The 57,671-nt window shown below is 35.8% G+C and carries 54 protein-coding genes and 2 pseudogenes (1 of these 56 running past the window's edge); 30 read left to right on the plus strand and 26 right to left on the minus strand.

What is annotated here, in order from left to right; all coding sequences use genetic code 11:
* Positions 1 to 77: 77 nt before the first annotated feature.
* Positions 78 to 962 carry a heme o synthase gene (gene cyoE / locus CRO00_RS10765; RefSeq protein ID WP_097073676.1) on the plus strand — a complete coding sequence of 295 codons (885 nt, stop codon included), beginning with the start codon at positions 78 to 80 and terminating at the stop codon, positions 960 to 962.
* Positions 963 to 1,623: 661 nt separating this feature from the next.
* Here the strand turns inward: cyoE and CRO00_RS10770 are convergent.
* The 3 genes from CRO00_RS10770 to CRO00_RS10780 form a co-directional block, all read right to left on the minus strand.
* A complete protein-coding gene (locus tag CRO00_RS10770) occupies positions 1,624 to 3,066 on the minus strand; it encodes a tetratricopeptide repeat-containing diguanylate cyclase (protein WP_097073677.1) in 1,443 nt (480 codons plus the stop codon).
* A gap of 240 nt (positions 3,067 to 3,306) precedes the next feature.
* On the minus strand, positions 3,307 to 3,558 hold the full coding sequence (locus CRO00_RS10775) for a hypothetical protein (RefSeq protein ID WP_097073678.1): 252 nt from the start codon (positions 3,556 to 3,558) through the stop codon (positions 3,307 to 3,309).
* Between the two features lie 156 nt (positions 3,559 to 3,714).
* Positions 3,715 to 5,097 carry a dipeptidase gene (locus CRO00_RS10780; RefSeq protein ID WP_097073679.1) on the minus strand — a complete coding sequence of 461 codons (1,383 nt, stop codon included), beginning with the start codon at positions 5,095 to 5,097 and terminating at the stop codon, positions 3,715 to 3,717.
* A gap of 271 nt (positions 5,098 to 5,368) precedes the next feature.
* On the opposite strand from CRO00_RS10780, the gene CRO00_RS10785 reads away from it, so the two are divergent.
* Positions 5,369 to 5,914, plus strand: a complete 546-nt coding sequence (locus CRO00_RS10785) for an RNA polymerase sigma factor (RefSeq protein WP_097073680.1) — start codon at positions 5,369 to 5,371, stop codon at positions 5,912 to 5,914.
* Between the two features lie 79 nt (positions 5,915 to 5,993).
* On the opposite strand, the gene CRO00_RS10790 is transcribed toward CRO00_RS10785, so the two are convergent.
* The 7 genes from CRO00_RS10790 to CRO00_RS10820 all read right to left on the minus strand — a co-directional run bounded on the left by CRO00_RS10790 (position 5,994) and on the right by CRO00_RS10820 (position 11,913).
* Positions 5,994 to 6,446 carry a MarR family winged helix-turn-helix transcriptional regulator gene (locus tag CRO00_RS10790; RefSeq protein ID WP_097073681.1) on the minus strand — a complete coding sequence of 151 codons (453 nt, stop codon included), beginning with the start codon at positions 6,444 to 6,446 and terminating at the stop codon, positions 5,994 to 5,996.
* A gap of 64 nt (positions 6,447 to 6,510) precedes the next feature.
* Complete coding sequence (gene spx / locus CRO00_RS10795) at positions 6,511 to 6,915, minus strand: transcriptional regulator Spx (protein ID WP_097073682.1); 405 nt, start codon at positions 6,913 to 6,915, stop codon at positions 6,511 to 6,513.
* A 340-nt stretch (positions 6,916 to 7,255) separates the two neighbouring features.
* Positions 7,256 to 8,824 carry an ABC-F family ATP-binding cassette domain-containing protein gene (locus CRO00_RS10800; RefSeq protein ID WP_097073683.1) on the minus strand — a complete coding sequence of 523 codons (1,569 nt, stop codon included), beginning with the start codon at positions 8,822 to 8,824 and terminating at the stop codon, positions 7,256 to 7,258.
* 110 nt (positions 8,825 to 8,934) lie between these two features.
* Complete coding sequence (locus tag CRO00_RS10805) at positions 8,935 to 9,120, minus strand: SE1832 family protein (protein WP_097073684.1); 186 nt, start codon at positions 9,118 to 9,120, stop codon at positions 8,935 to 8,937.
* 199 nt (positions 9,121 to 9,319) lie between these two features.
* Positions 9,320 to 10,237: a cyclic di-GMP-binding domain-containing protein, MshE-related gene (locus CRO00_RS10810; protein WP_097073685.1), complete on the minus strand. Its 918-nt coding sequence runs from the start codon at positions 10,235 to 10,237 to the stop codon at positions 9,320 to 9,322.
* A complete protein-coding gene (locus tag CRO00_RS10815; protein ID WP_097073686.1) occupies positions 10,230 to 10,616 on the minus strand; it encodes a response regulator in 387 nt (128 codons plus the stop codon). Before CRO00_RS10815 ends, CRO00_RS10810 begins: the two co-directional genes overlap by 8 nt.
* Before the next feature lie 247 nt (positions 10,617 to 10,863).
* Complete coding sequence (locus tag CRO00_RS10820) at positions 10,864 to 11,913, minus strand: PseG/SpsG family protein (RefSeq protein ID WP_097073687.1); 1,050 nt, start codon at positions 11,911 to 11,913, stop codon at positions 10,864 to 10,866.
* A gap of 158 nt (positions 11,914 to 12,071) precedes the next feature.
* Here CRO00_RS10820 and CRO00_RS10825 point away from each other — a divergent pair, with 158 nt between their 5' ends.
* The 5 genes from CRO00_RS10825 to CRO00_RS10845 all read left to right on the plus strand — a co-directional run bounded on the left by CRO00_RS10825 (position 12,072) and on the right by CRO00_RS10845 (position 18,237).
* Complete coding sequence (locus CRO00_RS10825; RefSeq protein WP_097073741.1) at positions 12,072 to 12,875, plus strand: NAD-dependent epimerase/dehydratase family protein; 804 nt, start codon at positions 12,072 to 12,074, stop codon at positions 12,873 to 12,875.
* A gap of 242 nt (positions 12,876 to 13,117) precedes the next feature.
* Positions 13,118 to 14,953, plus strand: a complete 1,836-nt coding sequence (locus tag CRO00_RS10830; protein ID WP_237658384.1) for a cation:proton antiporter — start codon at positions 13,118 to 13,120, stop codon at positions 14,951 to 14,953.
* A gap of 105 nt (positions 14,954 to 15,058) precedes the next feature.
* Positions 15,059 to 16,897: a cation:proton antiporter gene (locus CRO00_RS10835; RefSeq protein WP_097073688.1), complete on the plus strand. Its 1,839-nt coding sequence runs from the start codon at positions 15,059 to 15,061 to the stop codon at positions 16,895 to 16,897.
* 92 nt (positions 16,898 to 16,989) lie between these two features.
* Complete coding sequence (locus CRO00_RS10840) at positions 16,990 to 17,544, plus strand: NADPH-dependent FMN reductase (protein ID WP_097073689.1); 555 nt, start codon at positions 16,990 to 16,992, stop codon at positions 17,542 to 17,544.
* A gap of 453 nt (positions 17,545 to 17,997) precedes the next feature.
* On the plus strand, positions 17,998 to 18,237 hold the full coding sequence (locus CRO00_RS10845; RefSeq protein ID WP_097073690.1) for a universal stress protein: 240 nt from the start codon (positions 17,998 to 18,000) through the stop codon (positions 18,235 to 18,237).
* A gap of 48 nt (positions 18,238 to 18,285) precedes the next feature.
* Here CRO00_RS10845 and CRO00_RS10850 read toward each other — a convergent pair whose 3' ends face one another.
* Positions 18,286 to 19,659 (minus strand): MATE family efflux transporter, encoded by a 1,374-nt coding sequence (locus tag CRO00_RS10850; RefSeq protein ID WP_097073691.1) that lies wholly within the window; start codon positions 19,657 to 19,659, stop codon positions 18,286 to 18,288.
* A 338-nt stretch (positions 19,660 to 19,997) separates the two neighbouring features.
* On the opposite strand from CRO00_RS10850, the gene CRO00_RS20450 reads away from it, so the two are divergent.
* The 3 genes from CRO00_RS20450 (at position 19,998) to CRO00_RS10865 (ending at position 22,179) form a co-directional block, all read left to right on the plus strand.
* On the plus strand, positions 19,998 to 20,324 hold the full coding sequence (locus CRO00_RS20450) for a hypothetical protein (RefSeq protein WP_237658385.1): 327 nt from the start codon (positions 19,998 to 20,000) through the stop codon (positions 20,322 to 20,324).
* 58 nt (positions 20,325 to 20,382) lie between these two features.
* Positions 20,383 to 21,837, plus strand: a complete 1,455-nt coding sequence (locus tag CRO00_RS10860) for a protein adenylyltransferase SelO (protein ID WP_097073693.1) — start codon at positions 20,383 to 20,385, stop codon at positions 21,835 to 21,837.
* 72 nt (positions 21,838 to 21,909) lie between these two features.
* Positions 21,910 to 22,179: a DUF1292 domain-containing protein gene (locus CRO00_RS10865; protein ID WP_097073694.1), complete on the plus strand. Its 270-nt coding sequence runs from the start codon at positions 21,910 to 21,912 to the stop codon at positions 22,177 to 22,179.
* A gap of 41 nt (positions 22,180 to 22,220) precedes the next feature.
* Here CRO00_RS10865 and CRO00_RS10870 read toward each other — a convergent pair whose 3' ends face one another.
* Together CRO00_RS10870 and CRO00_RS10875 are read right to left on the minus strand one after the other, a co-directional pair.
* Complete coding sequence (locus tag CRO00_RS10870) at positions 22,221 to 23,165, minus strand: SDR family NAD(P)-dependent oxidoreductase (protein ID WP_097073695.1); 945 nt, start codon at positions 23,163 to 23,165, stop codon at positions 22,221 to 22,223.
* A gap of 22 nt (positions 23,166 to 23,187) precedes the next feature.
* Positions 23,188 to 23,766 (minus strand): TetR/AcrR family transcriptional regulator, encoded by a 579-nt coding sequence (locus CRO00_RS10875; RefSeq protein ID WP_097073696.1) that lies wholly within the window; start codon positions 23,764 to 23,766, stop codon positions 23,188 to 23,190.
* A gap of 165 nt (positions 23,767 to 23,931) precedes the next feature.
* On the opposite strand from CRO00_RS10875, the gene CRO00_RS10880 reads away from it, so the two are divergent.
* The gene (locus CRO00_RS10880; protein ID WP_237658392.1) at positions 23,932 to 24,138 is read left to right on the plus strand and encodes a Crp/Fnr family transcriptional regulator; all 207 of its coding nucleotides are present in this window, start codon (positions 23,932 to 23,934) and stop codon (positions 24,136 to 24,138) included.
* Here the strand turns inward: CRO00_RS10880 and CRO00_RS20000 are convergent.
* Positions 24,061 to 24,306, minus strand: a complete 246-nt coding sequence (locus CRO00_RS20000) for a DUF4386 family protein (protein WP_141396959.1) — start codon at positions 24,304 to 24,306, stop codon at positions 24,061 to 24,063. The genes CRO00_RS10880 and CRO00_RS20000 overlap by 78 nt on opposite strands.
* A 179-nt stretch (positions 24,307 to 24,485) precedes the next feature.
* On the opposite strand from CRO00_RS20000, the gene CRO00_RS10885 reads away from it, so the two are divergent.
* Together CRO00_RS10885 and CRO00_RS20310 are read left to right on the plus strand one after the other, a co-directional pair.
* Positions 24,486 to 26,462: an NHL repeat-containing protein gene (locus CRO00_RS10885; RefSeq protein ID WP_161946664.1), complete on the plus strand. Its 1,977-nt coding sequence runs from the start codon at positions 24,486 to 24,488 to the stop codon at positions 26,460 to 26,462.
* 40 nt (positions 26,463 to 26,502) lie between these two features.
* Positions 26,503 to 26,649, plus strand: a complete 147-nt coding sequence (locus tag CRO00_RS20310; protein ID WP_202615657.1) for a hypothetical protein — start codon at positions 26,503 to 26,505, stop codon at positions 26,647 to 26,649.
* Positions 26,650 to 26,861: 212 nt separating this feature from the next.
* Here CRO00_RS20310 and CRO00_RS10890 read toward each other — a convergent pair whose 3' ends face one another.
* Entirely contained in the window at positions 26,862 to 27,677 is an 816-nt protein-coding gene (locus CRO00_RS10890; RefSeq protein ID WP_097073699.1) for a ZIP family metal transporter, read from the minus strand.
* Positions 27,678 to 27,823: 146 nt separating this feature from the next.
* On the opposite strand from CRO00_RS10890, the gene CRO00_RS10895 reads away from it, so the two are divergent.
* The 8 genes from CRO00_RS10895 (at position 27,824) to CRO00_RS10935 (ending at position 34,824) form a co-directional block, all read left to right on the plus strand.
* Positions 27,824 to 29,182, plus strand: a complete 1,359-nt coding sequence (locus CRO00_RS10895; protein ID WP_097073700.1) for a sensor histidine kinase — start codon at positions 27,824 to 27,826, stop codon at positions 29,180 to 29,182.
* 17 nt (positions 29,183 to 29,199) lie between these two features.
* A complete protein-coding gene (locus CRO00_RS10900) occupies positions 29,200 to 29,868 on the plus strand; it encodes a response regulator transcription factor (RefSeq protein ID WP_097073701.1) in 669 nt (222 codons plus the stop codon).
* A gap of 58 nt (positions 29,869 to 29,926) precedes the next feature.
* Positions 29,927 to 30,445 (plus strand): CueP family metal-binding protein, encoded by a 519-nt coding sequence (locus tag CRO00_RS10905; protein WP_097073702.1) that lies wholly within the window; start codon positions 29,927 to 29,929, stop codon positions 30,443 to 30,445.
* A gap of 417 nt (positions 30,446 to 30,862) precedes the next feature.
* Positions 30,863 to 31,480, plus strand: coding sequence for a YdhK family protein (locus CRO00_RS10915; protein WP_097073703.1), 618 nt, complete (start codon positions 30,863 to 30,865; stop codon positions 31,478 to 31,480).
* Positions 31,481 to 31,591: 111 nt separating this feature from the next.
* Positions 31,592 to 32,161, plus strand: coding sequence for a YdhK family protein (locus CRO00_RS10920; protein ID WP_097073704.1), 570 nt, complete (start codon positions 31,592 to 31,594; stop codon positions 32,159 to 32,161).
* A gap of 103 nt (positions 32,162 to 32,264) precedes the next feature.
* Positions 32,265 to 33,461, plus strand: coding sequence for an aminotransferase-like domain-containing protein (locus CRO00_RS10925; RefSeq protein ID WP_097073705.1), 1,197 nt, complete (start codon positions 32,265 to 32,267; stop codon positions 33,459 to 33,461).
* Positions 33,462 to 33,654: 193 nt separating this feature from the next.
* Positions 33,655 to 34,338, plus strand: a complete 684-nt coding sequence (locus CRO00_RS10930) for a hypothetical protein (protein ID WP_097073706.1) — start codon at positions 33,655 to 33,657, stop codon at positions 34,336 to 34,338.
* A gap of 3 nt (positions 34,339 to 34,341) precedes the next feature.
* The gene (locus tag CRO00_RS10935; protein ID WP_097073707.1) at positions 34,342 to 34,824 is read left to right on the plus strand and encodes a hypothetical protein; all 483 of its coding nucleotides are present in this window, start codon (positions 34,342 to 34,344) and stop codon (positions 34,822 to 34,824) included.
* Between the two features lie 33 nt (positions 34,825 to 34,857).
* On the opposite strand, the gene CRO00_RS10940 is transcribed toward CRO00_RS10935, so the two are convergent.
* From CRO00_RS10940 to CRO00_RS10955, 4 genes and pseudogenes are all read right to left on the minus strand, one after another.
* Positions 34,858 to 35,592 carry a glucose 1-dehydrogenase gene (locus CRO00_RS10940; RefSeq protein WP_097073708.1) on the minus strand — a complete coding sequence of 245 codons (735 nt, stop codon included), beginning with the start codon at positions 35,590 to 35,592 and terminating at the stop codon, positions 34,858 to 34,860.
* Between the two features lie 143 nt (positions 35,593 to 35,735).
* Positions 35,736 to 37,598: pseudogene (locus CRO00_RS10945) on the minus strand (DNA topoisomerase III); the annotation flags it as partial.
* A gap of 95 nt (positions 37,599 to 37,693) precedes the next feature.
* Positions 37,694 to 39,607 carry a group II intron reverse transcriptase/maturase gene (gene ltrA, locus CRO00_RS10950; protein WP_097073743.1) on the minus strand — a complete coding sequence of 638 codons (1,914 nt, stop codon included), beginning with the start codon at positions 39,605 to 39,607 and terminating at the stop codon, positions 37,694 to 37,696.
* 690 nt (positions 39,608 to 40,297) lie between these two features.
* Positions 40,298 to 40,621 (minus strand): annotated as a pseudogene (locus tag CRO00_RS10955) (toprim domain-containing protein); the annotation flags it as partial.
* 300 nt (positions 40,622 to 40,921) lie between these two features.
* On the opposite strand from CRO00_RS10955, the gene CRO00_RS10960 reads away from it, so the two are divergent.
* The 6 genes from CRO00_RS10960 (at position 40,922) to CRO00_RS10985 (ending at position 47,622) form a co-directional block, all read left to right on the plus strand.
* On the plus strand, positions 40,922 to 42,559 hold the full coding sequence (locus CRO00_RS10960; RefSeq protein WP_237658386.1) for a Na/Pi cotransporter family protein: 1,638 nt from the start codon (positions 40,922 to 40,924) through the stop codon (positions 42,557 to 42,559).
* Between the two features lie 141 nt (positions 42,560 to 42,700).
* Positions 42,701 to 44,329, plus strand: coding sequence for a Na/Pi cotransporter family protein (locus tag CRO00_RS10965; protein WP_237658387.1), 1,629 nt, complete (start codon positions 42,701 to 42,703; stop codon positions 44,327 to 44,329).
* Positions 44,330 to 44,485: 156 nt separating this feature from the next.
* Positions 44,486 to 45,079: a hypothetical protein gene (locus CRO00_RS10970; protein ID WP_141396960.1), complete on the plus strand. Its 594-nt coding sequence runs from the start codon at positions 44,486 to 44,488 to the stop codon at positions 45,077 to 45,079.
* Between the two features lie 72 nt (positions 45,080 to 45,151).
* Entirely contained in the window at positions 45,152 to 45,637 is a 486-nt protein-coding gene (gene ybaK / locus CRO00_RS10975) for a Cys-tRNA(Pro) deacylase (protein ID WP_097073710.1), read from the plus strand.
* A gap of 31 nt (positions 45,638 to 45,668) precedes the next feature.
* On the plus strand, positions 45,669 to 46,337 hold the full coding sequence (locus tag CRO00_RS10980; RefSeq protein ID WP_097073711.1) for a YczE/YyaS/YitT family protein: 669 nt from the start codon (positions 45,669 to 45,671) through the stop codon (positions 46,335 to 46,337).
* Between the two features lie 97 nt (positions 46,338 to 46,434).
* Entirely contained in the window at positions 46,435 to 47,622 is a 1,188-nt protein-coding gene (locus CRO00_RS10985) for a glycine C-acetyltransferase (protein ID WP_097073712.1), read from the plus strand.
* Positions 47,623 to 47,693: 71 nt separating this feature from the next.
* Here CRO00_RS10985 and CRO00_RS10990 read toward each other — a convergent pair whose 3' ends face one another.
* The 6 genes from CRO00_RS10990 to CRO00_RS11015 form a co-directional block, all read right to left on the minus strand.
* Positions 47,694 to 48,962 carry a TRAP transporter large permease gene (locus CRO00_RS10990; protein ID WP_097073713.1) on the minus strand — a complete coding sequence of 423 codons (1,269 nt, stop codon included), beginning with the start codon at positions 48,960 to 48,962 and terminating at the stop codon, positions 47,694 to 47,696.
* Entirely contained in the window at positions 48,959 to 49,456 is a 498-nt protein-coding gene (locus CRO00_RS10995; protein ID WP_161946665.1) for a TRAP transporter small permease, read from the minus strand. The genes CRO00_RS10990 and CRO00_RS10995 overlap by 4 nt, the downstream gene beginning before the upstream one ends.
* 116 nt (positions 49,457 to 49,572) lie before the next feature.
* Positions 49,573 to 50,613 (minus strand): TRAP transporter substrate-binding protein, encoded by a 1,041-nt coding sequence (locus CRO00_RS11000; protein ID WP_097073715.1) that lies wholly within the window; start codon positions 50,611 to 50,613, stop codon positions 49,573 to 49,575.
* Positions 50,614 to 51,364: 751 nt separating this feature from the next.
* Positions 51,365 to 52,489 (minus strand): cupin domain-containing protein, encoded by a 1,125-nt coding sequence (locus CRO00_RS11005; RefSeq protein ID WP_097073716.1) that lies wholly within the window; start codon positions 52,487 to 52,489, stop codon positions 51,365 to 51,367.
* Between the two features lie 87 nt (positions 52,490 to 52,576).
* A complete protein-coding gene (locus CRO00_RS11010; RefSeq protein WP_097073717.1) occupies positions 52,577 to 53,527 on the minus strand; it encodes a fumarylacetoacetate hydrolase family protein in 951 nt (316 codons plus the stop codon).
* A 257-nt stretch (positions 53,528 to 53,784) separates the two neighbouring features.
* The gene (locus tag CRO00_RS11015; RefSeq protein WP_097073718.1) at positions 53,785 to 54,549 is read right to left on the minus strand and encodes an IclR family transcriptional regulator; all 765 of its coding nucleotides are present in this window, start codon (positions 54,547 to 54,549) and stop codon (positions 53,785 to 53,787) included.
* Between the two features lie 174 nt (positions 54,550 to 54,723).
* Between CRO00_RS11015 and CRO00_RS11020 the strand changes: the two genes are divergently transcribed.
* Positions 54,724 to 55,920, plus strand: a complete 1,197-nt coding sequence (locus CRO00_RS11020; RefSeq protein WP_097073719.1) for an FAD-dependent monooxygenase — start codon at positions 54,724 to 54,726, stop codon at positions 55,918 to 55,920.
* 44 nt (positions 55,921 to 55,964) lie between these two features.
* Here CRO00_RS11020 and CRO00_RS11025 read toward each other — a convergent pair whose 3' ends face one another.
* Positions 55,965 to 56,729 carry an IclR family transcriptional regulator gene (locus tag CRO00_RS11025; RefSeq protein WP_097073720.1) on the minus strand — a complete coding sequence of 255 codons (765 nt, stop codon included), beginning with the start codon at positions 56,727 to 56,729 and terminating at the stop codon, positions 55,965 to 55,967.
* A 130-nt stretch (positions 56,730 to 56,859) separates the two neighbouring features.
* Here CRO00_RS11025 and CRO00_RS11030 point away from each other — a divergent pair, with 130 nt between their 5' ends.
* Positions 56,860 to 57,354, plus strand: a complete 495-nt coding sequence (locus tag CRO00_RS11030; RefSeq protein WP_097073721.1) for a DinB family protein — start codon at positions 56,860 to 56,862, stop codon at positions 57,352 to 57,354.
* A gap of 118 nt (positions 57,355 to 57,472) precedes the next feature.
* Positions 57,473 to 57,671, plus strand: partial view of a nucleotide kinase gene (locus CRO00_RS11035; RefSeq protein WP_237658388.1) — the 5' end (the start) only. It continues 872 nt past the right edge of the window; the window shows 199 of its 1,071 coding nt (coding positions 1–199); its start codon is at positions 57,473 to 57,475; its stop codon lies off the right edge, out of view.

Genomic DNA, 57,671 nt, shown 5'->3' on the forward strand with positions numbered 1-57,671 from the left:
AAAATCATATTTCAGTGGTATGATAGAATATAGTGCTTACCTACGTGGGCCTAACAATGAGGAGAATTAGACATACTATGCAAAACTATTTAAACTTATGGGCAAAGACAGTAAAAACCGGAATCATCAAGTCAAATTTAATTCCGATGATTGCTGCACTAATGCTTGCTCTATATACGTATGAACTAAGCTTTGTTGAACATATACCACACATTATATTAGCTTTTATTGGTTCGGCCTTAATTATTGGGGCAGCTGGAACTTTTAATAACTTATATGACCGTGATATAGATGCGATTATGCAACGAACAAAATCACGTCCTACAGTAACAGGTGAGTTAAATTCTAAAAATGTATTAATTGTTGGGATTGTATTACTCATTGTAGGACTTATCGTTTTATACTTAACAACGCCTCTTGCAGCATTTCTTGGATTTTTAGGTGTTTTCTTTTATGTCGTTCCATATACAATGTGGACAAAAAGAAAAACGATATGGAATACTGAGGTTGGCAGTATATCAGGGGCTATGCCACCACTAATTGGATGGGCAGCAGTCGCACCGGATATTTGGCATCCAGCTGCTTGGGCATTATTTATTATTATGGTCATTTGGCAAATGCCACATTTCTATGCTATTGCCATCCGCAAAAGAGATGACTATGGTGCAGCGAATATACCTATGCTACCGGTTGTTAAAGGCATGAGAAGAACATACATTCAAACAAATATATACCTTATACTTTTAATGTTTACTAGCTTATTATTTATTCCATTAAGCTTGGGTTTAATGTGTGCTTCACTTATTTTAGGTGGAATTTGGTTGTGGATTAGTTTTGTTGGATATCGTCAAATGGATGAGAAGAAATGGGCAAATAGAATGTTTGCATACTCATTAATTTATATGACAGCTGTTTTTGCAACAGTTCTCATTTATGCATCAGTTGGTATGATTCTTCAATAGCTTTGGGAAGTCCGTCTCGCTTAGGTGTGGGACGGGCTTTCTTGTTACTTGAAAAAGTGTTGCTAACCTTGGGAAGAGAAGGAGAATCAATTAATTGGTACTTCTAAATCGTGGGGTGCCGGTATATAGCGGTTTATTTCGAATTTGTGAACATGATTGTGATAAAAATGTGACATGATAGGCGAGTGTATATTCGTCCAGTATAGTTGATGATACACTTAAATCAACATAAAGCGTTAAACATTCGTAACCCTTTATGTAAATCGCTCAATTAATAAAAGTGTCTTTAGTAAAGCTCAAAGAACCTAATAAAAGCTTTGACAACATATATAACCTCCCCTATTTATATACATAACGCTTTTATAGGTCGGATTTAAAAAACACCGTGCAACAGGAAGCCACTGAAAAACTAAATACCGATAAAAATTTATAGTAATTATTTGCTTCTAAATAGAAGGTGGGATTCACTTCGCTTTCCACGGGCTTGGCTTCAGCCTCCTCGTCGCAAGCTCCTGCGGGGTCTTCAGCTCAAGCTGTTCCCGTAGGAGTCTTCGTGAATCCCACTTCCTAAAAGATCTGAGCGTATTTTTATTATAAAAATTTATTAAAATTGACTTTTTCAGTGCCCTATGCAACAGCGCGGTGTTTTTTCTGCGGAAATTTAGACAGAGCAATTGTCTTTTGATAAAAACACAATCTGATTTCGGCCGTGTTTTTTCGCAATATAAAGTGCTTGGTCTGCAATTTTAAAAATTTGCGTAAACTTCTTTGCGGACGGGACACTTTCTGTACAAACTACTCCCATACTAATTTTTAGTTGAATGTGGTGATGGAGGTAGGGGACTTGTAACTCAGTAAGTGCTGTAAATATTGCTTGAGCTTTTTGAAAAACTTCAGAATTAGAGTAGCCTTTCAAGATTGCTACAAACTCGTCGCCACCGTAACGTCCAACAATTGTATTTTCATCATTCCCTAAAACATGTAAACACGTTTCCCCAACAGCTTTAATAACTTCATCGCCCACTAAATGCCCATACGTGTCATTGATTACTTTAAAATGGTCTACATCGAAAACAATACAACATACGGATGTTCCTGTTTGTTTAGCTTCTGTTAACCATTTATTACAAGTTGTTTCTAGGTAGTATCGATTATAAACACCTGTTAGAGTATCCATATTCGCACGTCTCTCAATAGCGGCAACACTATGTTTAATATCAAGCTCTCTAACCTTTGACGATAAACGTAACTTGAATATGTTCTCCGAGTAGGTGATGTATTGCTTCCACATTAAACATGCATTTTCGAAGTCTTGCAAAAGCTCATACAATTGAGCAGTTGTTTTTGAGATAACCCTAAGCATTAAGTGATCATTATAGGTGGATAAAATGATCGTTGCTTCTTGAAAAGTGTGAAGTGCCTTTTCATAGATGCCTAGCCTTTTATATAACAATCCTAAAACATAGAAATAGTAGCCTTTTTCATGTAAGTTACTATTTAAGTAAGAATTCGAATAGAGGGGTTCAAGAATTTCCCTTGCCGTATCCAATTGATTTAAACCGATATAAGCGTAGGCAACATTGATATAGATTTGACATTGCAACAACACATCACTTGGGCAATGATTTTTGGCAAATTGCATAGCGATGTTTGCATAGTTTAATGCTTCTTCATAATTTTCTTCAATTATTAAATAAGAACTATAGGTGTTATAACTTAGACAAAGAGAATAATACATGTCTAATTCAAGTGCGTAATGTATGCATTCTAAAATAGCTGTCTTTGCCTCATTATAATTTTCCTCAAACTCATAAATAAGTGCGCTTAGACTATACAAATAATATTTATCACGCTCATCCCCGAATTCATCGCATAGTTGTTTAAAAAGAAGTACATTCTCGAAAGCGCTTTCTATTTGTCCTAAATAATAATAACAACCAGCTAAGTTCATATAGGCGTTCATCATTGATTTTTTATCTTCTGTTTTTTTGGCGTTGTCTAATAATTCATTTGCTAATTTAATTGCTTCATTATATTTACCATCTGAATATAAATTAACAATTTGTGACTCTAGTTTAGTTAATCGGTGTAGTTTGACATTCATGTTGTCACCTCACGCTTCTAACGAATATTTTCCTTGAAGGGTTTTGAATATATAGGTATTTGTTCCTTATATGTATTATACTATCTGGTAGTTATCCTATTTCAGGTATAATTTGACAAGTCTATGGCAATTTTACTCTAAGCAAAAACATAAAGTAAACAGTGAATAGTTCCTATATTTGCCAATAAAAAAACCGATGAAATATAGCATATATGTTCATCGGCATAATAATTTTTTATGTTAGAATGCAATAAATGAATAGAAGCCAAATAAAAATGCAACCACAGCTAAAGAATAGTAAAAAATGCTAGCGTTTTTATTTTGTTGTTTAGTTTCTATTAATGCCATAGCACTAAATAACGGGCCAGTTACAATGAATGCCCATGGTAGAAGATGTGGGCTACCTGCTACAAACGTGTAAATTCCAATTAATAAAAGCAGTAAACATACAACAGGTTGGAAGTAAAATACTAAACCCCATTTTGTCTCCATTCAATCACTCTCCTAACAATTTTATTTTCTAGCATTTTATTGGTATAAATTCAATTCTACAAATATTTAGAAAATTCCTTTCCCATAAGCAGTTGTAATATTTGTAATGTGGGATCAAAAAAAGTGACTCAAAATACTTTTGAGCCACTAAAGAAATTATAATTTTAAATCTGATACTTCATGTAAATAATCGCCGAGCACACGAAGTCCTTTATCAAAGTTTTCTAAATGGAAGTGTTCATTTGGTGCATGGAAGTTTTCACTATTTAAACCGAAGCCCATTAGTACGACTGGCAATGATAAGATTTCATCAAAAGCCGCCACAATTGGAATTGATCCGCCTCCACGTATAAATGCTGTAGGGACGTTATAGATTTTCTCGTAAGAACGACCTGCAGCTTGAATGAGAGGGTGATCAAAAGGTGTCATGTAAGGTGCACCTTTATCAAATTCGGAAACGTTTACTGTCACGCCTTTTGGTTTATGTTTTTCAATATGAGCTTTTAGTAATTGAACGATTTCGTTTGGATCTTGGTCTGGAACTAAACGACAAGTAATTTTTGCTCCGGCTTCAGCTGGTAGTACTGTTTTAATTCCTTCTCCAGAAAATCCTCCAAATACTCCGTTCACTTCTAATGTTGGACGAGCCCAAGTTTGTTCAAGGTAAGAATAGCCTGCTTCCCCAAAGAGCTCTTGAACCCCAATTTCTTCTTTCAAAGCTTCTTCGTCAAATTGGAGGTCACGGTAAGCTTGACGCTCTTCTTCAGAAAGGGGACGTACTCGATCGTAGAAACCATCAACTTGAATTGTGCCATGTTCATCACGGAATGAAGCTAGAATGTCAGCAAGAGCGTGGATTGCATTTTGCACACCCCCACCATATAGTCCTGAGTGTAAATCTCCTTTTGCTCCGCGAACGTCAATTTGAACCCCTGTTAACCCACGTAACCCGTAACATACAGCAGGCTTTCCTGGTCCATAAAGGCCTGTATCGGAAATTAAAATAAGATCTGCCGCTAACTTTTCCTTATTTGCCTCTACATAAGCAGGGAGGTTTGGACTACCAATTTCCTCTTCACCTTCATAGATAAATTTTACGTTTACTGGAAGCGTTCCTTCAGTAGCAAACAACGCCTCAATCATTTTTAAGTGCATATACACCTGGCCTTTGTCATCCGAAGCACCGCGAGCAAACAGCAAGTTGTCTCGGATTTCAGGTTTGAAAGGTTCAGACTCCCAAAGATGGAGGGGGTCAACAGGTTGTACATCATAATGTCCATAAAATAGGATAGTCGGTTTACCTTCAGCGTGTAGCCATTCCCCGTAAACAACAGGGTGTCCGTTTGTCTTGTCTACCGAAACGTTTTCAATATTTAACTTACGAAGCTTATCTGCAAGCCAATTTGCAGCGGTTTGTATATCTTCTTTATGTTCGGAAAGTGAGCTAATACTTGGAATACAAAGGAAATCAAATAGTTCCTCTAAATGTTTTGCGCGATTTTCTGAGAAATACTTATCTAACTTTTGTACATGACTCAAAGCAAATCCCTCTTTTCAAAATTTTCAAGTAGTAGAAATAGTATAGCACAGGTACCCGGTACACAAACAATTCAGAATATTTCAAGTACCGGGTACGCAAACAATTCTGAAAATTCAAGGCCCCCGGTACGCATTTAACACATTTTTAAAATTACAAGTGATGGGTCTGAATCTTACACGAATGTAATGAAATTGAAAGCAAATACGATAGAGTGTAATCCAATAATTTGGGAAAATGATTACAGAAGTTAGATAATGGAGGAAATTAAAAATGACTAACTGTTTATCAGGAATTTATGAGGAATTTAACCGTTATATATATCATTTATGTTTAAAATTGACACGCAACACTGCAGAAGCTGAAGATCTAATGCAGGAAGTGTGGGTAAAAGTTGTACGTAATGAAGAACAAGTAAGACAGGTTGACCATGTGAAAGCTTGGTTAACAACAATAACAATGAATACATTCCGCGACCGCTATCGCAAAAATGTTAGAAGAAGCAAGTATATGATGAGTCAACCTGAAACATTAGACGTACCGATTTTAGATTTGGTTCCCAATAATGACATTTCAACAGAGGAACAAATTGAGAAAGAGGCTGTAACGAAAATGGTCCAAGAAAAAATGCAACAGCTCGATGGCATCTACCAAAAAACTTTATGGTACTTCTATGTAGATCAGTATTCATTAGCTGAAATTTCAACGTTAATGAAAGTGTCAATTGGAACAGTAAAGTCACGTCTATTCCGTGCAAAAGCGCGTTTAAAAGAAATACTACTAGCTGATGCAACATTACAAGATGTAGTAACAGCATAGTGAAGAGGCTTTCCATTACGGGAAGTCTTCTATAACACAAAATAACACAAGTTGCCCTCTATGCAGCTTGTGTTTTAATTTACTCTTCTTTATTTTGGTATCCATTTCCACTAATTAAGCATTTCTCGAAAATTGTATGGAGTGTTTGTATTTCGTCCATAGAAAGCATTCCGAACATAGAGTTAACCATTGCAGTGACTTGAGCTCGGGACTCCTCAAGTATTTTTTCGCCCTCTGGAGTAATGGCAATTTGAGCAGCACGTCGATCTGCGCTGTTTTGAGTTTTCTCAATTAACCCACCCTTAATAAGCTTCGTAGTTAGGACGGTTACACCACCAGTGGTTACTTTTAATCGTTCTGCAATGGCTGAAGGACGTTTTGGACCTTCTTTCGATAATAAATCTAATAGTAGAATGTGAGACTTTGAAAATCCTAAATTATTTTGTTGATTCCATTCATTTGCCCATTTCCTTTCCAATGAAGCAACTACTTCAAAAAGGGAGGAAAGAGTTTCATATTTTTGGCTATCCATAATGTTTCGCTCCACTTATATAAATCATATCGCATGTCTAGTGAACAAGTGCTTTCACTGACAATTAAACTTGTGATACAAGCTGTTGCATCGCGTTTAATTCATAAGCACGTACTTTACGTGGAATAAAGCGGCGAATATCCATCTCGTTATAGCCCACTTGAATGCGTTTTTCATCCAGTAAAATTGGGCTTCTTAACATGCGTGGATGTTGTTGAATTAAGTTGTATAGATCTTGAATTGAAAGTTGGTCAATATCAATATCAAGGTTTTTAAAATCGTTGGAGTTGGTAGCAATAATTTCGTCAGTACCGTCTTCTGTCATTCTTAATATATTTTTAAATTCTGCTAATGTTAAAGGTTGAGATGTAATACGTTTTTCTGTGTAATTAATCTTGTTTTCTTTTAACCATTTAATTGCTTTTCTTGATGAGGAACAGCTAGATTGTGTATAAATTGTTACTGTCATAAAATCTCCTCGCTTTCATTTGTTTTGTCATAGCTTATAAGTAAGAGATTTCGTTCCTATAGATATCTTACCAGTAAGCTAATTATAAGTCAATAGTTCGTATATTTTTAAGTGGGCTTCACATATATCTATAACCGTTTTTCTATAAATATATACGTAATAAAGAAGAAAAAGTTTCAAAAATTTGAGAATTGGTTTTGAGAGTGTGTAAGTGATGAAATAGATTTAAAGTTTCTTTTTTAGAAGGCACGTGGGGGTTTAATGATTCAATGTAGAAAAAACCATTAATTAAAAAAACGGTTTGAACACCTCTAAAAAAGATGTTCAAACCGAAGCAATCTTATAAATCCGTTTTCCCAGTAGTGAACCAATCTTGAACGTTCCATACTTTTGTTGCTAAACCTTCGTAAAACTCTGGTTCGTGGGATACTAATACGATTGTGCCTTTGTAATCTTGCATCGCGCGTTTTAATTCTGTTTTTGCATCAACGTCTAAATGGTTTGTTGGTTCGTCAAAGATTAGCCAGTTCGATTCTTCCATCATCAGCTTACAAAGACGAACTTTAGCTTGCTCGCCCCCGGATAAGGAATTTAATGGACGAGAAATGTGCTCATTTTTCAGACCTGCTCGAGCTAACGCAGCACGAACTTGATGTTGGTCCATGCTCGGGAATGCATTCCACACATCATCTATTGGCGTCATGTTTCCAGCTTTTACTTCCTGTTCAAAGTAAGAAGGGAATAAGAAATCTCCACGGCGTACAGATCCACCTAAAGCATTGATTTTACCAAGCATCGTTTTTAGTAAAGTAGATTTCCCGACACCGTTCATCCCAATTAAAGCAATTTTTTCACCGCGCTCAATCGTGAATGTAAGGGGTGGTAATAATGGTTTAGCAGGATCATATCCAATCGATAAATTTTCAGCCTCAACAACATAGCGGCTTGACGCACGGGATTCTTTGAAGCTAAATTCAGGTTTCACTGCACTTTCAGGTCGATCAATTCGTTCCAAGCGTTCTAATTGTTTCTGGCGGGACTTTGCACGACCAGTTGTTGAATAGCGTGCTTTGTTCTTTGCAATAAATTCCTCTTGCTTTTTGATAAATTCTTGTTGTTTTTCGTATGCATCAATGTGTTGGCGTTTATTAATTTCCGCTAACTCTAAAAATTTCTCATATGTTGCTGTGTAGCGAGTCATTTTTGTAAATTCTAAATGGAAAATAACATCTACTACACCGTTCATAAATTCTGTATCATGGGAAATTAAGAGAAAAGCATATGGATAATCTTTTAAATAATTTGAAAGCCAAGTTATATGTTCTTCATCTAAATAGTTGGTTGGCTCATCTAGTAATAAAACTTTTGGCTTTTCAAGTAAAAGTTTTGCTAATAAAACTTTTGTACGTTGACCACCTGAAAGAGCAGCAACATCTCGATCTAACCCGATTGCATCTAATCCTAAACCGCGCGCAACCTCTTCAATTTTAATATCTAGTGTATAAAAATCTCCTGCATCTAAAGCATCTTGAACGTCAGCCATTTGCTCGAGAAGAACTTCTAATTCTTCAGGTGTAGCATCAGCCATTTTTGCAGCTATCTCATTTAACTCTTCTTCTTTTTTATAAAGTGGCAGGAAGGCATCACGTAGAACCTCTCGCATAGAACGACCTGCACTTAATACAGTATGTTGATCGAGATAGCCGTAATGTGTGCCTGGTAACCATTCTACTTTTCCTGTATCGTGAATGATTTGACCTGTAATAATGCCCATTAATGTGGATTTTCCTACACCATTAGCACCAACAAGTCCGATATGATCGCCTTCTACTAAACGAAACGAAACGTCTTTAAAAAGGGTACGGTCCCCAAAAGAGTGACCTAACTTTTCAACAGTTAATATTGCCATAAGTAAATTTTCCCCCGATAATATTTAAATTATTGTTCAATTTTAATTTTGGAATAAGAATTTCATAGTGAACGCACTCTCGGTAACCGATAAAAAAAACTCGCGGCAAATTACAACGCCGCGAGCTGTTTATTCAGTTCAGCAAGTTGCTTTTCCATGTTGGCAAGGCGTTCTTCAGCTTTTGTAACAGAATCGATATGTCCTGTATTTTCAAGCTTTTCAATATCACCTTGTAGGTTAATATAATCCATTTTAAGTTCTGCAATTTTTTGTTGAAGCTCTGATTTTGTAGCCATAAGAATGCTCCTTTATTATAAATCGGAAAGTGTTCCGGTTGTATGTTTTTTAGTATATGTATTTCTAGATGTTATTGTATCATAACAAGGTGGAATTTATCATTAATAATAAGTTTAATAAGGGGAAGGTAGGGGAATAGAACAATGAACACAACCAAAAAAGCTCTGGACAGTGTATACCGTTCAGAGCGATCTCCTATTATACAGCTTGTGTTCCGGCTGCAGAACCGATTTCAATACTAGTTGGATTGTCGGATAGTACTAATTGGAATGTACCTTTTGAAGTGATAACGTTCACTTGGAATAACTCACCTGCAACAGTAGCATTTTCAACTATTTGTTGTGGGTTCATGTTAAGTTCTGTACCCCAGTTGGACATGTTTACTAAGTAAATTCCATTATGTAAGTTTAAGAATTCACTTACTGCATCCTTCGCCAATGCATCGATTTCAGTTAATTCCTCTTCTGCATAAATAGAAGCTACATACAATAATGTTTCATCGTTTGTACTAAGTCCTGTGAATAGGGGAGCACCACCAATAATGTCTTGTTTAATTAACCAGTTACCCGGTACAACATTATTACTCTCTGAAACTTCAAGATAAACTTGATCATCAATGAAACGAATCATGTTTTTCGCAAATAGAGATAAGTATTTTCCGTATTTCGCAGCTTTTTCTTCGTCTGATACTAAAAGTTGTTCTACTAATGTATCAATATTACCGTTGCGAATTGCTTCAAATTGTTCATCTGATAAGCTGTTTTCTTTTTTGTAGTCATTTAGAGCGGCACCGAATTCATCGATTGTCATGTACTCACGATCAACAAGTGCTTGAGCTAAATAAAGATGGCTTTGTTTTTGGTGAGAGATTAACGCTTCCACTTGTGCTTCAGTTAAGTAACCAAGCTCTACAGCAATTTCTCCAAAGCGTTTATCCATTTGGCGTTGTTTTTCGTGAACCTCTTCAACTTGTGCAGTCGTCATGAAGCCTTCATCTACAGCAATTACCCCAAATTTAACGTGAACAGTTTTTTGGAATTCTAAAGCATCTGCTAATTGCTCACGTGTGATTAGACCGCGGTTTAACAAATAATGACCGAAGTATTGGCTAAACATTTGCACTTTCCTCCTTCAAAATTTTCTCGATTAGTAGAGTAACAGATTCAAGAGAGATTGGTTTTTGGATGAAATCATATGCACCATTAGCAAGAGCTTCTTTTAGGTGGTCGCTTGTCCCGGCAGAAGAGGCCATTACGATTTTTGCTTCAGGATTAAATGATTTAATATCTTTTAATGCCTCTATTCCGTCTTTATCAGGCATTACGATATCCATGAAAATTAAATCTGGGTTGTGTTCTTTTGCTTGTTCAACAGCAATAACTCCATTTTCAGCTTCGAAAATTTCTTCGAGTTTACATTTTTCTAAAACAGATCTTAGTTTTTTACGAATTAAAATTGAATCATCACAAATTAGAACTTTTAAATTTTGTTTCATGACTTACAACTCCTTTTGCCTTAATCAATTTACTTGTTTTATGATTCGACATCCCCATACATAACTCCTTTTTACCGTATGGAGAATTAACAATTAGTACTTATTGTATATAAAATTGTAACAAAAATGTTAATGGTGTAAAAGGGGAAGATGAAAAAACTACCAACAATTCTGTGAATTAAAAAACCAGCCAAAAAGACTGGTTCAAAGATACTAATATTTTTTTTCTGAATGTTCCGTTCATTCTCTATAAAGATATGATGTTATGACGTTCGTATGCAAAGTCTAATAATAAGGATTTTAGAGCTTCATTGTTTTCTGCTATATCTAATTGGAACTGTTTACGAACAGCTCGTTCTCGCCGTGCTTCATGAAGTAGTAGCTCCATTACGGCGTTTTGAATGTTTGATTGCTTCATTTTTCGCCCTAGACCAAGATGAATAAATCCATGGTGTTCACGAGGGAAAGCATTGTTCAATTCTCGTTCGTTTTGAGCAGCAGTAATACATGGTATACCGATTGTAGCGACTTTATAAGGTGTATAGTTGGCGTTACATATAACGATATCCGCCTCAGGAAGTAGTTTTTCGAGTGCTTGTTCGTTTCTTAAAATATTGGTGTTACGGCGGCTTAGAACCATCATTTGTAAATCTTCAATAGAATGTTTATATTCAGAATCAATGGCGATTGTAATTTTTAGAGGAATTTGTAATTGTGTTAAATGTCTTAGGGTGCGATACGTTAAATTGTTTTCGTCACCATCTTCATAGGCAACAATGATATGTGGTGGGTTGGACAATTCGTTTGATACTCTAGATTCAGCGATAGATTTTAATGTGTCTTTTACTGCAAATGCATAGGTTCCACCTAAAATATTTCGTGCGGTATTTTCACGTACTTCTTCAAATAAAGCATGAATATTACAATCCGCTAATTCACCACCCTCGCCAAAATCATCAAAATGGACTAGGGTTTTGCAATAAGGTCGAATTTGTTCCACTTGCTCGACAATTGTATCTTTACCATCTTGAACAATTAAATCAGGTCCAAGATTGCGAATTTGATTTTTTAATTCTTCATAATGGTCAAAGAGAATCGGAGAAAGTTGTAAGTCTGTAAAAATTTCAATGGCTTCTTGTCCAGATTGTTTTAAAAAAATATAAACTTCCTCGTCTTCTTTTAATAGTTTTGCTAAAATGGCAGTTCGTTCAAGTGGATAATATCCTTTTACTACATTATGCTCAACAATAAAAGCAATTTTCTTTTTTGAAGTGGTAGTCACTAATTCATTTTGCATGGTATCCCATCCTTTCCCAACTATTAATTAAATTATGGTGAAAAAGAAGAAAGTATGTGTGAAAATTATCAATATAAAATTTTGAACAATAGAGATATAGATTTTCAAGTGTATGCATTGGAATATGAAAAAATGAAAGGTGAGGGCAAAGAGTGAAAATGCGATCTGCAATTATAGTAGGAGCAACAGGTCTTGTAGGGTCTGAACTTTTGAAACTACTATGTGAAAGTGATGAATATATATCAATCACAGCAATTACCCGTAGAAAACTAGAATACGAGCACCCAAAATTAACTGTTAAGATACGTTCTTTCGATGAACTTGGGGAACAAGATTTTGATTTTGCCCATGAACTTTACTGCTGTTTAGGCACCACTATGAAAAAAGCAGGTTCGCGCAGTGAATTTGAAAAAGTAGATTTCGAATATCCGTTACAAATTGCATCTCTTGCAAAAAAGCGCGGAATCATGCATTTCATTGTAATTTCTGCTATGAGTGCAAATGAAACATCCTCTGTTTACTATAGTCGGGTAAAAGGGAAATTAGAGAAAGAATTAACTGCATTGGAATTACCTCAGCTTTCGATTATTAGACCTTCTCTTTTAGTAGGGGATCGTTACGAATTTCGTTTTGGAGAAAAAATGGGCGAATATATTCTAAAGGTTGTAAACCCCATCCTCATTGGCCCACTAAAAAAGTTTCGTTCAATTGAAGGCAAACAAGTTGCCCTTGCAATGAAAGTGATTGCACTGCACGGGAAAAAGACACCAGTATCAATCTATGAATCATGGGAACTAGCCAAATTAGAAATGCCTCAGCCAGAACAAGTTGTTGAAGAACCAATATCTAGAGAGCAATTATTTAATTGGGATAAGAAGATAAAAGAAGAACCGTTACCACTAGATGAAGAAGTCGTGTTTAATAAGTCGAAATTTAGGGAAATTAAAGAAGACAATGATTGATTTAATAAAAATATGGAATGAAAGAACAACATCTGCAGATACTACAATAAGCCGACTCCGACTTAAATTTAGTTATTGTCCCCCTGTACTTCCGTGAATATAAGAGTTAGCCGTATCTAACTGATAACGGCTAGCTATTTTGTTTTATTAATTGGACTAATAACTCCCAAACTTTTTACTCTTTTACATAGTATAGACAACGTGGGTAAGTGTACTTCTTAACGGAAGGAGATGTAATGATAATGGAATTCACTCTTTTTGTAATTGCAGCAGTTGTAGTGCTAGGAATTTTATCGCAATGGATTGCTTGGCGTTTTCGACTCCCAGCTATTGTCATTATGTCTGTAGTAGGATTGGTTGTAGGACCTTTTCTGAACATTTTTAATCCCCAAGAAAACTTTGGGAATGTCTTTAATCCACTAATTTCACTTGCTGTTGCAATTATATTATTTGAAGGTAGTTTAAGCTTAGATATAAGAGAAATAAAAGGTTTCCGTCATGCTATCTTCAGAATTTCAACTTTAGGTGCATTTATTGCTTGGATTATAGGTTCCCTTGCAGCTCACTTTCTAGCCGGACTAACACTGGATGTTGCCTTTGTTATAGGTGGACTATTTATCGTTACTGGACCAACCGTTATTCTTCCATTATTAAGACAATCAAAATTAAAAGAACGTCCCGCAGCTATATTAAAATGGGAAGGCATTGTAGTGGATCCTTTTGGAGCTTTACTTGCTCTTTTTGCATTACAAGTTGTTTTTTGGACAAATAATTTTATCTCTGGTACCTCGCTAATCTTATTCTTCGGAGCATCTATTCTAGCAGCTTTAATAGGCTCAATTGCCGGTTATTTTTTAGGACGGTTATTAGAGCTTGGCTTTATCCCGGAATTTTTAAAATCACCAGCAGTATTAAGTAGTGTTCTTTTGGTTTTTGTTTTATCTGATATGATCATGCATGAAACTGGTCTTCTTGCAGTAACAGCAATGGGAATTGTAATGGCCAATATGCACTTAACTTCAATCCGCGACTTAATTCACTTTAAGGAAAATATATCTGTCCTTTTAATTTCAAGTGTATTTATTATGTTAACAGCTTCTCTTTCAAGTGAAACACTTCTTGAAATACTAAATTGGCGCATGTTTATATTTGTTCTTGCGATGATGTTTATTGTTAGGCCATTATCAATTTGGGTTTCTACAATTGGAGTCGGTTTATCTGTTCAGGAGAGAACGTTAATTGGCTGGATTGCTCCACGGGGAATTGTTGCCCTAACTGTGTCTGGTTATTTTGCAGGCGTTTTAACAGAGTCCGGTTTTGAGGATGGAGATATTATTACAGCATTAACTCTTGCCCTTGTCTTTGCAACAGTTTTGGCCCATGGTTTTTCAATTAGCTGGCTTGCTCGAAAACTTGGATTACAAGCAACAGAAGAAGCCGGGGTAATGATTGTTGGTGGTACGGAATTTAGTGCTGTTCTTGCTGAAGCCATCCAATCCTTTAATAAACCAGTTTTAGTTTTAGATCGTTCATGGGGTGCTTTATCTCCAGCACGGCAGCGTGGGATAGAAACAGAAGTGGGGGATATTTTAAGTGAACATACCGAATATCATGTGGACTTAACACCTTACGAAATTCTCATAGCAGCAACTGAAGAAGATGCTTATAATGCGCTTATTTGTCAGCGATTTGTTCCAGAATTAGGGAGAGAACATATATATCAAACACCAATCCATATTGGAGATCCCAGTGATTACAGTAAATCTTTAGGTGGAAAAATGTTTATTAAACAGAAATATGATATTCATACGTTAAATCGTCATGTAGAAGAAGGTTTTATGATTCGAAAAACGACATTAACAGAACAATATACTTTTGAACACTTTCTTAAGGATGATAGTCATTCAACAATCCCATTATTTGCAGTAGATAAGGATAACAATTTAATATTCTCAGTAATGGGGAATAAAAGTAATTTTGAGCAGGGTACAACGATTGTAAGTTTAACTTCTCCAACTCGTAAAATTGAAAAAGCTCTGGAAAAAGCAAATAATACTGAAAATATATCAAAGGAATAGAATGAAAGATAGTCCTTCGCAAATACTAAAATTGCGTAAGGGCTTTATTTTTGGCTCAGTTAGATGCTTGGGCATAAAAGTTTGGAGTTGTAAGGAGATGTAATGATGTTTGAATCGACACTTATCCAGATTACTGCTGTTGCGGCATTAGGAATACTATCACAATGGATTGCGTGGCGTTTTCGACTTCCTGCAATTGTCATTATGTCTCTCGTTGGTTTACTAGTTGGACCATTTTTCAATATTCTCCATCCTCAAGAAAGTTTTGGGGACGTTTTTCATCCATTAATTTCGTTAGCAGTGGCAATTGTGCTTTTTGAAGGAAGTTTAAGTTTAGATATTCGAGAAATGAAAGATTCGAGACGTGCCATTTTTCGAATTTCTACGTTAGGATCTTTTATTGCTTGGATTGCTGGCTCATTAACTGCTCATTTTGTTGCGGGTATTTCTTTAGATGTAGCATTTATAGTTGGTGGCCTCTTTATCGTGACGGGACCAACTGTGATTATTCCTTTATTACGACATGCAAAATTAAAAGAACGACCTGCCACTATTTTAAAATGGGAAGGATTAGTTGTTGAGCCTTTTGGAGCATTATTGGCCCTCTTTGCATTGGAAGTCGTGTTTTGGTTAAATGATTTAATTTCAAGTACAGCTCTATTTATATTTTTTGGAGCATCAATTCTATCGGTCATTATAGGAATCGGAGTAGGATTTTTGCTAGTGAAGTTAATTGAACATGGATACATTCCAGAATATTTAAAATCGCCGGTAGTTTTAGTAAGTGTATTACTGGTATTTGTGTTATCTGAAGAGATTATGCATGAGACGGGATTGCTGGCGGTAACGGCAATGGGAATCGTGATGGCTAATATGCATTTAACTTCATTAAAAGATTTAATTCACTTTAAAGAAAATATATCCGTAGTTTTGATTTCGAGCGTGTTTATTATGTTAACCGCATCATTATCCCTTAGTACGGTTATGGACGTTTTTAATTGGAAAATGCTTTCATTTGTTTTAGTGATGTTATTTATCGTAAGGCCCGTTTCAGTTTGGCTGGCGACAATCGGTATCGATTTACCGAAGAACGAAAAATTGTTTATTGGGTGGATTTCTCCTAGGGGAATTGTCGCTTTAACAGTATCCGGATTTTTTACGAGTAAATTAAGTAAAGAAGGGTTTGTCGATGCTGAAATTATTACTGCATTAACATTAGCGCTAATATTTGCAACAGTACTTGCCCATAGTTTTTCTATTGGTTGGCTTGCAAAAAAGTTTGGATTACGAGCTACGGACGAAACAGGTGTATTAATCGTTGGTGGAAGTGCATTTTCGGCAATTTTAGGAGAGGCGATTCAATCGTTCAATAAGCCTGTTTTAATATTAGATCGCTCATACGGCGCTTTGTATCGTGCAAGGCAATTAGGGATTAAAACCGCTGTTGGCGATATTTTAAGTGAGTATACAAAATATAGTATTGAATTAACTCCGTATGAAATTTTAATCGCTGCTACAGATGAGGACGCATATAATGCATTAATATGTCATCATTTTGTTCCTGAATTAGGGAGGGAACAAATTTTTCAAACCCCGATTCATACAGATGATCCTAGTGATTTTAGCAAGGCGATTGGTGGGAAGAAACTATTTCATCCTGAGTATGATATCCATACGTTAAATCGATTTGTTGAAGAAGGATACATGATTAGAAAAACCCAGTTAACGGAACAATATACTTACAATGATTTCTTAGAGGATGATGATCACAAGATGATTCCGTTATTTGCTGTTGACTCTGATAACGAATTAATCTTTATTATTCACTCGAAAGAATATACGTTTGAAGCAGGTACAACAATGATTAGTTTAACCTCTCCGTCGCATAAAATGGAGAAAGCCCTTGAAAAAGCGAGTAATGTTGAATTTCCGACTAAAGGCTGAAATTTTATTTTTTATAAACTCGTTCCCTATTCGACATTTGTCGCATCTGTTACAATAACGGATGGAAATAGAAAAGGTGGAGGATAGACATAATGAAAATATTACTCGTAGACGGTACTGTGTTTGGTGCAAAAACCGGTGCGATTTTGCGACAAGTTCAACAATATATTAAAGAATATAATAGCGAATTAGAGCTTGAAATATTATATTTTTCTGATTTAAAACACCAAATTTTGGATGGTAGCCCGTTAAATGAAGATATGCAAATGATGATTGAAAAGTTTGAAAATGCAGACGGCTACATTATTGCCACTCCTATCTACCAAGCATCCATACCCGGTGTATTAAAAAATGCGTTTGATATGATAAATCCAAAAGCAATGCGCTATAAACCAGTATCCATGGTTGCAAACGGTGGGACGTATCAACATCATCTAGTCGTTGAAAACCAGTTGCGTCCAATATTAGACTATTTTAGATGTTTAGTAACGCCAAACTATGTATATACGCATGCATCTCACTTTGATGCAAATAATAATATAACAGACGATGAAATTAAAGATCGTCTCCGTGAGCTTGCACGCGTCTTCGTACAATATTGCAAACTTAGACAATCATTACCAAAAGAACCGGTAGATAATCATTAAGATAGAGGACTTCCCATTAAGTGCGGGAAGTCTTTTTTTATGTTTGACAGGATAATTCATTGCATACTGGATGAGGTTGTTGCCGGGATGAAAACAAGTTTGGATGAAGTTTTTCGTGATTTTTGTATTCATCGGTGGTATGAAGCCAACATTTGGTGAAAATCATAGAGATTTTTGTATTCATAGGTGGTATGAGGCCAACTTTTGGTGAAGGGCATTGGAGTAATGAATTCAACCTTTGACGTTCATGGGCATTATGAAGGATATATCAACGAGTGACCAAAGTAGATTTGACGTTCATACGCATTATGAAGGACATTCCAGCGAGTAACCCAAGTAGATTTGACGTTCATGCGCATTATGAAGGACATATCAACGAGTAACACAAGCAGATTAGACGTTCATACGCACCATGAAGCCCATTACCACGAGTGATCCAAGCGGTTTTACGTTATGAGTTATAGGTCTACTAGGTTAACTTTAAAGGCTTTGGTACTCACCATCCCTATAAAAACACTTCATCAATTTGGAGCGCCTAAGTTTGTTATTACAGGAGAAGTTGCGAAAGCGGTAAATGCAGATTTTATTTTATGTGGTGCAACAGGTAAACATGGGGTAGAACGTTTACTAGTCGAATCAATCTCAGATCAATCTCAGAAGCCATTGTACGTACGGCGAAATGTGATGTTTTAGTAATTCGTACACCTTAAAATAAAAACGAGCGGGTTAAGTATAGCCCGCTCATTTTACAAGCTCTTCCTCTTTAGGCGAAACAAGTGCAAAACGTTCCCATTTCCGACTTTTCCATCTAAATAATACAATGATGGCACGAGTCCATTCATCAGCTGCAATAGCTAGCCAAACACCAACCAATCCGAGGTCGAACACAAAAACGAGTAAATATCCCAATGGCAAACTCATACATACCATTGATAAAAATCCTATTTTCACTGGGAAACGGGCATCACCAGCAGCACGTAATGTGTTAATAATTGTAATATTAAATGTTCTTCCTGTTTCAAGTAGTAAACTTAATAATAAAACAGAAGCCCCAATCTTAATAACTTCAGGATTATCAGTAAATAGATTCATTAATGGTTCTCTAAAAATTATAACAACTAAAGCAATTGTAATTGTAAAAATAAGAGCCGCTTTTACACTAAACCAAAGTTGTTTATAGGCAGCATCTTTTTCTCCTGCGCCAACAAACCGTCCAACAATAATCGCTGTCCCCATACCAATGGCGATAGCAAATAAGTAAGTAAACATGGAAATATTATTCGCATATTGACGAGCTGCAAGGGATTCTGCGCCAAGATATGTCACATAATATAGGAAGACGATTTGACACACTTGATATAAAATTTGTTCTAATGCACTTGGCAAGCCGATATAAAGGATTTTGCTTACATATTCTTTTGATAAGGTGAAGTAATATTCAAGCTTAACTTTCACCTCTAAAGCTTGGTATAGAAGCCAGAAGAATACGAATACAGCAATTAAACGGCTGACTACTGAAGAAATAGCTGCACCTTGTACACCTAATTCTGGTGCTCCAAAATTACCGAAAATCAAAATGTAGTTACCAATTACGTGTATAATATTCATTCCGAGTGAAACATACATAGTTTGTTTCGTCCAACCATGTACGCGAATAATCGCTGCCAATGAATTAATGATGGCTTGTAGGAAGATTCCACCACCAACGATAATTAAATAGCTTTGAGCATACTGCAATACATCCCCTTGGAGATTCATCATGACCATTAATTGATTGGATGACAATATAAAAATGATCGACATAATGAGCCCGACACAGAGATTTAATGTTACTGCTAAAGCGGATATTTTCGCTGCTTCTAAATAACGACGGGATCCAAGATATTGGGAAACAACGATAGCTGCCCCATTTCCGACAACTTCTAATATTAGAATCGCTATGTGGATATATTGATTGGCAGTTCCTACACCTGATACAGCATTATCTGATAGGGCACTTAGCATAAAGGTATCCGCAAGCCCCATTAACATAAATAAGAAAACCTCTAGAAAAATCGGCCAAGTTAAATGAAATAAACTTAGCTTCTCCTTAGGGTGTTGAATTGTTTCACTCATGATGTTCCTCTTTCTCTACTAAATTCAATAAGAAATTATATTATCATAGTAATGAAATTTTGTCTCTTAGAAATGGAACTTCCAAAAGTGGGTATCGTTTACTTTTAATATAGGAAGGGAGACATAGAATGACATTATTTTTTCTGATGGGACTGATTATGGTCGCATTCATTTTATTTTTCAGGGCATCGTTATTTCACTTTATTGGAGAGAATAATAGGTTTGTGTTGATATTGCAAAATACTAAATGGTTTCAAAACGTATGGCCAGCAGGATTATTTTTATTTGTAATGAATACAATACTGTTTTCATCGACGCTGCTCATACTTTACCTAATAATGACATTTTCTATCCCATTTGTTCATCTTTTTGTGATGATGTTAGCTGTGGTTGTAAGTATCGTCTTTTGGATGAGCGTAAATAAAGCGTGGTTGAATTCTAATAAGAATCGAATAAAAATGGCTGCAATTGGAAGTAGTTTTTATTTATTGTTAACCTTCCTTTTCCTGTACTTGTATGTCACAATAAAACCATTTTATCCTGGGGAAGATACTTTTATGAGAGCACTTGGAATATCTTTAGCGATGATAGTTACCTTTGTCGCATGGATTTGTTGCTTTGTAATAACAGGTTTCGCAGCTAAAACTCATCATAAAAAAGTATAATTCAATTTATGAGGTAGACAATAAATTAGAAACGTTTATAAGAGAAGAGGATTAATACATGGGAATAGGTTGGAACTTTGATAATAGTTATGCGCGGTTACCGAACTCCTTCTATGCAGAAATAGAATTAAACCCTGTAAGAGCACCAAAATTAATAAAGCTTAATAAATCCCTTGCAAAAGATCTCGGATTAGATACTGAAGAGTTACAAAGTGAGAAAGCAGTAGCAATATTAGCAGGTAATACTGCACCAGATGGCTCAACACCGATTGCGCAAGCTTATGCAGGACATCAATTTGGACATTTTACAATGTTAGGCGATGGTCGCGCAGTACTTCTAGGTGAACAAATGACACCAAAAGAAGAACGCTTCGATATTCAACTAAAAGGTTCGGGGCGTACACCTTTTTCGCGAGGTGGTGATGGCCGCGCAGCACTTGGCCCGATGCTTCGAGAATACATTATTAGTGAAGCGATGCATGCACTAGGGATCCCAACAACTCGCAGTTTAGCCGTGGTAACGACTGGCGAAAATATTATACGAGAAACTGAACTTCCAGGGGCAATTTTAACTCGGGTTGCGTCAAGTCATCTTCGTGTGGGAACATTCCAGTATGCAGCTAACATGGGGTCTTTTGAAAATTTAGAAGTGTTGGCTCATTATGCGATTATTCGCCATTACGAATTTATTCCGAACAGTGAGACCAGATATCTCCGTTTATTGGAAGAAGTGATTAAACGACAAGCCGATTTAATTGCAAAGTGGCAGCTTGTTGGATTTATCCATGGCGTTATGAACACGGACAACATGACCATTAGTGGGGAAACGATTGATTACGGTCCTTGTGCTTTTATGGATACGTATGATCCGAAAACAGTATTTAGTTCCATTGATCGTCATGGTCGATATGCGTATGAAAATCAGCCTGTTATCGGTGGGTGGAATTTAGCTCGATTTGCTGAGTCGCTCATTCCATTAATTCATGAAGATCCAGAACAAGGAATAGAGCTTGCTCAAAGTGAAATATCAAAATATATGGGATTATATGAAGAAAGCTATCAAGAAGGTATGCGAGCAAAATTAGGTTTATTTAATAAGGAAGAAAAGGATAAGGAATTAATCGACGAACTGTTAGACCTTATGCATAAACATCGCGCGGACTATACAAATACATTCCGCGGATTAACAATGGGGGACATGACAGGCTCATCGCTTTTGGGGCAGGAGGATTTTAAAGGTTGGCATGAAAAATGGCAAGCGAGACTATTCAGACAGGAACAAACAAAAGAAGAAATCACTCAATTAATGGAAAGTAGGAATCCAGTAGTTATTCCACGTAATCATAAAGTTGAGGAAGCTTTGGAAGCTGCTGTTAATGGGGACTATAGTGTGATGGAGAAGCTGTTAAAAGTTCTTGCTAATCCTTATGATTATTCTTCTGAGCTTGCGAATGAATATTGCTCGTTGCCAGCGCCATCGAACTTCCCATATCGAACTTTTTGTGGGACATAAATTTGTATGAACATTTAATTTATTGGCTATACAATATGATGTTCGTTAATAATATTGAAGGAGAAAGAACTCATGGAAAAAGTACAAGTAGGCGAGATTTTTACAATTACAGATGAAAACAACGAGGAATTAGAAGTAGAAGTCCTTGCTGGTATAAATATTGATGGCATAGAATATGTTGCCGTTAGCTTTGTTGAAGATTTACAAGAAGAAACAGAAGAAGATATCGATGTATTCTTCTTAAAACTTGATGAAGATGGTGACTTCAGCGCAATCGATAGCGACGAGGAATTTGAGAAAGTTTCAAGTGCTTTTGATGAAATTATGGAGGAAGAGGAATAAGCATATAAAGCCCTGTCTGTAATAGATAGGGCTTTTTAGTTTTAGTTCGTAATAAAAGTAAGTTTAGTGCAAAGCTTCCAAACTTGTTCAACATTTTTCGGGTCATTTGCGTACTTAGGATAGTAACTTATTCCGAAGATGTTCTTTATCTGTGCAATTCCTTTTTCAGAAGTAGCTGGTTTAATGATTTCTCTCTTATGGTTGAAAAGCTGACCAGTAACGTTTTTATAAGCTTCAGATGTACAAATATCAAAATAGTTATCAGCCATGCGCGATGGTGCGGGGTTAATTAGATTTTGGATGCGAGCTAAAACCTTCCATTTAGAATGCATTTTTTCAATAGTCTCCTTCGAAAGTTTTACTCGGTTAATTTGAAGAGCATTTACTTTGATACCAGCGTCTTTATATTCCTCTGCCATTTTAAATGTTAGGATCAATAAGGCCATTTTAGAATCTCCATACATTTTATAAACGTTATAGGTCCGAGTATCTTTAAGTTCCCCTTGTAAATTATCAAACTCAATACGTCTCTTTGGATCAAAGAAATGTTTAATATTGGTCGTACAAGCATTAAGTATTCTTGGATCTTTTGACTTTTCAAGATGATTCTTTAATAAACTAGATAATAAAAAAGGACCGAATGTATTCGTAGCAAATGAAAGTTCGATATTTTCAGGACTAAGTTTATACTCTTTTTCACCATGATTTAAGTAGGCTGCGTTATTAATAAGGATGTCGAGATGAGGATATTTAGATTTAAAAGTTGCACAAAATGAATGAATTGAAGCAAAAGAAGAAACATCAAGCTCCATTAAATCAACAAGTTTATTGTCTGATAGATGGATGATTTCTTGTTGAGCAGCTAAACTAATTTTTAAATTTCTGCATGCCATAATGACACGATATCCCTCTGTTGCAAATTTTAATGCTGCTGCTTTGCCAATACCTGAATTTGCACCAGTAATAATAATAATTTTCTCCTCCATAATAGACCTCCCATTTTTTTGTTTACCCATCTACATTTTCTTCTTTCCGTAATCGAGCTCCCGTAATAAGTTCCAAAGCTGTGCTATCTAGAATGTTAATCATCTTGGCATCATCAAATTCTTCTGGCATTAAACCGTTCGCAACCATAATGGAGAGACCCGTTTGGAAAATCCTCATTTTTAATAAGAGATTCATAAGTTCAGCCTCATTGAAGTCGGTCAGTAGGGGATCTTGTTTCATCATTTCAATAAGAATTTTAATATCCAAATCCTGTTGATCTAGGCTGTAGTTATTCATAACAAAGTCTCGAAACAACGTACTATACTCCTTAGCGAATCGTAAACTTGCCACTCCTATATCGTGAAAAGGGTTTCCCGAATTTTGTTCACTCAATAACTGTTTACTGATGTCACGAGTTTTTTTTATTACTTCATCAATTAATTCATTTACATCATTAAAGTTCACATAAATAGGGGCAATAGAACTCCCAAGATTTTCTGCGACCTTACGAATTGTAATACTATTAATTCCGTCTGTTTTTGCTATTTCAAATGCAGTATCGATGATTTGCTCTTTTGTAAATTTTGATTTCGGCGCCATTATGTTCTCCTTACGTAACTATCGATATATATCAAGTGTTCTATATACAGAATTATACAATGTTAATTAAGTGAACACAACTTATTTTCGAGTAGAGAGTGTTAAAATATGTAAAATGGAAAATTCTAAAGGTGGGATAGTATGAATCAACATTTGAATAATATTATGAGGAGACATACACCTTTTAATGAGGAGGAAATTCAACGCATATTAAATGAATTAGTCGTAGAGACATTTCCTAAAAAGACGGTTTTACTCAAACAAGGGGAAATTGCAACTAACTGTTATTTCGTTTTAAAGGGATGTATTAGACAATTTACAATTAACGACGATGGGAAAGAAGTTACAATTGACTATACCTACTTGAAATAAAGATAACGATGTTTGAATGTTCATCAATGTTTCACTATCGTTACCTTCAACAATAAGCTTGCTATTAACGAATCCGACAGAAAATGCTGCACATATTGCCATCACAATTAGAGCAAAGCCTGTTGTAATGGCCACTTTTCGAAGGTTTACTAATTCTAAAACCTGCATTTTTTATTCCCCCATTATACTTGTGGGAAAACTATAACATTGGAAAGTTTATAAACTCATTGACTTAAATCAATAAACACGATTATAAGTTACTTATGAATATGTATTCTCTTATCATTTAAATGTGCTATATTGTGGTAATATATAACAATTTTAGTAAGAGGAGTGAATCAAGGCTAATGAACAAGCACCTTAAAAAACTTGTTGCAGGTATGGCAGTTGTTGCAATTACTGTAATAGGAAGTTCAAGTGTTGGCGCGAATACTGATGATTTGCATCAAAATGGAAAAATTATTGCCTTCGCGAATAGTGAGGCAATTCAATGGGCATCTTCAAGAGGAATAATAGAAGGGGACTCTTCACTAAACTCCAATTTAACTGAAGGTCAATTTGCTGTGATGGTAAGTAAGTACTTTAATATGCCGGAATCAACAAAAAGTTTAAGAAAACACACCCCAAACAGCATTCATTTTGCTGATGATGCTTATAATTCTTTAGTTCAATATGGAGTACCTTTGAATGGTTATTTAAATGAAACAGCAAGAAACCAACCTGTTACAAGGGGAGTAGTAGCAAATGCTTTGGCCCATTTAGTAGCCTATCGAATGAACTTATCAGATGCAGTGGAGTTTTTGCAAGAGTATGAGATAGTTCCTCAAGATATACATAATGATCCACTAAAAAATTTCAATACAACTGGTACATTAACCAAAGCAGAGGCTGTTACGATGTTGTATAACCTGAATAATGCTGGTTTTAATGAATTATCAAAAGGTTCTAAAGAGTCATCTAAGGATTTGAATGATTTAGCATGGATTGCCATGAAGAGAGTAGATGATACATTAAAATTCGATGTTATGAATTTAATAAACGATAAATTAAATAAGGTAACGAATACAGCAAAAATTACTAAACAGTTTGAACAAGGGAATGGTTATCAACAAGGTTTGTACGATAAAACGGCTATTTTACCTACAACGGATAATTGGAATAAGCAATCGCGCTTTAGTGGCCCTGCAAAACAGCCTAAAGTAACTTGGACTTATGGATCTGGAAATTTCCTGGATTCTGCCATTACAATATCAAAAGACGGTACGATATATACTGCAAACGCGGGTGGTAGTTTACTAGCTATAGGTGTCAATGGTAAAGAAAAATGGCAGGTTTCATTACCAGCAAATAGTGGAAGTAGGAGTAAGACGGTAATCGGGAAAGATGGGACAATCTATTATACAGCAAGTAATTATAGTAAAAATAAAAACACAAAATATTTTTGTAAAAATAATCAATGTAGTGAATCCGTTTTATTTGCGATTACTCCAACCGGCAAAGTCAAGTGGTACACCGGTTTGAAAAAGGACACCATTTTTGGCTCACCGGCAATAGATGAATCGGGGAACATTCATGTATCTACTGGTAGAATGGCAAATGATTCGTATTACTATAAGGTTAGTTCACAAGGGAAAATACTTAATACACACAAGTTACAGTACGAACCAACAACTACACCAATACTGACAAAATCTAATCGTATTTTTGTTGCAAACTATCTATTTGACGGGGACAAGTTTATAAAAAGAACTTATGATATGGGTGCACCCGATACGGCGTTTAGTACCCCTGTTGTAGATGATCAAGGTAATTTTTATTACGGAACATATACTGGTTCTTTAGGATTTGCTGCAAACGATGGAACTGTCGGAATGGACCTTATATTAGATCCTTCTTATATAAAGTCAGAAGATGGTTTCAAAGCAAGATCTGGAGCGCGTATTTCGGTAACCCCTGTTATTGGAAAGAACAAACAAATTTATATCGGGACAGAAGAAGGAATGCTTTATGGTTTGCCAATTAATGAACTAGCAAGTCATAAAGATGCTCAATCTTCAAACCATTTGAAGGCATTTATTTTTGATAAGAAAAACCCACTGAATGCTTGGACTTACAAAACGGATGGATGGGTTTCGATTATCATTACAGACAAAAATGGAACAATCTATACAGGTACAGAAAATGGAACTGTGTATGCTTTAAATCCATCAGGTAAGTTACTATGGAAAGTTAAAGTTGGGAATGAAAATGTTTATGATTTAGCCATTGGGGATAAAAATAACCTATTTGTATTAGTAGGAAAAAAACTTGTAGCTTTAAAATAATATCTTATTGGAAAAGCTAACTTTTAAAGGAGGCTTTTTCATGAAGAAGTTTTTAATGTTGTTTTTCTTTACGTTTTCAATTTTTGCTTTGTCAGCATGTGGTGACGATGAACTACAAGAAGGCGAACAAATTGAAGAAATTGAGGAAGAGGATGAAATTGGTGACGGTGAAATAGATGATGAGTAAAGAAATCCTTTTCAATTAGGAATCCGCACATAAAACTCACGAAACCGCACATAATCCGGTGAAAACCGCACATAAATGGTGGAAAACCGCACATAATCCGGTGAAAACCGCACATAAATGGTGGAAAACCGCACATAATCCGGTGAAAACCGCACATAAACATAGAAATACCGCACATAAGCGTCTCCCATCCATATCGAGGAGACGCTTTTTTATCCGAGTGCTACATCTAAAATCATCATAATCGTAAACCCGACCATCAGACTTAGTACAGCTAAATCTTTATTTCCTTCTTCCTGTGAGCTTGGAATTACTTCTTCCGCGACAACGAAAATCATCGCGCCCGCTGCAAAAGCAAGTGCAAAAGGGAGGAGTGGCTCGATAAATGCGACTGCTAAAAATCCGATAAGTGCGGAAATGGGTTCAACCATTCCTGAAAACTGTCCAAAGATAAAACTTTTCTTTCGCGAATAGCCGTCCCTTAATAGCGGCATTGAAACTGCAGCACCTTCAGGGATATTTTGTATGCCGATTCCAATGGCTAAGGCTAAAGCACCTGCAAGAGAAGCGGAGGGAGATCCAATAGCAAAAGCGCCGAACGAAACCCCAATGGCTAAACCTTCTGGAATATTATGTAGTGTAATGGCTAATACCAGTAATGTACTTCTTTTTCTCTTTTTTGGTCGTATTCCTTCAGCTGTATTCATAGGGGCATTCGGGTGTAGGTGAGGAAGTAGTTTGTCAACCGCAAAGAGAAATGCGCCACCACATAAAAAACCAACAGCTACTTGAACCCATGATGGAACCTGTCCGCCTTCAGCCATTTCAAGTGCAGGGGATAGCAGAGACCAGAAACTGGCTGCAATCATGACGCCACCTGCAAAACCTAGCATTGCATCTAAAAACTTTTGGTTGAAGGTTTTTGTTGTAAAGACTAAAGCAGCCCCAAGCGCGGTCATCCCCCAGGTAAATAATGTGGCGATAATTACTTGATAAATCGGCTCTTGCTCTAAAATGAAATCAAGCATTAATTACACCCTCTAATATATTATTTTATAAAAAATATAATTCTTTAGGAGAAATATGTCAAAATGTTAGTATTTTCACATTTCCTATATAATTGCATAATTTCTTCAAAAATATTGTTTATACTAACTTAGAAGGCGGTGAGTTGGTGAATCGGATCTCCACGAAGTTAACATTATGTTTCTTTCTCGTTGTTTTATTTTTAGAAGTAATTCTCATGTTTTATTTACATCAAAATATGATGCATACGAGGGTACAAGAAGAGTTTGATCGGCTAATGACAAATGGTAAAAATCATCGGGATGTTCTAGTAGAAAATTATTCTGAACTTACAATCCATCATATTGTGATGATGGAGAAAAATGAAAATCGAAACGTCATTATTACAGATAAAGACGGGAACATCATTGATCATTCTGAACATATCAAATTACTAGAAGACAAACTATTAATCGTAAATGGGCAGAAAATAGAAATGGATGAAATCATTATTGATGATTGGAAAAACTCTCCTTATATTGCTAGTGCACACCCGTATGAAATAGATGAAAACACAACAGGCTATGTCGTTATGTTCCAAAATACTAGCGTTTTACAACAAATGGTGAAGAACATGAACTTACATTTTGCCATTGCAGGTGCGACGAGTGTTATTGTACTTTTCATTGTCTATGCAATTTTATCGAAAATAATTACTAAACCATTAATTCGTATGAGAGACGCAACGGAACAGATAAGTAAGGGCGACTTTGACGTCTCACTTCCACAGCTCTCTAATGACGAATTGGGTGAACTGTCGCATTCTATTCAAACGTTAGCGAATGATTTAAACCGGATGAAGTCTGAACGTAATGAATTTCTGGCATCCGTAGCTCACGAGTTAAGTACGCCATTAACGTATATTATTGGTTATTCCAAAGTGGCTATGAGGGATGAATTAGACAAACAAGAGCGTGAAAAGTATCTCGCTATAATTGCAGAAGAATCTAATCGATTAAAAGTTTTAGTGAAAAACTTATTGGATTTGGCGAAGATGGATGAAAACTCCTTTACCGTAACAAAGGAGCGATTTCCTATTAAACCGTTTTTAGAAAAACTATATTCATTAGTAGTACCTTCCTATGAACTAAAAAATATTCGACTAACCCTTGAATGTAAAAATGATTTTGAAGTCGAGGCAGATCCGACAAGACTTGAGCAAATTATTTTAAATTTATTGGATAATGCATTGAAATATTCTAAGGAAAATGGTCAAGTTATTTTACAGGCATTTCAAAATGAGCATAAAACAATAATTAAAGTGATTGATGCAGGAATAGGGATTGCACAAGAGGAGGCTAATCGGATTTTTGAGAAGTTATATCGAGTGGAAAAATCTCGTTCTAGGGAATTTGGTGGCTCAGGGTTGGGACTTGCGATTGTTAAAGAGCTAGTGGATGCTCATGATGGCACAATTCATGTAGAAAGTGAGCTAGGAAAGGGTAGTACATTCACGATTTCAATATAGGAAGGGGGTGTCTTATTTTGAGCAAAAATCTATTATTAGTTGATGATGAAAAACGGATGTTAGATCTTGTGGAGCTTTTCTTAAGTCCATATGGCTTCAATTGTATAAAAGAGACATCTCCTTTTAAAGCGATTGAAATTGTAAAAAATGAACGGATTAGCCTTGTATTACTCGATATTATGATGCCAGAAATGAATGGGTGGGAAGTATGTAAAGAAATTCGCCAATTTTCAGATGTTCCCATCATTATGCTTACCGCTAGATCCGATAAAACGGAGATTGTGAAAGGGCTAGATATTGGGGCAGATGATTATATCTCAAAACCCTTTGATGAAGGAGAATTAGTTGCGAGAGTAAAGGCTATTTTGCGGAGAATGCCAGTAGAAGAGGTTATTACATATGAGAATTTCACATTAAATTTAGAAACCTATATGCTGCAATATCAGCAAATATCTGTACAGTTAACAATGAAAGAATTCTTAATTATAAAAGCGATGATGTCTCGTCCTTCTAAAACATTTACAAGGGAAGAGCTGATGAATATTGCGTGGGAATTTGATGCGTACATAGATATTCGAACAGTAGATTCACATATTCGAAATTTAAGAGATAAAATTCGAAAGTCAGGCATTCCAACAGATGGCATGATACATACTGTTTGGGGAATCGGTTATAAATGGAGTTGAAGTCGGGAGTATAAGAGGATTGGCGGGATTATTATAAAAAAATCAAGAGGTGACTACGGTGAAAAATAAATTTGTTACAATAACATTATTTGCTTCGGTTGTTTTAGCTGCTTGTAGCGGATCTTCAGAAGAACAAAACGCATCTCAAGATATAAAAACATTAGTCAATGATTATAGCATAGGAAACTTAAAGGCAGAAAGTGCTTCAATAACATCAAAAGAACTAATTGTAACGAATGCAGAGGGAAAAGAGTCTACATACGCACTCCCAGAAGATGAATTTTTTGTTTCCATTGCTCCTTATATCAACGAAACACATCCTTGCGAAAATCATAGCTTAACTAGTTGTCAGGGTGAGTTAGTAAATGAAACGTTTGATATTTATATAGAAGATTCAAAAGGAAATGTTGTTGTGGACGAAACGATGAAAACTCTTGAAAATGGTTTTATTGATTTATGGGTACCACGTGATGAAACGTATAAAATAAAAGTTGAGTATGATGGTAAAATGGTTGAATCGGAGTTCTCCACATTTAAAAATGACGGAACTTGTATCACCACTTTACAATTATTATAAAATTTTATCCCGAAACAGAACGAAACCTGCTTCGGGATTTTTTCATGCGGTTAATACATCGGGTAATTATTCGATTCCTGTAAAGACCAGTAAAGTTGAACTAATTGTTTTTCACACATAAAATGCTTTTTGTAAAAATAAATATGTTTTTCAGGATCAATGTGTTCGTAATATTTTGCTAAAGTACCGTACAAACTTGTCATTTGAAGAAGATGTGCTAATCAAGGATCCATCATTTCTCTCCTTTTGTCGTATTCACCTCAACATATGGTAGTAAAAAAGTTTTACTTAGGCAAAAACATACTTCGAGAAAAATAAAGAACCACTTTTCATTTTTATTATGCCCAAAAATTGAATCGGATGCATAGAAACACATCATTAGTTTAATCCTAAGAAAAATGTTCAAGGAGGATAACAATGAAGTTTAAAATATGGTTACTTTCTTTTTCATTCGTTTCTGCACTGTTCCTCGCTGCATGTTCAACGAATGTTACAACAAAAGATGATGAAAACGGACCAGAAGCAACGAATAATATGGCAGATACCGATAAACAAGTTGGCGATGATGAACAGAATGAAAATGCAGGTAACTATGAGCAATCTGGTTTAGTTGTACCAGAAGGACTAACGGAAAGTTCAAATCCCAAATACCCTGTAGGAAGTAAAGCAATTGTTCATGCTAGTCATACAGATGGAATGGAAGGCGCTGAAGCCACAATTAAAGCAGCATATGACACAACGGTTTATTCAGTTTCATATACACCAACAAATGGGGAAGAGTTTGAGGAAAATCATAAATGGTTTGTAGAAGGGGAAATCACAGCACTAGGTGAAGAAGAGTTAGACGTAGGGGCAGAAGTGATTATTGATGCAGATCATATGGATGGCATGAAAGGTGCACAAGGAACTATTGATACAGTTGAGGAAACAACAGTGTATGTAGTAGATTATACGAATTCCCTTGGAGAAACGGTTGAAAATCATTTATGGTTAAAAGAAAGTGAATTAGTATCAGAGGTTGAAGATGTAAAATAATGAATAATCCCAACTAGTTTGAAGCTAGTTGGATTTTTTTTTGGATATCCACATTATTTGCATATTTTTTCTATAAAATAGCGTGGAGAAAATATTTAGGAGGAACAAATTATGAAAAACAAACTAATTTTTAGTGTAGCATTATTTGCTGCAATATCTTTAGCTGCTTGTTCAAATGACACAAAGGAGGAACAAGTTCATACTGCACACAATTCTGAAGAAAGCACAGATCATTCGGCGCATTCAACGATGAATCATTCAGGTTCTGGAGAAATTCCAGAAGGTTTAGAAACGGCAGAAAACCCAACTTATCCAATAGGAAGCGAAGCAGTTATGACTACAGATCATATGGAAGGGATGAGTGGAGCTGTTGCAACAGTTGTTGGAGTATTTGAAACAACAGTATATGCCGTTTCTTATACACCAGTTGGAGGTGGAGATCCCGTTACAAATCACAAGTGGGTCATTCATGAAGAGATTGAAGGAGCAGGGGAAGAAGCATTTGAGCCCGGCACTGAAGTGGTATTAGACGCTGATCACATGGAAGGTATGGAAGGTGCAACTGCAACAATCGATACAGCAGAAAAAACTGAAGTTTATATGGTGGATTATACTTCAACAACTGGTGAAAAGGTAACGAATCATAAATGGGTAACGAAAGAAGAATTGTCTGCTGAATAAAAAATCCCTTTGAAATTTTTTAAATAGTCTGATAAAATCGGGTAACACTGATTTCGATAAACTATCGATTTTCAGCGACTATTTTATAAAAGAGGGAAATCGCATGAAATACTCAGACAAAATTTTAAACACTCCATCATCATTTATTCGAAATATTTTGAAGGTGACAGATGCACCAGACGTCATTTCGTTTGCTGGAGGTTTACCAAATCCAATTTCTTTCCCGATTGATGAAATGCAAAAATCGATTAATCACGCTATTGAAGAAAATGGTGCGAAGTTATTCCAATATTCCACTACAGAAGGGTACTTACCTTTACGCCAATATATCGCAACAAAATATAATAATAGTTATGGGTTAGATATCAACCCAGAAGATATTTTAATTACAACGGGTTCTCAGCAAGCTCTTGAACTAATTTCAAAGGTACTCCTTAACAAAGGGGATGGTGTGGTGATGGAGGAGCCGGGCTATCTAGGCGCCATCCAAGCGTTCACTTTATCAGAGCCCAACTTCTACACTGTACCATTAGAAGATGATGGATTAAATGTTGAGCAATTAAAAACTACACTACAATTCAATCCGAACATTAAATTTATTTACGTTGTTCCAAACTTCCATAACCCAACTGGTATTACATATTCTAAGGAAAAACGTGAAGCTATTTATGATGTGATAAAGGATTTTGATGTTGTGTTAATTGAGGACGATCCGTATGGAGACTTACGCTGGAACGGTGAAAAAATGCCGTATATCGGTGCTGGGCGCTTAGAAAATTCAGTAGTGCTTGGTTCTTTTTCTAAAATTGTTACACCTGGTATGCGACTTGGATTTGTTATTACGAAAAATAAAGAGTTAATGCATCATATTAACACAGCAAAACAAGCAACAGATTTACACACAAATATTTTTTCTCAAATTGTTGTGCATGACTATCTCGTAAATAATGATTTAGATGCTCATGTGGCAAAAATCATTAATTTATATCAAGAGCAAGCAAATACAATGCTAGATGCAATGGAAAAATACTTCCCATCCACAATCAAATATACAAAACCAGATGGCGGAATGTTCATTTGGGTAACATTAGAAGAAGGAACATCAGCATTAGATTTCTTTGACAAAGCAATGGAAGAAAAAGTTGCCTTTGTACCGGGTGATCCTTTTTACACTGCAAAATCAAATGTCAACACATTGCGTTTAAATTATACAAACTCGTCTCCAGATATTATTGAAGAAGGCATTAAACGACTTGGCAAAATTTTATATGCCATTTCATCTGAAAAGCAAACAGTATAAAGTGAACTTGCAGGCATCGTCTATTGTAGGCGATGTCTTTTTTTTGTGGTATGGACAAAAAGATGCTTTATCTGGACAAAACCCGAGTGTGAGTGGACAAAACGGGGCCATAAGTGGACAAAAAATCTCGCTAAGAAATCGATTGAAACCTTTTCTTCATTAAAACTACTAATGATGTAAGGGGGGGAACAATTTGTGGAAAGGACTTGGGATGATTCTTACTGTTCTACTTTTGTGTGGTTGCCAACAACGTACGATAGAAGAAATTTTTACAGTGACACATACGGAAATTGATTGGGTGGATTTTATACGTTGGGACGGAGAGGAATATTTAAATATTCACACAGGGGTACTTGCGGATGAAAGTTACTTAGGTGAAAAGCTGGGTGAAGTTCAGTTTAAAGTGGCAGATAATGTGTCCAATCCATCCTACCGAACAAAGGATGGGGATGCTGCTTTTCACGAGCCAGGTACAGAACTTTATTCGATAAAAGGAGAAGATAAATTATTAGCAGTACAATCTGATAACGGCTATCAAGTTTATTATGTAAATAATGAAGAAGATTACAAATGGCATTTTAAAGATTTGCCATTAGATAAAGTGAATAAAGTTAAAGTTTATTTGGATGCTCAACTTATAAATGAAGTAGAAGATGTAAAAAAGTTTTTACAGATTTTAAGTAACGGTGTTTTAGATGCTACATTCCAACCAAATACAAACTACCGCGATCCGATTTATTATGAAATGGTTTTTTATGCAGAGGGACCGGTTGCATATAAATATATGCTAGCCTTTGATGGAAAAACGTATTATTGGCACCCATGGGATACGGAAATTTTATCGGAAGAAATAGTGGAGTATCTAGAGGAGGTTTAATTGATGAGAATCAAATTATTTCTAATAATAGGTGTTCTGTTTTTCATGATCGGGTGTACGGAGAAAGAAAAAGCGATTGTATTACCAGACGGAATTCCTGACTTTGTTAAAGAAAGTGATTTCGATTCGATTGATTGGGAGAAAAAAGCAGTTCAGTTTGGGGATAGAGGGGTAGTTGGTAATGAAAATAAATCAGGAGTAATTGGTGCTGATATGCCAAGTCTTAATAATGGCCAAAAGTGGATGTGGCATTTGTGGGATGTGAAAAATTTAGGGGAATTAACGGTCGTAGGATATCATCGGGAAAGTGAAAAAGTCCAACAAATTTTATCAACGGGTTGGTCTATTCAGCTTGGTGGTGAAAATAACGGGGCAGATGCACATGTCCCATCCTCGGTAATAATACCGGAAAAAGGGGAGTGGGCGATGTTGCTTTATGTGGATGAACAACTTTTCGATATATTGGTGTTTGACATACAAGAGTAAGCTGGGGCAGAATTAACCCCAGCTTCTGTTTTTTTACATAGCAGTTAGACCACCATCAATGACAAATTCAGATCCTGTTGAGTAGCTCGACTCATCAGATGCAAGGAAGAGCACAAGATTTGAAACTTCTTCGGATTGTGCCATTCTTCTCAACGGAATGTGTTTTGCGAATTCTTTAATAACTTCAACAGCATCACCTTCTGTAACCATTGGCGTTTCAATAACACCAGGGTGAACAGAATTTACACGAATGCCTAAATGAGCTAATTGTAATGCAGCAGCTTTTGTTATCCCACGTACAGCGAATTTTGTATCGGTATAACCAACTGCGCCACCAACTAAACCATTTATTGATGAGATATTTATGATGGAACCATTGCCCGTCTTTTGCATGGAAGGAACTATAGCTTTCATACCTAGGAAGACAGATACTTGGTTAATGTCTACGATTTTACGATATTCTTCTTCTGTCATTTCTAAAAATGGTTTACTCATACTAATTCCTGCGTTGTTTACTAAAATGTTTACGGGACCGAAAAGCGTTTCAGTTTCTGCAATGACAGTTTCCCAATCGGCAGCCTTTGTCACATCTTGTTTAATAAACTTCGCGTTTTCACCTAATTGCTGTTCTAGAGCTCGTCCGCCTTCTTCGTTTAAATCAGTAAAAACAACTTTTGCTCCCTCTGCTACAAACTTTCGTACATGAGCTTCACCCATACCACGAGCTCCACCCGTAATGATTGCCACTTTATCTTGTAACCTAACCATTTGCCGCACTCTCCTTTATAGGAAAAATTTGTATACGCTTTCATTATAAAGCTAAGTTTAATCGAAAAGCTAATGTTTTATGTGTACAAAATAAAATATCCCCAGAAGGTTGTCCTTCATTGGGGATAAAAGTTTATAGTATGTTAATCAAATTTAAGGCCCTTTAAAGCTTCAGCAAGAGCATTATTAACAGGTTCTTCTTGTTTTTGTTGCTTCAAATATTTTTGTACAGTGCGTTTGTCTACTTTGCCGCCGCCTTCTTTTTTGCGTCTTGCTTCAAAGGCAGATAGTTTTTCACGGTAGCCACATTTACATACAAAAATTTGTCCGTCACCTTCACCGCGAAGCTCAAGTTTTTTCTTACATTCGGGGCAACGAGCATTTGTAACACGAGAGACATTTTTACGATGTCCACATTCCCGATCTTGGCAAACGAGCATTTTTCCTTTTTTGCCGTTTACCTCAAGCATCGGTTTTCCACAATCCGGGCAAGACTTTGTGGAGATATTGTCGTGTTTGTATTTTTTATTACTCGACTTAATTTCTGAAACGATTTCCTTTGTGTAGTTTTTCATTTCAGTGATGAAAACTTCTTTTTTCAGTTTGCCTTTTGCAATCTGCTCTAGCTTCATTTCCCATTCCGCAGTTAGGGCAGGGGACTTTAATTCTTCCGGCACTAAATCTAGTAACTGTCGACCTTTTGATGTGATATAAATTTCTTTACCACCGCGTTTCTCAATTAAGAAAGAATTGAATAATTTTTCAATAATATCTGCACGAGTGGCAACAGTACCTAGTCCACCAGTAGATTTTAATGTTTCAGCAAGTTGTTTGTTGTTCGTTTCCATGTATTTCGTTGGATTTTCCATGGCAGATAATAACGTTGCTTCAGTAAATCGAGCAGGTGGTTTTGTTTGGCCTGATGTTTGTGCGATTAGTTTGATGTTCAATGTTTGGCCTTTTTCAATGCGCGGTAAAATCTGTTCTTTTAAATCATCGCCCGTTTCTTCATCCTCATAGCGATTTTCGTAAACTTCTTTCCAGCCGCTTGATAAAATCGTTTTTCCCCGAGCAACAAACGTCTCATTATCGATTTTTGCACGTAATGTTAACTGTTCATATTCAAAAGCAGGGAAAAGTACAGCTAAGAAGCGTTTTACAACTAAATCATAAATTTTCCGTTCTTTATCAGAAAAACTTGAGTAGTTTACATAGCCCTCTGTTGGGATGATTGCGTGGTGATCACTTACCTTACTATCATCAACGAAAGATTTATTCGATTTAATTGGTTTTGCTAATACTTTATTTGCTAATTGACGATATTCGCCTATGCCACATGCTTTTAGTCGCTCTGGTAATGTAGAAACGATATCACTTGATAGGAATCGTGAGTCTGTACGAGGGTATGTTAAAACTTTATGTTGCTCGTACAATTTTTGCATAATGTTTAATGTTTCTTTCGCTGAATAGCCAAATAGTTTATTGGCATCTCGTTGCAACTCAGTTAAATCGTATAAAGCGGGTGCAAATGATTTCTTCGCTTTTCGTTCAATTTCGTTAACAATCGCATTTTGACGACCAAGTATATTAACGATGTTATCAATCTTTTCCTTATTAAAACTACGTGAATTTCCTTGTGGGTCTTGCCAAGTGAGTTTTAAGTTGTCGCTTGTTTGTGCTTCAATCCCATAATAGGTTTGAGGCTTAAAGTTTTTTATTTCGTCTTCGCGTGCTGCGATGATTGCGACTGTTGGAGTTTGTACTCGGCCACAGTTTAATTGTGCATTAAAACGTGTAGTAAGGGCACGAGTAGCATTAAGTCCGATATACCAGTCTGCTTCAGAACGAGCTACTGCGGAATCATATAAATGTTCGTAGTTTTTGCCAGGTTTTAAGTTTTTAAAGCCGTCTTTAATTGCCTTATCTGTCACCGATGAAATCCATAAACGCTTAATAGGTTTACGTACTTTTGCCTTTTCAATAATCCAACGAGCCACAAGTTCACCTTATAGTGATAGGTAAGACTTTGAAGTTATCTCCGTCTTTTCCCCCACTCCAAACCGTACGTGAGAGTTTCCCCTCATACGGCTTTCCATCAATGTTAATTAATTAAGATTCTTTCATTTCCAACTTTTTGTCTTAACCGATTAAGCTTTATCATTTGTTCTTCGTTGAGATTTAGTAAATTCAGGTATTTCTTAATCGTCTCAGATGTTGTAGCGTGTATCAATTTGTGAACCTCATCTTTTACGTAGGTTAAATTGCTGTATTCATCTTTTCCTCCCATACTTCTTGGAACTTTATGATGACATTGCATATTACCTATTTCAAGCCGTTCACCTGTAATTGAACATTTCCCATTTTGCCCAACATAGAGAGATATTCTGTTGTCATTATATTCAACAGTTTCTCCTCTTACTGGGTTTTCTAATAGATATTTGACAGTTGTCATGTCTATCTTGAGGTTTTTATGCACCTGTTTTCTTCCTTCTTCTGTATAGTCACAGATTGTTTGTGAGAAGTTCATTGGCGGTGACATTTTAAACCCTCTTATTGGGTACAACGCTATTCCATTTACATAGTATCGCTTTTCTTCGCTGTGTCCATATAACCGATTATAGGTTTTACTTGGTTCACCTCGATTTTTTGCAATACCTTTAAGTTGGTTGTAGATGAATTTTCTGAGTTCATAACCTATCTCGTTGAAATCTAAATATCCAAAGGTTGCTACTTTATAATATTCGTGAATACCCAGAATAAATGAATTGTAATTGTAAACTACTTCATTTGATTGTTTCCGTTTAATTTCCTTAATTCTGGTTTTAATTTCTTTCTTTATTCTCGAATATGCTTTTTTACATACCCTTGATTGACACACTCTTTTTTTCCCTTTGGCATGGACTTTCAAATCGAATCCCAGAAATTCCATTGAGTTTTTCTTAAGATTCACGACTTTGGATTTTTCTGGGCTGATTTCTAATCCTAATCGTTCTTTAAGCCATAGTTTAACCGCTTTAAATATTATTTGTGCTTCTTTATAATTTTTGCAAAAAATTCGAAAGTCATCAGCGTATCTTACTATGAACATTTCTTTAAGATTAGTCGTCTTCATAGCCCTATATCTACTGTCTGCCCTTACTCGTCCTGTTATCGGGTTAATTATTTTATGATATTCTCTTTTTGTCTTGAATGTTTCCCATTGCGAACTTATCCACCAGTCCAATTCATTAAGGACTACATTTGATAATAACGGACTTAAAATTCCGCCTTGTGGTGTTCCTTTTGTTTGTGGTCCAATTCCTTTAACTGGTGCTTTTAACATTTTTGAAATAACTTTTAGAATTTGTTTATCGTGTATGCCCATCGTCCACAACTGTTTGAGGAGTTTTCCATGATTTACATTGTCAAAGAAACCTTTTATATCAATGTTTACTACATAGTGAAGTTTGTTGAGGTTGATTAGTCGATAGGCTCTCGCAATTGCATGGTGCGTACTCCTATTTGGTCTAAATCCATAACTATGCTCATAAAATTTTGCTTCACAGATAGGTTCTAATACTTGTTTAATACATTGTTGTATAATTCTATCTTCAATAGTTGGAATCCCCAAAGGTCTTGTTTTACCGTTCGCTTTTGGAATCTCAACTCTTTTGATTTCATGAGGTATATAGTTATGAAGTCTTTTCTGAACATACTTTACAAATTCATCAGGTTTCGTTTCTGCAAGGGTAATAATGTTTGCTTTATTTACCCCTGCGGTCATACTCCCCTTATTACTTTTGATGTTTCTGTACGCAAGCAAAATATTATTTTTATTCGCAACAATTTTCATTAAGGCAGAGAATTTATTATTATCTTTGCTTTGTCGGTATAATTTATCGAATACCTCTTGCATTTGATAATATTCATTATTACGGAGTGTCTTTTTCTTTTTCGGTTTGTCTAATAAGTTGTTCAGGTCAACCACCTCTTTATATCCATTTTTTTGGATATGAGATAGGTTTCTCTTAGTCATACTCGAACCCTGAAATTCATGAAACATTGCTTAATTTCCAAATTAACATTGACTAATGCCCTTCGCTCCATTGTGTTTCCACAACTTCATCACTACTATGGCATCGCTATCACTCGGATAAGAGTAAGTTATAGATTGCTCTTTTCCTTACTACCACTTCGTAGGATATAGGTCCTCCATGTCCCGAGCTTTCACCGTTCCAATGATTCTATCCGTTGTATATATCCTTAGGTGCTTTCTATGAGCCTGTGTGCTTGACAGTACCTGTAATACTGTAAGGTATTTCATAGACGAGACTTTTACTTTACCTCACACACGACACACATTGTGTCCACAATCATTTCTAATTGTTCGCCGTATAGACCCGTACATTCGAAAGTTCGTCAGTTATTGTTAGTAACATTCTCACCATAGATATTTTTAGGACTCCCGCTCTATCGGTTACACCATTCACCTCTGAACAGCTTTCGGTTGATTCGTACTGAATTACTACGGTAACTTTCAAGCGACTTCACCGAGCTTCATACACTTCATAACCTATCTTAATCCATGCATGTCGGAGTATTAGAGGAGACGTTTCAAGGCGTTACCCTATCATTCCATCTCTCGAATCATCAGTTCTCCTGATTTGCAAATTTTATTTATTTGCTAACCAGTGTCTAACCTTTTCAGTTAGAAACGGTTCGCACCACGCCCTGCGTCTGTTGCAATGATAATATCAGATACGTCTCCACGGAGTAATTGAGATTTTACAGCATTAAATTGCTTACCTGATTGTTTAATAACGGTTAATTTTAAATGTTCCGGTAACATTGGTAGGTCTTCAAGGTTCCAGGTTTTATATTTTACATCGTAATTTTCAGGGTCAGCTAATGTGACTAAGTGACCTAAAGCCCAGGTTACGATATATTGATCTCCTTCAAGAAAGCCATTTCCTTTCTTTGTACATTTCAAAACTCGAGCTATATCTCGGGCTACAGATGGTTTTTCAGCTAATACTAAGCTTTTTGCCATAATAAACATCCTTTCTCATATCCATACGATTAAATATAGCATAGCTTAAATACGGATTTAAGTTATTACCTTTTATTTTGATTTCCGGATGATTAACACATCTCTTTGTTGGGCAAGAATTTTCATAACCGTTAATTATAAAATAAATTTATTAATTCAATATCAAAATTTCGAACATTTTATTAAGGCATTGTAAATCTAATGTAAAGGTTATGTTTCAAATTCGTAAGGTTATTTACATTGGTTTCGAGATTATGAATAATAAAATCCGATACAATCGAAAGGGTGAGAGTTTACAAAATGGATTGGCAATCGATGTTATTTGAATTTCTAGGGGGATTGGGTTTATTCCTCTTTGCTATAAAATATATGGGGGATGGCTTACAGAAAGCTGCTGGAGACAGACTTCGAGAACTTATTGATAGATTTACGACAAATCCATTAATGGGGGTTCTTGTCGGGATTATTGTAACGGTATTAATTCAATCAAGTTCGGGTACGACGGTTATAGTAGTTGGTCTAGTTAGTGCAGGATTTATGTCGTTACGCCAAGCAATTGGGGTTATTATGGGGGCGAATATCGGTACAACCGTTACCGCATTTATTATTGGTTTAGACGTTGGAGCATATTCATATCCCATTATGATGTTAGGTGCGATTTTATTATTCTTCTTTAAGAAAAGTTCGATTCAAAACATTGGTCAAATTGTCTTTGGTTTCGCAGGTTTATTTATCGGTTTAGAGATGATGGGTGACGGGATGAAACCATTGCGCGAGTGGGATGCATTTATCGACATGACCGTAAGTTTTAGTGATCACCCAATTTTAGGTGTTGTGGCGGGTACAATCTTCACAGTTATCGTTCAATCATCATCAGCAACGGTCGGCATCTTACAAGAGTTATACGCCGGTGAACTAATTGAATTGGCAGGTGCACTTCCAGTCTTGTTTGGAGACAATATTGGGACAACGATAACGGCAGTATTAGCGGCATTGGCAGCATCTGTAACAGCTCGCCGTGCAGCAGCAGCACACGTCATTTTTAATTTATTGGGTTCGGTTATATTCTTACTAGCGTTACCTTTATTTGTAAACTATGTAGAGTGGATAAGCGGGATATTGGCGCTAGAAAATCGAATGCAGATTGCCTTTGCCCATGGAACATTTAATGTGGTAAATACAATTATTCAACTTCCATTCGTAGGAGCTATCGCCTTTATTGTAACAAAAATCGTACCAGGTGAAGATCGTGCAATCGAGTTTGGCGCAAAGCATTTAGATCATTCATTAATTGAACAATCCCCATCTATAGCATTAGGACAAGCTAAACAAGAAGTCGTTCGGATGGGGGAATTTGCTGTTACGGGCTTACAAGAGTCAATGCAATTCTTATTTACAAGTGACACAAAACATATTGGTATGACAGTTCAGCTGGAAGAAGCAATTAACAATTTGGACCGTGTCACAACAGATTATTTAGTTCAATTATCAAAAGAATCATTATCTAGAATAGATTCAAAATTGCATCACTCGTTACTAGAAAATATTCGTGATATTGAGCGTGTTGGAGATCACTTCGAAAACTTAGTAGAGTTAATCCAAGCACGTGATTCAAATCGGGTAAAGTTCAGTGACGAGGCAATGAATGAATTAAAAGAAATGTTCGAGTTAGTACTTGATACAGTGAGTGAAGCAATTTTAGCATTAGATAAGCAAAGTAAAGATTTTGCAAGAGAAGTATTAAGTAAAGAAGATCGAATCGATGAATTAGAACGAGTATTACGTAAACGTCATATTTACCGTCTGAATAAAGGAGAATGTTCCGGTTCCGCGGGGATTATTTATGCAGATATTATAAGTAATCTAGAACGTATCGGAGACCATGCAGTAAACATTGCAGATACTATTTTAGATGAAAATCAACAAGTAAATATGTAGTTAAAACCATAGGGCTGTCCGAAAGTAGGATAGCCCTTTTGTTAGTTAAAATTAAGTAATATCAAATCTATTATTAACTTCATGTAAATGTTATATTGATAAATAATAATGTCGAATAAAATCGAAAGGAATACTTTTATCATGGATTGGCAGACAATGATGTTCCAGTTCTTAGGTGGTTTAGGTTTATTCTTATTTGGAATAAAGTTTATGGGAGAAGGTCTGCAAAAAGCAGCAGGAGATAAACTTCGAGAAGTTTTAGATAGATTTACAACGAATCCTTTAATGGGTGTATTAGTTGGATTTATCGTAACAGTACTAATTCAATCTAGTTCTGGTACAACAGTAATAACAGTTTGGCTCGTTAGTTCGGGATTTTTGACTTTACGTCAAGCTGTTGGAGTTATCATGGGTGCGAATATTGGAACAACGGTAACCGCATTTATTATCGGATTTGATGTAAGTTCATATCCATATTTGATTATGGGGCTCGGTGCAATTTTGCTATTTTTCTTTAAAAAGAGCATCATCCAAAATATAGGGCAAATTTTATTTGGTTTTGCAGGGCTATTCATCGGTTTAGAAATAATGAGTCAAGTAATGTCAACATTAGGTAATTTACATACATTTATTGAATTAACCGTATTCTTTAGTGAACATCCATTTCTAAGTGTTGTAATAGGTATAATTTTCACTTCAATCATCCAATCTTCTTCAGCGACAATCGGGATTTTGCAAGAATTGTATGCAGAAGGGCTAATCACATTAAATGGTGCACTACCAATACTATTTGGTGATAATATAGGGACAACAATTACTGCTGTTCTTGTTTCCTTAGGTGCTTCCTTATCTGCTCGTCGTGCGGCAGCATCCCATTTATTATTTAATGTAATAGGTACAGTTATTTTCATGACAATTTTACCACTGTTTATAAATTACGTAGAGTGGATTACCGACTTGTTTAATCTAGAAAAAAAGATGCAAATTGCCTTTGCCCACGGTACGTTTAACTTAGTAAATACAATGATACAGCTACCGTTTATCGGTGCTATTGTATATATCGTAACTAAAATGGTACCTGGGGAAGATCGAGTACTAGAGTTTAGTCCCAAACATCTAGATGTATCATTAATCGAACAATCACCCTCCATAGCATTAAATCAAGTAAAGCAAGAAGTAGTGCGGATGGGGGAATTTGCAGTAAATGGCATTCAAGAATCGATGAGGTTTTTATTTACAAGTGATACCCATTACGTCGACATAACAGCGCAGCTAAAAGATGTCATCAAGAATCTAGAGCTAGCTACTACAAATTATTTGATTCAACTGTCAAAGGAATCTCTTTCACACGCCGATTCAAAATTACAATATGCATTATTAGCAAATATTCGCGATATTGTTCAAGTAGGAGATCAATTTGTTAAATTAGTGGAACTGATTCGAATACGAGAAACGAACGGTGTGAAATTTAGTGAAGAAGCGATGGGCGAGCTAGAAGTAATGTACGACCTTGTGTTAGATACAATGAGTGAGGCTATTTTATCTTTAGATAAAAATAATACAGAATTTGCAAGAGTTGTAATATCGAAAGAAAATCGAATCAAAGAACTAGAAAACGTTTTACGAACTCGCCATATTCAACGATTAGATAATGGCGAATGCCTAAGTTCTTCAGCGATTATCTACACAGAAATGATTAGTAATTTACAACAAATTGGACTTCACGCAGTAAATATTGCAAACTCCATTTTAAAGGACAATAGATACTAAAAGCTATGCGAAGAATGAATCTTTGCACAGCTTTTTTTTGGACTTTTTCGATGCAAAATAATTTGAAGTTTCTAAACAAAATGGTTGTAAATGATAAAAGAAATATTTACTATTAAATGTAAATTCGTTATATGAAATGTGGTGATTTGGTTGGTTATGATTAGCTTACTTAACGAAAATAATCTTAATGTTGAAGAACGCAGACGAGCTCTACAAAGACGGGATGCAAACGATGCTTATAAAAAGAATGCAACTTATTCCCAAAAAGTAAATCCTATGCTTCAAGCTTTAGAAGCCCTCCTCTCAGGGAAGCAAGATAAAGAATTGAATGATGAACATATCCTTGCTTTAATTGAAGAGGGGCTTGATGCTTTTGATAGTATTGAATATGAAGGAACTCCAGATGAGGGTCACCTAGGGCAATCAAATCTGGATGTGGATAATAGCAATTCTTACTTACAACATTTACAAAGTAACAAAATAGCATTAAATGAAATTCAACAGACCAAATCACAAATAGCGGCCACGAACGAAGACAATACTCCCTTCGAATATGAACGATTTAATTTTCGAACATTTGATACTTTTACAAATAGAGGGATTACTAGTAACAAACAACTTGAACTAAATCTAGAAACAATCCCTTTTGAAAAAACATACAATATTGCAATCGCGAAATATAATCATCATATGCAAATGGTTAAAAGCGGATTTACATTTAACCAGCCGAAAATTTCACTCACTGCTTAAATTACTCCTTGATCATACAAGGAGTTTATTTTTTACTATGATATAATGATGAAATGAACTGGATGTGATTTGATGAGTAAAAACAAAATTCAAAAAACAAATGCGGTCCGATTATTAGACCAACAAAAAGTGGAATACGATATAATTGAATATATAATAGAAGATAATCAATTAGACGGGGTTTCAGTTGCTTCAAAAGTAGGGCATCCCGTTTCCCATGTCTTTAAAACGTTAGTAGCTACAGCAGGTAAGGGGAAAGTCTATGTTTTTGTAATCCCAGTAGCTGAGGAGTTAAATTTAAAAACTTGTGCGAAGTTAGCAGGCGAAAAGAAAATTGAAATGCTTCATGTGAAGGAACTTCTCGCAACTACAGGTTACATTCGTGGAGGATGTTCACCGGTTGGGATGAAAAAACAGTATCCGACGTTTATTGATAATTCCGCCGAAAGTTTGGAGTATATTCTTGTGAGTGCTGGAAAAATTGGAATGCAAATGAAGCTAAAACCAATTGATTTAGTTAAAATAACACGAGGGACATTTGCGAAGTTAACAAATTAATGCTTTTTATAGAGAGAAAGAAGGCTTTAAATTGAAAAAAGTATTTATGTGGAAATGGCTATTTTACTTCGTTGGGCTCGCAATTATGTCTCTAGGCATTTCCTTAATTATTGAAGGAAAAGCATTAGGTGTAAGCCCATGGGATGTTTTACATGTTGGATTGTATAAACAAATTGGGTTATCTGTAGGTTCATGGACAATTATAACGGGTTTAATCATTGTCTCTATAACAACCATCTATTTAAAAGAATGGCCAAAGATTGCAACATGGTTAAATATGCTTTTAATTGGTAGTTTTGTAGATTTGTTTACGTGGATTTTACCGAATTCTAAAAGCCTTCCGTTAGATGTATTTTATTTCTTATCTGGGTTATTTGTTATGTCCATTGGGTGCGCGATGTATATTTCACCGAGACTAGGGGCTGGTCCACGCGATACGGTCATGATGATTTTAGTTGAGAAGTTTGGTGGCTCTATTCGAATGGCGCGTTTTTTAACCGAAACGATTGTTGCTATATTAGGCTACTTACTTGGTGGCCCTATTGGAATAGGTACGGTCATTATCGCATTATTTACAGGTTACATTATACAGCCAGCACTACCATTCTTTGAGAAATTACTAGCTAAACGAATAGCAAATGAAGAGAATGAATCGATTATTACCAATCAAAATTCTAAAGAACTCGTAAAAGAATCATAAACTTTTGCGAGTTTTAATTTTGGTTCATCGTTCGATAAAACTATACAAAGCATTTATGCTAAAATCGACTTAACATATGTGAAAGGGAGATGAGTACATGTCAAAAATTTTAGATTCATTCCTAAATGAAAATTTACAAGACTTACGCAATCAAGGTTTATACAACGAAATTGATGCAGTAGAGGGAGCGAATGGCCCTATTATTACAATAAACGGAAAACAATTAATTAATTTATCATCAAACAACTATCTTGGCCTAGCAACGAATGAAGAACTAAAACAAGTAGCAAAAAATGCAATCGATCGATATGGTGTAGGGGCTGGGGCTGTCCGCACAATCAACGGAACAATGGACCTGCACGTAAAATTAGAAGAAAAGTTAGCAGAATTTAAAGGTACAGAAGCAGCGATTTCTTACCAATCCGGATTTAACTGTAATATGGCGGCAATTTCTGCAGTAATGGATAAAAACGATGCCATTTTATCGGACCAATTAAACCATGCCTCCATTATTGATGGTTGTCGATTATCCAAAGCAAAAATTATTGCGTACAACCATTCAGACATGGACGACCTGCGTGCAAAAGCAAAAGAAGCGACGGAATCAGGTCTATACAATAAAGTGATGGTCATTACAGATGGCGTTTTCTCAATGGATGGAGATATTGCCAAACTCCCTGAAATCGTGGAAATCGCAAAGGAATATGATTTGATTACGTACGTGGATGATGCTCATGGATCCGGCGTTACAGGGAAAGGAAAGGGCACAGTAAAACACTTTGGCCTTGAGAAGGAAATTGACTTCCAAATAGGCACACTGTCAAAAGCGATTGGCGTTGTAGGAGGATATGTTGCTGGGAAGAAAAATTTAATCGATTGGTTAAAAGTTCGCTCTCGCCCATTTTTATTCTCAACTGCTGTTACGCCAGGTGATGTAGCTGCCATTACCCACGCATTGCAAATGATTATGGATTCAACCGAGCTACATGACCAATTATGGGAAAATGGGGACTACTTAAAGGCTGGCTTAAAGAAACTAGGCTTTAACATTGGAGCTTCAGAAACGCCGATTACACCTTGTATAATTGGCGATGAAAAGCTTACTCAAACGTTTTCGCGCCGACTTGTAGAAGAAGGAGTCTACGCAAAAGCAATCGTATTCCCGACTGTACCTAAGGGAACGGGGCGTGTTCGTAACATGCCAATTGCATCCCATACAAAAGAAATGCTAGACGATGCTTTAGCAATTTACGAAAAGGTTGGGAAAGAACTAGGCATTATCTAAAAAGAACAACAAAGCCCATGACACTCTAAGTAGGAGTTGTCATGGGCTTCACTTTTAAACATGGGGATGTTTTATAGATTTGGTAACCATAAAGAAAGTGCAGGGATATACGTTAATAAAAGCAGTACAATCAGTGCAATAATTAGGAAAGGCCATAATGCTTTTACTAAATCACCGATAGAAACTTTTGTAATAGATGAAGCAATAAATAATCCTGAACCTACTGGAGGCGTTAAAATACCAATTGTTAAGTTAATACAAATGATAATACCAAAGTGAATTGGGTCTACTCCATATGTAGGTAGTAACGGCATGAAAATTGGTACTAAAATAATTAACGCAGCAATTCCATCCATGAACATACCAACTAAAAGTAAGAAAATGTTTACTAATAATAGGAATACAATTGGACTATCAGATAAGCTTACCATCCATGCAGCGATTTGTTGTGGTACTTGTTCGAATGATAACATCCAACCAAAAATATTCGCCATTGCAATAAGAATCGTAATAACTGCTGTTGTAATTACTGTTTGTGATAGAACACCCGGAATGGAAGAAACTTTTAATTCGCGATATACAAGTGATCCAACTATAATTGCAACTACACAGGCAATTGCTGCTGATTCTGTAGCAGTGAACACACCAGTTAAAATACCAGCGATAATAATTACCGGAACAGCTAATGCTGGTAACACACTTACGAAGGAACTAATCATCTCTTTAAAAGTTGCCTTTGGTTGTACAGGCCATTGTGCTTTCATTCCAATAAAGGCAATGATACAAATGAAAGAAAAACTGAGTAATATTCCGGGAATTACGCCGGCCAGAAACATATCACCAATTGAAGCTCCAGAACCAACTCCATAAATGATAAACATCATACTTGGTGGAATAATCGGACCTAAAAGGCCAGCAGCAGCAGTTGTTGCCGTACTAAATGGTTTTGAGTATCCTGCCTTTTCCATCTCAGGTACCATCGTGCGGCTCATCATGGCAATTTGGGCTGTTGCAGAACCGATAATGGCAGCTAACATCGTGTTAGCAATAACGTTTACATAAGCTAAACCACCGCGATAGTGGCCAAAAAAGGTTTTAGCGACGTTTACTAAACGTTTTGTAATACCACCTGAGTTCATTAATTCCCCAGCTAACATGAAAAGTGGAATGGCAAGTAGTCCGTAGTTTTCCATCCCAGAATATAAACGTTGAGGGACGGTTAATACTAGTCCTAAATTATCTGTAGCAAATATGTAGATAACCGTAGTCATTCCTAATACATAGGCGATTGGCACACCTAAAAGTAGCAATATTGCAAATGAAATCAATGCGATTGTCACGATAGGTCACCTGCCTCATCGACTGCCTTGAAAGAAAGTAGAACGTTATTTAATACATGGATTACCATAAAGACGAAACTAACTGGAATACTTAGGTAGAAATATAATTTTGGCATATTCATTGCAGTTGAAGTTTGAATCATAATGTTTGGCATGTTGATCCATTGGAAGGCTAAATATAGTACATAGCCGATAAATACTAGTAATATGAAATTACTTAAAGCAAGCACAATTTTTTTTGCTTTTTGTGGTAGTAAATCTGTAACGATTGTAATAGAAGGGGATGCATTTTGTTTAAGCCCCATGCTACCACCGATAAAGGTAATCCATATTAAGCAAAAAATCGCTAATTCATCTGACCAAAATAATGGGGACTTTAAAGTACGGAACAAAACCCCAGCAGCTAACGAAACGAGCAACACTGTAGCAAGAAGGATAGCTAACACTTTTTCAATGCTAAATACAATGTCGCTTAGTTTATTTATACCTTTCAAATTTACACCTTCTATCGTAAAAAATTGGGAAACTCTCCTCAAAGGAATAAACGGGACTTCTCAGCTAATCGTGAGAAAGTCCCATTTTCTAATTGTTACTAACCTGTAAAAATAAATTATTTACTTTCAACTGTTTCAATAAATGATTTTACAATTTCAGATTTCTCTGAGAATTCTTTTTTTACTTCATCTGAAACAGCTTGGAATGGTGCAGTATCAATAGTTTCTAATACTTCAACCCCAGCTTCTTTAAGTGTTTCTAAGTTTGCTTTTTCACGAGCAACGGCTTCTTGTACTCCCCAATCGACTGCAGTTTTCATCGCTTGTTTTACGATTTCTTGATCTTCTGCAGGTAATTGATCATAAATAGCTTGGCTCATAACAATTACTGTTGGGAAAGTCGTTTGATTTGTTAAAGTTAAATATTTTGCATTTTCGTAATACTTTTCAGTTACTAAAGCATCTAAGTCAATATCAATACCATCAATTACACCAGTTTGTAATGAAGTATATACTTCTGATAATGGCATAGCTGTTGGACCAGCACCAACTTTTTCCCAGTAAGATTGCATTGATGGGCTACCAATGATACGGATTTTTTTACCTTTTAAATCTTCAGGTGTTTTTGCAAAACCATCTTTCATAAGAACATGACGGTTACCAGCAAACATAAAGTCAAGACCTAATAAACCTTGAGAGCTTAATGTATCTAACATTTGTTTTGCTTCTTCAGAATCGCGCATTGCAACAGCTTCGTCTAAGTTGTTAAATAGGTACGGCATGAACCAAGCGTTTAATGAATCTTCACGAGTACTCATATATGCGTTTGTCATGAAACCAAAGTCAACAGCGCCAGTTTCAATTTGTTGTACCATATCTGCCTCGGCCCCTAATTGAGAAGCAGGGAAGATTTGAACTTTTAAACGTCCGTCTGAAAGTTTCTCTAATTCTTCACCGAATTTAATCGCTGTAGCATTCCAAACGTGGGATTCTTGTACAACGTGTGCAATTTTAAATGTACGGCTTTCACCGCTTGAAGCTTCATCAGAAGATGCTGGAGCTGTAGTGTCGCTCTCTTTTTCTCCGCCTCCACATGCAGCAAGTACCACTGCAAGAGCAGCCATAATTAACATGAACAAATACTTCTTAAGTTTCACCTTTGAAGTCCCCCTTGTTATTATCTTTTTTATATATAAAGACTACTAGGTTTTAAATGAACCAAAACTATGTATTTAGGTATTTGATCCTTTGTAGTCGATATACCAAGATTAATAGAGCAATTTCGCGAATAATGTAATTAGCTGAAATATTCTATTATTTTGTGTAAAACGTTTACATTTTCAAATTTTTAAAATTCTCTTAATAGTGAACTTATTACACTTATACTATAAAAAGGTGAGGTTTGTGTCAATTACCTGAAGTGAAAAAATTATCAGAAAGATAACTCTTTTATAAAAAAAGTGTTTAAATAAGCATAAAAATGTAATAAATTAGCGAAATAAACTAATATCCATAATAATTCTTTAAGTTTTTTCTTATAAAATCGCCATAAAATTTAAAGTTCTGACTTTTTAAATTAAATAAATGCAAATGTAGCAGATAATTACTTAATTATGTTAGACAAATATTAATTAGTAAAAATAATATCTTGAACATCAAAAGAAATCATATGAATTATATACTGAAAAGCAAGAGCGTAAAGGCAGATAAGTAATAGATTTTTATATATTTTCCGTATAAGAGGGATGAGGAGGGTTTTTCAAATTACTATATTAATATAAATCTACATTCAATTTTTCCAATTAATAAAAAAAGGATTAATTAAACATGAAATTAAACCACCTGAAAGAGACAGGTGGTTTGTGAGGTTCTAGCGCGTGCCGAGCTAAACAAGTGATTACGCTTTTCTTATCGGAAGTCCGCTTTGAATTCGCCAGTTACTTTTTGGTGACCGTTGTTTTCTTCTAATAATTGTTCTTGTTCTAAGTCGAAACGATCCATAATAGGTAGGTCGTTTACTGAGAATAGGTAAGAATCTTCTGATGCCACATGCTCATACCAAGCCCAGTTTGGTACTACGAAGTAATCGCCTTTTTTCCAATCGAAACGAACGCCATTGATTACTGAATAACCAGAACCTTGATGCACTTGGTAAACAGTAGAGTGAGTATGACGTAAAGCTTTTGTATGGAAGTCCTTTGGTAAATGTTGCATACGAGTTCCTAATGTAGGGTTTGCAGATTTACCAGTAGATGGGTTGATATATTCAACAGTGAAACCATGATGTGGGTTTGGATCGAATTCCATTAAACCTTTAATACCTTCCACAGTACGAGCCCATTTATAGTTTGCAAGAGGTGCCACAGTAAATTTATCATCGCCTAATGGACGAACCATACCACCACGGTAACGTTTTTCTGTAAAGTTATCTGGAATATTTGGTTCTTCTAAACCACCTTCATATGGATCGAAGAATGTACCACCAATTGCGTAAACAGTCGGAATATCTAGAGCATCCATCCAAATCATTGGCTCAGTTCCAATATGTTCATGACCATGCCATAAACCTTTTGGCGTGATTAAGAAATCCCCTTCTTCCATGAAAATACGTTGGCCCTGTACGATTGTATAAGCACCAGTACCTTCAGAAATGAAGCGCATTGCATTTTGAGAGTGACGGTGAGAAGGTGCTTTCTCGCCTGGTAATAGCATCTGAACTGCAGCATAAATTGTTTGAGTAGTTGAAGCCCAGCCCCATGGTTGGCGGTATGTTAAACCTGGGTTTTGGAAGTAAATTGCGCGGCGTTCTCCACCACGTTCTGGTGTAAAGATTTGTGCCGCTTCACCCATTTTCTTTTTAATTAACTCATCGCTCCAAAGGTAAGCTTGTGCTTGAGGTTTTGGCGTATGGTTCATAATTTCAGGAATAGCTTCCCAAAGAGGTCCTAAGTTATACTGCTGAATATCTTTCGTGAAATCGGTTACAATTGTACTTTTCATAAACTCTTTAACTTCTTGACTTACTTCTGCCATTTTGCATTCCCCTTTACTATTAATAGTTTTATAGAGAAAAGGGGGGAGTAGTGCTCATCACTACTCAAACCCTTTCTAAAAACCCAATTATTTACTTGCAACTGCCTCTGTAGCTTTAACTGTATTTTCTAATACACCAATTTGGTCGATTTCGATTGTTACAACGTCTCCGTCTTTTAAGAATGTTGGAGGATCCATTGCAACACCAACACCACCAGGAGTACCTGTTAACACAACATCACCTGGTTCAAGAGTCATTAAGTTTGATAGGAATGATACTAATTTAGGTACAGAGAAAACTAAGTCTTCTGTGTTTGTATCTTGGCGAACTTCACCATTTACTTTTAATACCATAGATAAACCAGATGGATTTGTTAGCTCGTCAGAAGTTACTAAATATGGACCCATTGGAGCAGAACCATCTACAGTTTTACCTTGTAGCCATTGTAATGTACGACGTTGAATATCACGGTATGTTACGTCATTTGTAATTGTATAACCTGCTACATAGTCAAGTGCATCTTCTTCAGATACGTTACGAGCTTGTTTACCTACAACAAATGTAAACTCTGCTTCGTAGTCTAGTTGATCCGAAATAGGGTAGAAAGGAATATCATCTTGTGGCCCTAAAATTGTGTTTGCAAATTTAGCAAAGATTACTGGGTTAGAAGGGATTTCACGACCCATTTCTTGAATATGTTTACGGAAGTTGTGACCAACACAGATAATTTTACCTGGTTTGATTACTGGAGCTTCTACTTTTACATCTGCAAGTTCATGAACTAACTTTTTGTCAAAGCTTTCTGGATTTGCTAGAGCAAACTCGATTGCACCGTTTGCTAATGCAATACTTTCTTTACCGCCTTGATATAATTCATCCGTATTGTTTGGCACAAATGCAGCTGCGATTTGTTCATAACGGTATTTACCTTCTGCTTTTAATTGTGCTTGGTATGCATAGTTTAAGTCGATTACTTGGTTCTCAACAATTGCACCAGCACGTGTATGTCCATCTTTAGTAAAGTTAATAAGTTTCATTGTTTACCTCCTGATATTTCACCAATGATGAAAGTAGTTCACTATTTATAAAAAGATTAATAGCTTTTTAGAAGAATGTCAATATTATTTGTATTCAGAAAATAAATCGCACTTTGCAAAAAGAAAAAGCATTAAGTTTAGTAAACTTAATGCTTTCATAGCTCTTTATGGATCTAATAATGATAGAAATGGGGATAGGAATGTTATTTTCCTTTGCTAAAACGCTTTTAATAAGCTAGCTCAACTTAAGTAAATATTTATTTAGAGTAACCGTAAAATTCAGAGATTTCTTTTGCAATCTCCATAACAAATTGACCAGTTGGATCATCTAAAGTTTTTGGTACTGTCTCTGTAATTCCTACTATTGTAATAGCCCCTAATAATTCCTCATTGAAATTTAAAATCGGAACACTAAATGAAGAAACATGTGTTACTAATGGTTCTTTTTTAGTAGCAAAACGTAATTGTTTTGTTTTCTCTTTCTCTTCATTAAACTTTTCTATCTCATCTTTGCTAAACTTCATTAGCTCCTCTAACTCCCACTCTTTCATAATCGAGTTTTTCTCAAAGGTAGAGAATACGATTCCAGTGGAGCAGTTAAGAGGTAAGTGTGTTCCCATCTGCGCCCCTATATTAATTCCATATTCAGCACTACTTGAAATATATGAAATTAACGGACCTTGTATAGATGGAACGGCTAGCAATACAGTTAAGTTTGTTCTTTCGTTAATTTTTTTGAAATGAGGAATCACCATTTCAATTAAAGAAGTATGACCCAATGCAACACTGCCTAACTGCACTAATTTATGACCAAGTGTATATGTATTTGTATGCGGATTACGGTATATCATTCCGAATTGACTTAAAGTGGACAAATACTTGTATAAGTTACTTTTCGTCATCGATGTTAAATTTTGTATGTCTGTAAATTTAAGTGGTTCTTTTTCTTTTGCTAAAATCTCCAGGATATTCAACCCAATCTGTAAGGATTGAATAACAGAAGTTTTATTTTCAGTTGTCATTTTACTCACCCTATTTTCATGATAGTGGATATTATAGCAAAAATATATGATTGAAAGAAATTTCTAAATTTTTAAATTTTGTATTGACGAAATATTATGAAATGATATAAAGTTTTCATATAAAGAGAACGCGGTTCTCTATTTGTGGAATATAAAAATTAGGGGGCATAAAATATGACGAATGTAAGCGATATCATCGTAGTTGGTGGAGGAATTGGTGGTTTAGCAGCAGCTTTAGCTATCACAAATGAAACAGGTAAATCAGTAGCGGTATTCGAGCAGGCACCGGAATTTGGTGAAGTTGGTGCAGGTCTTCAGTTAGCACCAAACGCTTTAGAAGTTTTAGAACGCTTAGGTGTTAAAGATGCCGTTTTAAAACATGCAGTTTTACCAAAACGCTTAGTTTTAAAAGATGTGTATACAGCTGAAGAAGTGGCAACTCTTGACTTAGGTGAAGGATTCCAAAAAGAATTCGGTCAACCATATGTTGTATTACACCGTTCAGATTTACACCGTGTTCTTTATGAAGCATGTCAAGCAAAAGGGAACATCCAATTCTTTACGAACCAACAAATCCAAACTGCTGAACAAGAAGGCGACACAGTAACAATCATCAACCAAAATGGTGAAAAATTCACTGCTGAAGCTGTTATTGGTGCGGATGGAGTTAAATCTAACTTACGTAAATTATTAATTGAAGATTCACCGGTAAACTCTTCTTATGTAGCATACCGTGGAACTCTTCCTATTGAAGAAATCGCAGAAGACAAAAACTTTGATTTAGATGATGTAATTATGTGGATTGGTCCAAACCTACACTTAGTTCAATATCCAGTACGTCGAGGTGAGCTTTACAACCAAGTAGTAGTATTCAAATCTTATGACTCAACAGTAGAAGATTGGGGTACGCCAGAAGAGTTAACTCGTCGTTTCGAAGGCAGTCATCCAAAAGTACAAAACGCATTAAAATTCATTAACCGTACATTCCGTTGGCAAATGTATGACCGCAATCCAATTGAAAACTGGACAACTGGTAACATTACGTTATTAGGGGATGCTGGTCACGCAATGCTTCAATATTTAGCTCAAGGTGGCGTTCAAGCATTTGAAGATGCTTTTGTATTAGGTGAAAAATTAAAAGAACACGATACTTATGAAGAAGCATTCAAAGCTTACCAAGAAATTCGTATCCCACGTTCTGCAATGGTACAAACAACTGCACGTAAATGGGGAGAAATTATCCATGCGGAAGACCCAATTACAATTGCACTTCGTAACCACATCTTTGAAAAGCATCAACCTACAGATTATAACGTGGTTGACTTCCTATATGGCTGGTTCAACAAAAACTATCAACGTGTAAATAAATAATTTTTTATACGCAAAAATGCGTTAGAGATAAACTCTAGCGCATTTTATTCTTGTTGATGTTCTTTATAACCATATATTCGGGACATTTCTTTACTTATCTCAATTACTTGTTGAACAAGTTCAGAGGAAGCGTCTTTTGGAATTTCTTCAGTAAAGCCGATGATAACGATAGTTGCGATAAGTTCTTTTCTATAGTTTAGAATAGGTAAACTCCAAGAGGAAACATGTTTAACAAGGGGTTCTTTAGCGAAAGCGGAATGGGATTGCCGAATTTGCGTAAGTTCTTGTTGAAAATCTTCATCTGATAAAGTTGGGTAGTTCATTTTTTCTATTTCAACCCAATTTCGAATTTCATCATTCTTTGCATAGGCAGCGAACATTTTTCCTGCAGCGGATAGTAATGGAAGCTTTGTACCAATTTGAGCACCAATGTTTAAACCGTAATTGGTATTCCAAATGTTCGTAATAACTGGGGTATCGTTTACCCATACAGCCAAGGCGGTAGTTAAGTTTGTTAAATTGCTGATTTCTTTAAAATATGGAGTTAACATTGTAATAAAGTCATTATTTTTCATTGCTGAATTGCCGTATTCAAGGAATTTATAGCCTAATGAATATTGACCTTGTTTATCTCGGTATAATAGGTCCATCTGTGAAAGAGTATTTAAATATTTATATAAGTTACTTTTCGAGATTCCAGAGAGTTCTTGTATTTCGGTAAATTTTAGCGGTAAGTCACTTTGTGCAACGATATCAATGATGCTGAACGCATGTAAAAGTGATCCGATAGTAGTGGGAGATTTACTCATTCATTTATAATCCTTTCTAAATATGTATTAATTTCTATAATATAATATAAATTTCTTAATAGGAATATATTATAATATATAAATATAGTGAAAAGAATTCACTAATAGTAGTTTTGAGGAGGCGTAAAACATGACAACAGCAATACTTAGTAAAGAGGTAGCAGATTTTAAAAAAGGTATTGAAGATATTGTAGAAGTTTTGAAAAATACTGATGAGAAAACGCTTTATGTTAAACCATCAGACACAGAATGGTCAGCAATGCAAGTCGTTTCTCATATTTTAGAAGCAGTAGAATTCTGGGTAGCAGATTTAGAAGCTTTATTAATCGTTCCAGGGGCAAAATGGGGACGTAACCATGAACATGTACGCCGTTTAGCTGCTGTAGAAGAAAGTGTTGTAGCCCAATTAAGCAAAGAGGGTGCAATAGCGGCTATCCAAAATCTCGTACCAAAAGTTGAGGCTGCTTTAGCGAAAGTGAATGAAGAAGACTTGGCAAAAACTGCACCAAGCTATAATCCAAACTTTGATGGTAAACCTTTATCATTCCTGATCGACCATTTAATCGTAAAACACGTTGTTGGTCATTATGGTCAAATCGTTCGTCATTTAAAGAAGGTCCAATAAATAATCGCGTACCGGGTACACGAACAATTCTGAAAATTTCGAATTGGATGTGTACCCGGTACCTTTTTTAGGCTGTTTACATAAAAATAAGGGTACTAACCTATGGAAGGATGAGGTCTTGAACGGGCAAGTAACTTATTTTTATGGGCGTGCATTGACAGGGCAAGGCGTTAAGCATTTGTATACAGATATAATTAACAATGAAGCAAAAATGGTTTATCTTTTGCAAGGATCATCGGGCTTTAAAGTGCCTGAACTATTAAAAGAACTCGGGGCACATTACAGTAAGCAAGGAGCAGACGTTGAATACTTCCTTG

The sequence above is a fragment of the Ureibacillus xyleni genome (assembly GCF_900217795.1).
In the GTDB taxonomy this organism is placed as follows: domain Bacteria; phylum Bacillota; class Bacilli; order Bacillales_A; family Planococcaceae; genus Ureibacillus; species Ureibacillus xyleni.

Coding starts and splice junctions, on each gene's coding strand:
- cyoE (WP_097073676.1), top strand. CDS start 78: ATGCAAAACTATTTAAACTTATGGGCAAAGACAGTAAAAACCGGAATC.
- CRO00_RS10770 (WP_097073677.1), bottom strand. CDS start 3,066: ATGAATGTCAAACTACACCGATTAACTAAACTAGAGTCACAAATTGTT.
- CRO00_RS10775 (WP_097073678.1), bottom strand. CDS start 3,558: ATGGAGACAAAATGGGGTTTAGTATTTTACTTCCAACCTGTTGTATGT.
- CRO00_RS10785 (WP_097073680.1), top strand. CDS start 5,369: ATGACTAACTGTTTATCAGGAATTTATGAGGAATTTAACCGTTATATA.
- CRO00_RS10790 (WP_097073681.1), bottom strand. CDS start 6,446: ATGGATAGCCAAAAATATGAAACTCTTTCCTCCCTTTTTGAAGTAGTT.
- spx (WP_097073682.1), bottom strand. CDS start 6,915: ATGACAGTAACAATTTATACACAATCTAGCTGTTCCTCATCAAGAAAA.
- CRO00_RS10800 (WP_097073683.1), bottom strand. CDS start 8,824: ATGGCAATATTAACTGTTGAAAAGTTAGGTCACTCTTTTGGGGACCGT.
- CRO00_RS10805 (WP_097073684.1), bottom strand. CDS start 9,120: ATGGCTACAAAATCAGAGCTTCAACAAAAAATTGCAGAACTTAAAATG.
- CRO00_RS10810 (WP_097073685.1), bottom strand. CDS start 10,237: ATGTTTAGCCAATACTTCGGTCATTATTTGTTAAACCGCGGTCTAATC.
- CRO00_RS10815 (WP_097073686.1), bottom strand. CDS start 10,616: ATGAAACAAAATTTAAAAGTTCTAATTTGTGATGATTCAATTTTAATT.
- CRO00_RS10820 (WP_097073687.1), bottom strand. CDS start 11,913: ATGCAAAATGAATTAGTGACTACCACTTCAAAAAAGAAAATTGCTTTT.
- CRO00_RS10825 (WP_097073741.1), top strand. CDS start 12,072: ATGCGATCTGCAATTATAGTAGGAGCAACAGGTCTTGTAGGGTCTGAA.
- CRO00_RS10830 (WP_237658384.1), top strand. CDS start 13,118: ATGGAATTCACTCTTTTTGTAATTGCAGCAGTTGTAGTGCTAGGAATT.
- CRO00_RS10835 (WP_097073688.1), top strand. CDS start 15,059: ATGTTTGAATCGACACTTATCCAGATTACTGCTGTTGCGGCATTAGGA.
- CRO00_RS10840 (WP_097073689.1), top strand. CDS start 16,990: ATGAAAATATTACTCGTAGACGGTACTGTGTTTGGTGCAAAAACCGGT.
- CRO00_RS10845 (WP_097073690.1), top strand. CDS start 17,998: ATGAGTTATAGGTCTACTAGGTTAACTTTAAAGGCTTTGGTACTCACC.
- CRO00_RS10850 (WP_097073691.1), bottom strand. CDS start 19,659: ATGAGTGAAACAATTCAACACCCTAAGGAGAAGCTAAGTTTATTTCAT.
- CRO00_RS20450 (WP_237658385.1), top strand. CDS start 19,998: ATGACATTTTCTATCCCATTTGTTCATCTTTTTGTGATGATGTTAGCT.
- CRO00_RS10860 (WP_097073693.1), top strand. CDS start 20,383: ATGGGAATAGGTTGGAACTTTGATAATAGTTATGCGCGGTTACCGAAC.
- CRO00_RS10865 (WP_097073694.1), top strand. CDS start 21,910: ATGGAAAAAGTACAAGTAGGCGAGATTTTTACAATTACAGATGAAAAC.
- CRO00_RS10870 (WP_097073695.1), bottom strand. CDS start 23,165: ATGGAGGAGAAAATTATTATTATTACTGGTGCAAATTCAGGTATTGGC.
- CRO00_RS10875 (WP_097073696.1), bottom strand. CDS start 23,766: ATGGCGCCGAAATCAAAATTTACAAAAGAGCAAATCATCGATACTGCA.
- CRO00_RS10880 (WP_237658392.1), top strand. CDS start 23,932: ATGAGGAGACATACACCTTTTAATGAGGAGGAAATTCAACGCATATTA.
- CRO00_RS20000 (WP_141396959.1), bottom strand. CDS start 24,306: ATGCAGGTTTTAGAATTAGTAAACCTTCGAAAAGTGGCCATTACAACA.
- CRO00_RS10885 (WP_161946664.1), top strand. CDS start 24,486: ATGAACAAGCACCTTAAAAAACTTGTTGCAGGTATGGCAGTTGTTGCA.
- CRO00_RS20310 (WP_202615657.1), top strand. CDS start 26,503: ATGAAGAAGTTTTTAATGTTGTTTTTCTTTACGTTTTCAATTTTTGCT.
- CRO00_RS10890 (WP_097073699.1), bottom strand. CDS start 27,677: ATGCTTGATTTCATTTTAGAGCAAGAGCCGATTTATCAAGTAATTATC.
- CRO00_RS10915 (WP_097073703.1), top strand. CDS start 30,863: ATGAAGTTTAAAATATGGTTACTTTCTTTTTCATTCGTTTCTGCACTG.
- CRO00_RS10920 (WP_097073704.1), top strand. CDS start 31,592: ATGAAAAACAAACTAATTTTTAGTGTAGCATTATTTGCTGCAATATCT.
- CRO00_RS10925 (WP_097073705.1), top strand. CDS start 32,265: ATGAAATACTCAGACAAAATTTTAAACACTCCATCATCATTTATTCGA.
- CRO00_RS10935 (WP_097073707.1), top strand. CDS start 34,342: ATGAGAATCAAATTATTTCTAATAATAGGTGTTCTGTTTTTCATGATC.
- CRO00_RS10940 (WP_097073708.1), bottom strand. CDS start 35,592: ATGGTTAGGTTACAAGATAAAGTGGCAATCATTACGGGTGGAGCTCGT.
- ltrA (WP_097073743.1), bottom strand. CDS start 39,607: ATGACTAAGAGAAACCTATCTCATATCCAAAAAAATGGATATAAAGAG.
- CRO00_RS10960 (WP_237658386.1), top strand. CDS start 40,922: ATGGATTGGCAATCGATGTTATTTGAATTTCTAGGGGGATTGGGTTTA.
- CRO00_RS10965 (WP_237658387.1), top strand. CDS start 42,701: ATGGATTGGCAGACAATGATGTTCCAGTTCTTAGGTGGTTTAGGTTTA.
- CRO00_RS10970 (WP_141396960.1), top strand. CDS start 44,486: ATGATTAGCTTACTTAACGAAAATAATCTTAATGTTGAAGAACGCAGA.
- ybaK (WP_097073710.1), top strand. CDS start 45,152: ATGAGTAAAAACAAAATTCAAAAAACAAATGCGGTCCGATTATTAGAC.
- CRO00_RS10985 (WP_097073712.1), top strand. CDS start 46,435: ATGTCAAAAATTTTAGATTCATTCCTAAATGAAAATTTACAAGACTTA.
- CRO00_RS11005 (WP_097073716.1), bottom strand. CDS start 52,489: ATGGCAGAAGTAAGTCAAGAAGTTAAAGAGTTTATGAAAAGTACAATT.
- CRO00_RS11010 (WP_097073717.1), bottom strand. CDS start 53,527: ATGAAACTTATTAACTTTACTAAAGATGGACATACACGTGCTGGTGCA.
- CRO00_RS11015 (WP_097073718.1), bottom strand. CDS start 54,549: ATGACAACTGAAAATAAAACTTCTGTTATTCAATCCTTACAGATTGGG.
- CRO00_RS11020 (WP_097073719.1), top strand. CDS start 54,724: ATGACGAATGTAAGCGATATCATCGTAGTTGGTGGAGGAATTGGTGGT.
- CRO00_RS11025 (WP_097073720.1), bottom strand. CDS start 56,729: ATGAGTAAATCTCCCACTACTATCGGATCACTTTTACATGCGTTCAGC.
- CRO00_RS11030 (WP_097073721.1), top strand. CDS start 56,860: ATGACAACAGCAATACTTAGTAAAGAGGTAGCAGATTTTAAAAAAGGT.